The organism is Pseudomonas sp. RL_105y_Pfl2_101, from assembly GCF_963970585.1.
GTDB lineage: Bacteria > Pseudomonadota > Gammaproteobacteria > Pseudomonadales > Pseudomonadaceae > Aquipseudomonas.
Genome location: NZ_CAXAPG010000015.1, coordinates 1 through 57,671, shown reverse-complemented (window position 1 = coordinate 57,671; position 57,671 = coordinate 1). Strand labels below are relative to the sequence as shown.

Here is a 57,671-nt window from a genome sequence, read left to right as displayed (position 1 = left end):
GTTGCAGGCCGGGCAAGTCGTGCGGATTTTTACTGGCGCGCCGCTGCCACCGGGTGCCGACACGGTAGTGCCGCAGGAAAGCTGTCGCGTCGATGGCGAGCGGGTCTGGTTGCCGCCGGTCAACGGCGGTGACCATGTTCGCAAGGAAGGTGAGGAACTGCGTCGAGGAGACCGGCTGCTTGAAGCCGGCACGCGCTTGCGCGCCCAGGAGTTGGGTCTGCTCGCCGGTGCCGGCGTCGGCCAGGTGGACGTCTATCGCCCCTTACAAGTGGGCTTGCTCAGCAGCGGCGATGAGCTGCGCGAGCCGGGTGAGCCACTGGCGCCAGGACAGATCTACAACAGCAATCGCCATAGCCTCGCCGCACTGTTGCGCGGTTGGGGTGTCGAGGTGCATGACTTCGGGGTCATGCCCGACCAGCTATTGGCCAGTCGACAAGCGTTGCGCCTGGCCGCCGCCGAATGCGATGTGCTGATCACCTCGGGCGGTGTCTCGGTGGGTGAAGAAGACCATCTCAAGCAAGCCATCGAAGCCTTGGGCAGCATCGACCTCTGGCGCCTGGCCATCCAGCCGGGCAAGCCTCTGGCCTTTGGCGATGTGGAAGGCAAACCTTGGATCGGGCTGCCGGGCAATCCGTCGGCGGCGTTGATTACCGCGCTGATCGTCGTGCGGCCGTTCCTGTTTCGGGCCCAGGGCATGGGCGACGTGTTACCCGTGCCGTTGCAGGTGCCCGCCGGGTTCGACTGGCTCAAGCGCAACCGGCGCCGACAGTACCTGCGGGCCAGGTTGGTTCCGGATGCCAACGGCCACCTGTGCGTGGAACTGCACCCTCAGCAAAGTTCGGCGATGCTGACGGCCGCCTGCTGGGCCGATGGGCTGGCGGTGGTGGAGTGTGAGGCGCAACTGCACAAGCACGACAAGGTGCTGTATCTGCCATTCGCCGAACTGATGCATTGACGGCAATTGATTGCCGTCAAGGTCGCCGGCCGAGGGCTGGCTAGACTGGCGGCGCCTGAGTTTTCTCATGAGGATGCCCCATGCAACTGGTTTGCCCGGCAGGGAATCTGCCTGCCCTCAAAGCGGCGGTGCGCCAAGGCGCCGATGCCGTCTATGTCGGCTTTCGCGATGACACCAATGCCCGGCACTTCGCCGGGCTGAACATGGACGATAAGCAGTTCGACGCGGCTGTCGCACACATCCGCCAGCACCAACGCAAGCTGTACGTGGCGGTCAATACTTACCCGCAGCCCAAGGGCTGGGAGCGCTGGCAACGGGCCGTGGATCGCGCCGCCGATTTCGGCGTGGATGCCCTGATTGCCGCCGACCCTGGTGTGCTCAGCTACGCCAGCCAGCGCCATCCGAAGCTGGCGCTGCACCTGTCGGTACAAGGTTCGGCCACCCACGCCGCGGCCCTGGCGTTTTACGCCCAGCGTTATGACATCCGCCGCGCCGTGCTGCCACGGGTACTGTCCCTGGCCCAAGTGCGGCAGGTGGCGGCGGGCAGTCCGGTGCCGATCGAAGTCTTCGGTTTCGGCAGCCTGTGCATCATGGCTGAAGGCCGTTGCCACTTGTCTTCCTACATCACCGGCGAATCACCGAACCTGTGCGGCGTCTGCTCGCCCGCCAAGGCGGTGCGCTGGAGCGAGGATGCCCAAGGCCTCAGCGCACGCCTGAGCGAGGTGCTGATCGACCGCTATACCCCCGAAGAACCGGCCGGTTATCCGACCTTGTGCAAAGGCCGCTTCCTGGTCGGCGGCAAGCGCTTCCATGCGCTGGAAGAACCCACCAGCCTCGACACCCTCGACCTGCTGCCTGAGCTGGCGGCCATTGGCGTCGAAGCGGTGAAGATCGAAGGTCGTCAACGCAGCCCGGCCTACGTTGAGCAAGTGACCCGGGTCTGGCGCGCCGCACTGGATGCCCACCAGGTCGCGCCGCAACGGTTCCGGGTGCAGGAAGAATGGCGCCAGGCGCTGGCTGGCTTGTCCGAAGGCAGCCAGACCACCCTGGGTGCCTACCATCGATCATGGCAATGAGGGGAGGCCAGATGAAACTCAGCCTGGGACCGGTCCTGTTTTATTGGGACAAAGCGCAACTGGGGAATTTCTATGCCGAGATGTCGGCATTGCCGCTGGACGTGATTTACCTGGGGGAAACCGTGTGTTCGAAACGCCGGGCGTTCTCCCTGGATCAGTGGCTGGGGTTGGCGCGCGAGCTGCAAACGTGCAGCCAGGCACAGATTGTGTTGTCGAGCCTGACGCTGATCGAAGCGGCCTCGGAGCTGTCCTCGCTGCGACGCCTGTGTGACAACGGCCAGTTGTTGGTGGAAGCCAATGACATGGGCGCGGTGCAGTTCATGGCCGAACGCAAACTGCCTTTCGTCGGCGGCCCGGCGCTGAACTTGTACAACGGCCACGCCCTGGGGCAATTGCTCGACAGTGGCATGATCCGTTGGGTGCCGCCCGTGGAGTGCTCGGCGGCGCTGATCGGCGATGTGCTGGAGCAGGTGCGGGACATGGACCGCGAGGTGCCGGAGGTGGAGATCTTCGCCTACGGTCATCTGCCCTTGGCGTACTCGGCACGATGCTTTACCGCCCGAGCCGAAAACCGCCCCAAGGACGACTGTCAGTTCTGCTGCATCAACTACCCCGACGGCTTGGCGTTGAGCAGTCAAGAGGGCCAACAGTTGTTCACCCTCAACGGCATCCAGACGATGTCCGGTGAGGTGACCAACCTGCTGGCCGACTACAACGCGCTGGTGGCCTGTGGCGCTGATGTGCTGCGCCTGAGTCCGCGGGCCCAGGGCATGGCCGAGGTGGTCACGGCCTTCGACAAAGTGCGTCAGGGCGGGGCACCGCCGTTGTTCGTGGACGGTTGCAATGGCTACTGGCACGGCCATGCCGGCATGTTGAAGGTAGAGGAGGCGGGCCTGTGCTGAGTTCGAAGAAGTGGCTGCTCAAAGGTGCCGACCGCTTGCTGCCGCTGGTGGGCAAGGTGCCGTTTGTGGTGCAGCGCCTGGCGTTGCAGCAGGCGCTCAATCGCTGCCTGGCCGAGCCGCTGCGCGACGGCGGGTTCGAGGTGCTGCGTGGGCGCTGGTTGTGCCTGCGCGTGCCCGACCTGAAGTTGTGCTGGTACCTGACCTTGGCGCGGGACGGTTTGCGCATTGCCGAACGGGCCGAGGCCCAGGTCACCATCAGCGGCAACTGGCGCGAGTTTCTGTTGCTGGCCAGTCGGCAGGAAGACCCTGACACGCTGTTCTTCCGTCGCCGCTTGGTGATCGAGGGGGATACCGAGTTGGGGCTGGCGTTGAAGAATTTGATCGACAGTCTTGATCCGGACGTTCTGCCGCCTTGGCTTTGGCGCAACCTGGAGCGGGCGGGCAAGGGGTTGGCGGCGGGGTGAGAGGTTGAGTTGCTGTGATCGACGCAGATCCAGTGTATGGCTTGCCTGCGATATAGGTGGCCTCACAGCCGGCCTGGCTCCTGCGGATGTAACCCATCCATGTGGGAGCCGAGCTTGCTCGCGATGGCGGCCTGACAGCCGACCTGTCTCTTGCGGATGTATACAGATCTCCTGCGGAGCTGCGGCTTTGATCTTTTGATCTTGGTACGGCCAGGCACGTCAGTGCGCAAACGCTTTAGGGTATTTGTCCAGATAGGCATCATTGAGCTGCGTATCCTGGGAACGCATGAAAGATTTGAAGTCGGGTACCAGAAAAACCAGCAGAGACAACAGCAGCACCATGACGCCCAGCAGCGTGATTGTCAGTGCGACCCCCAGATAGGCGATCAGGGTGTTCATCGCGAAACTGCCCAAGGGGCTGGCCGCCGCAGACAGAAATGAAACCGTTGCAAAAATCCGGTTGCGATGGAGCTTTGGCGTTGCCAGCAACCTCACAGCGGAAGTGGGGATGTTAATCAACATCAGGCCGACGCCGCCGCAGAAAAAGGCCGCGGGCACGATGAACGACGATGAAACGGTCCCGACCACTACAAGGTTGCACCCCAGCAATGCGAAACCTGCGGACACACACATGTCACGGGGGACCCGGTCGGATAACCAGCCGATGATCTTGTAACTGCCCGCCAGAATGCCCAGTCCGAAGCACGAATCCAGAAGACCGATGTAAGTGACCGGGTATTGGATGACGTCCTTTACATACAATGGGATCAGGATGGTGAAGAACGGAAACAGGGCAAAGTTGATCAGCATTGCAATGATGGCCAGGTAAAATTCGACTTTCACTCCGTAAACTACTTTGAAGCCGGAATAGATCATGCTAAAGCCGCTGGCACCCGGGGCTTTTTCGCCTTGGTCAGTGGCGCCGATGGGGCTCGGGATGGTCGCGATCAACGCCCCGGCGATGAGAATTGCAAAAAAATCGGCGGCAAAGGCGAACGTGATACCGAATCCGTAAATCAACCCGCTGGCCAGTACCGGTCCCAGCAGAATGGAAAAGGACGACATCACGCTTTTGGTCCGAAAGGCCAGGGAGACTTTATCGTCGTCTGCAAACAAAGGAATGATCGAAGCCTGGAGAGGGTCGCGTACGCCGACGATCGCACTGCTGATCATCATCAGCGCGCCCACCGTCCAGGGGGTGAACGACCCCGTGGCGGACAGTACCACCATCAACAGCGCTGTCAGCAGGCTGATCCATGAGGCCAGCTTGATGATCAGGATTTTGTTGTACTTGTCCCCCAGCCATCCCAGCAGGGGTTTGGCTAACACCTCCGTCGCGATGGAACAGGCAATCATGTTGGCGAAATAGAGCGCAGAGCCTGTTTCCTGCAACGCCCACCAAGCCACCGCCAGTTGATTGCACCGCCCGCCCAAAACCATCAACAAAAAGCTGAATTGCACTTTCAGAAGACGCCGGTCGATGCCGGGAAAGCCCCACGTAATGCCTGAAAAATTTGCACTCATTGACGTACCTTTAATCCACCGGAATTCCAATACGGTCCAACCAAGTTGTGTCGGCCACTCGGGTAATCCCCAGGCGTGGGCTATATCGTTGACGATGATTTTTTGCAGGTGGTGGAGATCGCGCCAACTGAATATTACTTTCAAGATGTTGCGGCTTTACATCATCGCGAAGAGGTGGCGAGTTTTCTGAAATGTTAGTCGTGTTGGTTGTGGGAATGAGCTTGCTGATTCTTAGGAAAGGTATATTGCTGTCGTAGGACGGGTCTTGGAAATTTCTGTAAGTAATTTCTGTAAGCTTTAAGTTCTTGGCGCGTTATCTCAAGATTAGGTTTGCAGTATCAGTTGAGCTGATTTCAAAAAATTGAATCAGCAAGTGCGTTCTAACTGACATACGGCGGCTACAGGTTTTAGGACCGCTTCGCGGTCCAGCGGGAGCAAGCTCCCTCGCCACCGGTTTTGGTGTTCGACACTAGCACCTGTTCGCCTTCTCAAGCCGTCTCGGTGGCTTCGATCATCTGGCTTTCAATCAGCCGCTTGATCTCCTCAAACAACTCGTCACTCTGCTCCTCGGTGCAATCCTCGCCGTTGCGTTTGCGCAAACCGTGGTGGCTGAAGATCAGATGCACATCGGCGTGCAGGTCGTGCTGGTTCAGGCAGCTTTCGACGCATTGCAGCGGGCAGCCGTCCAGTGCCAGGATTCTCCGTCCCGAGCGTGCTTTATTGACCAGCGCAGCCACATGCCCGCCGACCCCGACGATGCAGGACATTTCGGCCAGGCCGCTGCGATCCAGGCGCAGGGCCAGGGTATTGGCCAACTGCGCGACATTCGAGCAACCGGAGCAGGAGTAGACCAAGGGAAGGCTTGAATCGGACATGAGGGTTCTCCACTGATGGACTCTGCCAGTGTGCGAGGCCGCCAGTAATACGCCTTGACCATGGTCAAATCCGGGACTGGCCCGGTTACTGTTGGTAACCAGCCAGTTCTTCTTCAGCCAGGATACGAATGTTGCGTCGCTCCATGGCAATCAACCCCCCATCAACCAACCGATGAAGAATCCGAGAAAACGTCTCCGGCTGAATCCCCAACTTGGAAGCCACCAGCCGCTTCGACACCTGCAACACCACCTGACCATCCCGCGGATCCCGCTCCTGCAGCAGGAAATTGATCACCCGCCGACTGGCACTGGCCAAGGTCAAGTTATCGATATCCTTGAGCCGCTGATGCAAATGAATACTCATGCTCGCCAGGATCGCCAGGCAGACCTTGGGCTGGTCCTCCAGGGCCTTGCGGTAATGTGTGCCCTCGATACTCACCAGCACGCTGTCCTTGATCGCCGACGCGCTGACCGGATAGCAGCGGGCCTGGCTGAACAGCAGGGCCTCGGCGAAGGTCTGGCCGGGCTGGATGATTTCCACCAGGTTCTCCTGGCCCTCACCGGTCACCCGGAACAGCTTGATCTGGCCACTGACCAGCAAGAAAAACCGCTTGGCCGGATCGCCCTGGTGCATGAGCGTGCTGTTGCATTCCAGGCGTTTGAGGACAGCCAGGCTGCAGACATCTTCAAAGACCCGCTCCGGCAGTTGGCTGAACAGGTGATGACGACGCAACAGTAAAACGATGGAAGGGTGGGTCAGCATGGCGTACCTCCGCGTGCCGTCATGGTAGAGCCCAAGGCGTCATCGGCCTATGCCTCGGCTGGCCTACCTCGGAAGAGGGATGGGCCTCTCGATCACGACACAAAACCTGTGGGGAACGAAATCCAGATCTGCTCCCACAGGGCGTGTGTTTTGCTGGGCTAACCCGCCCCGCGCAAATGTTCCATCGCCCACACGGCGGCTTCGACCCGTGAGCGCAAACCGAGTTTGTGCAGCAGGTTCTTCACATGCACCTTGACCGTGCCTTCGGTGATGCCCAGCTTGTGCCCGATGACCTTGTTGCTATAGCCACCGGCGATGGTCTTGAGGACCTGGCGTTCGCGCTCGGTCAGTTCCACATCGGCCTGGCGCGGTGGTGAGCGCAGGGCCTGGGCCATGACGCGGGTCAGGCCGGGGCTGATCACCAGGGCGCCGTTGAGGGCGTCGCGGATGTACTGGATCAGCAGCTCCGGCTCCATGTCCTTGAGCAGGTAACCGTTGGCGTCCAGGCGCAAGGCATCGCGGATGTCGTCCTCGGCATCGGACACGGTGAACAGCAGCACCTTGCCGGTGTAGTGCATGGCGCGCAGTCGGCGCAGGGTCTCGATGCCGTTCATCTGCGGCATGTTGTTGTCCAGCAGCACCAGGTCGGGCTTGAGCGGTTCGATCAGGGTCAGGGCTTCTTCGCCGTGGCTGGCTTCACCAACGATGTGCAAATCGTCTTCGAGCTCAAGCATCTGGCGGATGCCGCGACGCATCATCGGATGATCGTCGACCAGTAGCAGGGTGTGGCGCAGGGGCGCGTTCATGTTGCGAGGCCTTCGGTGTGTTGGCCCAGGAATTCCGGTTGGAAATGCACCTGGATGCGGGTGCCCTGGGGTGTTCGAGAGAGAATCTGCAGTTGGCCGCGCAGGCTGCGGGCCCGCTCGTTCATGATGTTCAAACCATGGTGTTCGCGCTGGTCCACCTCGCCGCTGAAGCCGCGGCCATCGTCTTCGATCGACAGCCGCACGGTTTCGCCTTCCTGGCGCAGTTCGAGCCAGGCGTTTTCGGCATGGGCATGGCGCAGGCAGTTGGACAGGGCCTCACGGGTGATCTGCAGGATGTGGATCTGCTCGCTGGCCGACAGCTCGAAGGCCAGGGTGTCGACGAACAGGTGCACCTGGAAATCCCCTCGGCTTGAGAACTCCTCGGCGGTGTCCTTGAGTTCCTCGACCAGGCCGTCGTCGTGGATCTGCAGGCGGAAGGTGGTCAGCAGTTCACGCAGTTGGCGATAAGCATTGTTCAGTCCCTCGCGCAGCTCGCCGGTCACCGTCTCCAGGGTCTGCACCGGTTCGCCCCGACGCATCAGGGTCTGCATGCGGCTGACTTGCAGTTTCATGTACGACAAGGCCTGGGCCAGGGAGTCGTGGAGCTCGCGGGCAATGATCGTGCGTTCCTCGAGCAGCAGCAGGCGATGGTCCTGTTCGCGCTGGCGCTTGAGGGACAGCGACGTGCCAATCAGGTGGGCCAGGGCCTGGATCAATGCGGTCTCCCAGGGCTGCGCCGCGTGGCCGTCGACAAAATGCGCCTTGAGCTCACCCAGTTCATTACCCTGGTTACTGATGCTAAAGGCTAGCGGGCGTGCAGCGTTGCGTTTATGGCAACTGGCGCAATCGCTGCTGGCGCACACCTGGCGACTGTCGGCGCCATGCAGCGCCAGCAGGTGCCTGGCCGGTGCCTGCAATTGCCCTTGCAGGCACAACGTCAGGCGCAGGCCCGGCAGGCGCTGTTGGAAGCGTCGGATCAATTCATCCAGCCCTTCGGCATTAGCCTGCCGCGTCGCCAGGCTGCGACTGCTCTGGTACAACAGCTCCAGGGCGGCGTTGGCCTGTTGCAGGTTCAGGGTCTTTTGCCGGACCTGGTTTTCCAGGGTGCGATGGGATTGCTCGATGGTCTCGGCCATGGTGTTGAAACTGGTCGCCAATTGGCCCAGCTCATCCTCGGACTGGTGATTGACCCGCACCTGGAACTCGCCACGGCGAAAGCGCTGGGTGGCGTCCACCAACTCCTGCAAGGGCGTGACCACGCCGTACTGCAATTCATACAGGCCGATCAGCAGGATGATCATGGTGCTGAACAGCGCCGCACCCTGGATGGCCTGCTGCCAGCCTTGCTTGTGTTCGCTCTGGCGTTGCAGCAGGGTGACGAACTGGTCCAGTTGATCGACGAACCCGTTGGCGCTGGCCTGGAAAAACGCCGAGTCACCACGCTCGATGGCCGGGCGCAAAGTCTGGTTCCAGCGTTGCACAAGGTCGCGATAGCTTTTGTGCAGGGAGGTTTCCGGCCCATCTTCCAGCACGGCGCGCAGGGCTGGGCTGTCGAGACGTTGTTGCAGGCTGGCGACGATCGCCGGGATGTCGTCGTTGGTCCCCGCCGAGAGTTTCCAGCTCAGGTGGTAGGTCTCCATGCGCACGGAGCCGGCGGTATTGATGGCGGCAGCGTCGCCTTGGCTGAACCAGGCGATCAACCCGGCACTCAAGGAGCTGGCCAGGGCCAGGATGGCAATCAGGATCACCGCCAGCCCGGCGCGAGCGGGCAGGGAACTGCGCAGCCAACGCATCATCGACGCGGGCCTGCGGGGCATAACTGTGAACCGAGCATAGGGGGGGCGCCCTGGACCTGGGGGTGTAGCAGCCAATCCTGGGCGCACTACCTCTAAAGAGTTGTCGGCCGCTCCATTTCCATAAAAGCTTCGGCAGACTTGTTCAAAGTATTGATAAACAAAGGGTTGTATCAATATCAGGACCTACCTCCTTGGAGGTAGGCGGGCCAAGCATAGGCCTGGACCGCCCCGGCGCACGTTGACCCAGGTCAAGTTTTCGCGGGGTTCGTATCACTAGGCTGCGCTCATCGAACTGACGGAGTGCATCGTGATGCGAGCGCAAGTGCAACAAGGGCTGGTACTAGGGATGAGTACCCTGGCCTTCACCGTGTGCTTCATGGTCTGGATGATGTTTGCTGTGCTGGGGGTTCCGATCAAGGAACTGCTGGCCCTCAATGAAACCCAGTTTGGCCTGCTGGCCGCTACGCCGGTATTGACCGGTTCGCTGGTGCGTCTACCCCTGGGGCTTTTGACCGACCGCTTTGGCGGGCGGATCGTGTTCTTCCTGCTGATGCTGTCCTGCGTATTGCCGCTGTACCTGATCACCCTCGCCACGGCCTTTTGGCAGTTCCTGGTGCTGGGCCTGTTCGTCGGCCTGGCTGGAGGCTCGTTCTCGGTGGGCATCGCCTACGTTGCCAAGTGGTTCGACAAACAGAACCAGGGTTTTGCCATGGGCGTGTTCGGCGCCGGCAATGCCGGTGCGGCGCTAACCAAGTTCCTCGCTCCGGCGCTGATCGCGTTCGGCAGCTGGCACCTGGTGCCGAAGGTGTTCAGCGCCATCCTGTTCATTACCGCACTGTTGTTCTGGTTTCTCACCACCGAGAAAAAGGAACACAGCGGCACGGGCGGTGCCACGTTGCGCGAGCAACTCAAAGCCCTGAAAGAGCCGGCCGTGTGGCGCTACTGCCAGTACTACTCGATCGTGTTCGGCGGCTATGTGGCCCTGGCGTTGTGGATGACCAAGTACTACGTGCAGGAATACGGCTTCAGCCTGCAAAGCGCGGCGCTGCTGGCGGCGTGTTTCTCCCTGCCCGGCGGCGTGCTGCGGGCCGTCGGTGGCTGGATGTCCGACCGCTGGGGCGCCCAGAGCGTGACCTGGTGGGTGTTGTGGGTGAGCTGGATCTGTCTGTTCCTGCTGTCCTATCCCCAGACTCAACTGCAAGTGCAGACCGTCAACGGCATCGTCGATTTCCATATTGGCCTCAGTCCCACTCTGTTCACCGTGCTGCTGTTCGTGATGGGCATCGCCTTCGCGTTCGGCAAGGCCTCGGTCTTCAAGTACATCGCCAACGACTACCCGAAAAATATGGGGGCGGTGTCCGGCATCGTCGGTCTGGCCGGGGGCCTGGGCGGGTTCGTGCTGCCGATTATGTTTGGTGCCCTGGTGGACCTCACCGGCGTGCGCTCGTCCTGCTTCATGTTGATGTACGGCGTGGTCTGGGTATCCCTGGCCTGGATGTACTTCAGCGAAATGCGCAAGCGCCCGCTGCTGGGTAAGCAGCCGCCGGCCACTCAATCCCCGTTTTCCAGCATTGCCCAAGGAGAAGAACATGTCCGTTCTGAAAACGCCTGAAAAGGGCCCGGTCATTCATGACTGGCGCCCGGAAGACCCCGCGTTCTGGGGCAAAAGTGGTAAACAGACTGCCCGGCGCAACCTGTGGATTTCGATTCCGGCACTGCTGTTGGCCTTTGCGGTATGGATGGTCTGGAGCACGGTAATCGTGCGCCTGAATGCCATCGGCTTCAGCTTTACCACTGACCAGCTGTTCTGGCTGGCGGCATTGCCGGGGCTGTCCGGCGCGACCTTGCGCATCTTCTACTCGTTCATGGTGCCGATCTTCGGCGGGCGTCGCTGGACCGCGCTGAGCACGGCGTCGTTGTTGATACCGGCTTTGTGGATGGGTTTCGCCGTGCAGGATTCGGCCACGCCCTACAGCGTGTTCGTGCTGATCGCATTGCTTTGCGGTTTTGGTGGCGGCAACTTCGCCTCGAGCATGTCCAACATCAGCTTCTTCTACCCTAAGTCCCAGCAGGGCACCGCCCTGGGCCTGAACGCCGGGCTGGGTAACCTGGGCGTGTCGGTGATGCAGTTCAGCGTGCCACTGGTGATCTCCTTCGGTGTGTTCGGCTTCATGGGCGGCCAACCGCAAGTCCTGGCCGACGGCAGCTCTTTGTGGTTGCAGAACGCCGGTTTCATCTGGGTGCCGTTCATTCTCGCCGTAACCCTGATTGCCTGGTTCGGCATGAACGACCTGTCCAGCGCCCGCGCTTCGTTCAGCGAACAGGCGGTGATCTTCAAGCGCAAGCACAACTGGCTGATGTGCTGGTTGTACCTGGCGACCTTCGGTTCGTTCATCGGTTTTTCCGCGGCTTTCCCGCTGCTGATCAAGACCTCCTTCCCTGAAGTCATCGCCCTGAAATTCGCCTTCCTCGGCCCATTGGTGGGCGCGCTGGTACGGCCACTGGGCGGCTGGCTGGCGGACAAGCTCGGCGGCGCAAAGGTCACCTTGTGGAACTTCGTGTTGATGATCGTGATGGTGTTCGGCGTCCTGCACTTTCTTCCGCAGAACGGCGAGGGCGGCAGCTTCTACGGCTTCCTGGGTATGTTCATGTTGCTGTTCATCACCACTGGCGTGGGCAACGGTTCGACCTTCCGCATGATCCCGGTGATCTTCCGCACCCTGCACGAGAAGGCCGCCCTGGGCAAAAAGCCTGAGCAGCGCGAGCAAGCGATCAAGAACGCCGGCAAGGAATCGGCCGCGGTGCTGGGTTTCAGCTCGGCCATGGGCGCCTTCGGAGCCTTCTTTATTCCCAAATCTTTCGGTACTTCGATGGCCCTGACCGGCGGCCCGGAGATGGCCTTCTACATGTTCGTCGGCTTCTACCTGAGCTGCATCGTGGTGACCTGGTGGTGGTACGCCCGCAAAGGCGCGGCGACACCCTGCTAAGACGAATTCAACTATTGCGTGGGCGGGGCGCAGACCCCGCGGAGCAAGCCTGAGAGGAACACACTGTGAGTCATTTATTGGATCAACTGCGGTTTTTCAACCGTAAGCAAGGCGAGTTTTCCGATGGTCACGGCGAGACCCGCAAGGAATCCCGGGATTGGGAGAACGTCTACCGCTCCCGCTGGCAGTACGACAAGATCGTGCGTTCCACCCATGGGGTGAACTGCACCGGTTCGTGCTCGTGGAAGATCTACGTCAAGAACGGCCTGATCACTTGGGAAACCCAGCAGACCGACTACCCGCGTACCCGTAACGACCTGCCCAACCACGAACCACGCGGCTGCCCTCGCGGCGCGAGCTACAGCTGGTACATCTACAGCGCCAACCGGCTCAAGTACCCGAAAATTCGCAAGCCATTGCTCAAACTGTGGCGCGAAGCCCGGCAGACCCTGGCGCCGGTGGAAGCCTGGGCCAGCATCGTCGAGGACAAGGCCAAGGCCGACTCCTATAAAAGCAAGCGCGGCATGGGTGGCTTCATCCGTTCCAACTGGGACGAAGTCAACGAGATCATCGCCGCGGCCAACGTCTATACCGTCAAGGAACATGGTCCGGACCGGGTAGTGGGCTTCTCGCCGATCCCGGCCATGTCGATGGTCAGCTATGCCGCCGGCTCGCGTTACCTGTCGCTGATCGGTGGCGTGTGCCTGAGCTTCTACGACTGGTATTGCGACTTGCCGCCAGCCTCGCCGATGGTGTGGGGCGAGCAGACCGACGTGCCGGAATCGGCCGACTGGTACAACTCCAACTACATCATTGCCTGGGGCTCCAACGTCCCGCAGACCCGTACCCCTGACGCCCACTTCTTCACCGAGGTGCGCTATAAGGGCACCAAGACCGTGGCGATCACCCCGGACTATTCGGAAGTCGCCAAGCTCACCGACCTGTGGCTCAACCCCAAACAGGGTACCGACGCCGCGCTGGCCCAGGCCTTTAACCATGTGATCTTCAAAGAATTTCACCTGGACAAGCCGAGCGCCTATTTCACCGAATACGCCAAGCGCTACACCGACCTGCCGGTGCTGGTGATGCTCAAGCCGATGCTCGGCGCGGCGCCGGGTGCGGGTTACCAGCCGGACCGTTTCCTGCGGGCCAGCGACCTGACCGACAACCTCGGCCAGGACAACAACCCGGAATGGAAAACCATCGCCCTGGATGCCGCCGGCGAACTGGTTTCGCCCCAAGGCTCCATCGGCTATCGCTGGGGTGAGAAGGGTAAGTGGAACATCCTGCCGCGTGAAGGCGGCGAGGGACGTGAGATCGACCTCAAGCTGAGCCTGATCGGCGGCGATGTCGCCGAGGTGGCGTTCCCGTACTTCGCCGGAGAAGCCCAGGAGTACTTCCAGCATGTGGCCGGTGACGCGGTGCAGTTCCGTCGGGTGCCGGTGCACAGCGTGGTGCTGGCCGATGGCAGCGTGGCGAAAGTCGCCACCGTATTCGACCTGTCGGCGGCCAACCTGGCGATCGACCGTGGCTTGGGCGGCGCCAACGTTGCCAAGGACTATAACGACGCTTCGGTGCCCGGCACCCCAGCCTGGCAGGAACAGATCACCGGTGTGAGCCGCGAGAAGGCGATCCAGATCGCCCGCGAGTTTGCCGACAACGCCGACAAGACCCGTGGACGCTCGATGATCATCGTCGGTGCGGCGATGAACCACTGGTACCACATGGACATGAACTACCGCGGGCTGATCAACATGCTCATGCTCTGCGGTTGCGTCGGCCAGACCGGCGGCGGCTGGGCCCACTATGTCGGCCAGGAAAAACTCCGTCCGCAATGCGGCTGGCTGCCGCTGGCCTTTGGCCTGGACTGGAACCGTCCGCCACGGCAGATGAACGGCACCAGCTTCTTCTACGGCCACAGTTCGCAATGGCGCCACGAGAAGATGAGCATGCACGATGTGCTCTCGCCCCTGGCCGACAAATCGCAGTTCCCCGAGCACGCGCTGGACTACAACATCCGCGCCGAACGGGCCGGCTGGTTGCCGAGCGCACCGCAGCTCAACACCAACCCGCTGCACATTTGCCGGGACGCCGCCGCTGCGGGCCTGGAACCCAAGGACTACGTGGTCAAGTCGCTGCAGGACGGTTCCCTGCGCTTTGCCTGCGAGCAGCCGGACAGCCCGGTGAACTTCCCGCGCAACATGTTCATCTGGCGTTCCAACTTGCTGGGCTCTTCGGGCAAGGGCCACGAGTACATGCTCAAGTACCTGCTGGGCACCAAGAACGGGGTGATGAACGAAGACATCGGCCATAGCACCGAGTGCAAGCCCACCGAAGCCGAATGGGTTGACGAGGGCGCCATTGGCAAGCTCGATCTGGTGACCACCCTGGACTTCCGTATGTCCTCCACCTGCGTGTATTCCGACATCGTCTTGCCGACCGCCACCTGGTACGAAAAAGACGACATGAACACCTCGGACATGCACCCGTTCATTCACCCACTGTCGGCCGCCATCGATCCGGCCTGGGAATCGCGTTCGGACTGGGAAATCTACAAGGGTATCGCCAAGGCATTTTCCGCCATGTCGGTCGGTCACCTGGGCGTGGAAAAAGACCTGGTCACCGTACCGCTGATGCACGACAGCGTCGGCGAACTGGCCCAGCCATTCGGCGGCACCGACTGGAAAAGCGCCGGCGTTGCACCGGTCCCGGGCAAGAACGCGCCGAACCTGCAAGTGGTGGAACGCGACTACCCGAACATCTACAAGCAGTTCACTTCCCTGGGCCCGATGCTGGAAAAACTCGGCAACGGCGGCAAGGGCATCAACTGGAACACCGATACTGAAGTTAAATTCCTCGGCGAACTGAACCACAAGGAAGTCGAGGCGGGCATCAGCCAAGGGCGGCCGAAGATCGACAGCGCCATCGACGCTGCCGAAGTGATCCTGTCCCTGGCGCCGGAAACCAACGGCCATGTCGCGTTGAAAGCCTGGGCAGCGCTGTCGGAATTCACCGGCATCGACCACAGCCATCTGGCGGTGTCCAAGGAGCACGAGGCGATTCGCTTCCGTGACATCCAGGCCCAGCCACGCAAGATCATTTCCAGCCCGACCTGGTCTGGCCTGGAAGACGATCACGTGAGCTATAACGCCGGCTACACCAATGTCCATGAGTCGATCCCATGGCGCACCATCACCGGCCGCCAACAGTTCTACCAGGATCACCCGTGGATGCAGGCGTTCGGCGAGCAGCTGATGAGCTATCGGCCACCGGTCAACACCCGCACCATCGCCGGCGTGAAGGGCAAGCGCAGCAATGGCGAGACCGAGATCGTCCTGAACTGGATCACCCCGCACCAGAAATGGGGGATCCACAGCACCTACAGCGACAACTTGCTGATGCTGACCTTGAGCCGTGGCGGACCGATTGTCTGGCTCTCGGAAATCGACGCCAAGCGCGCCGGTATCGAGGACAACGACTGGATCGAATGCTTCAACGTCAACGGCGCGCTGACCGCCCGCGCGGTGGTCAGTCAGCGGGTCAAGGAAGGCATGGTGATGATGTATCACGCCCAGGAACGGATCGTGAACGTGCCAGGTTCGGAAACCACCAAGACCCGTGGCGGCCACCACAACTCGGTGACCCGCGTGGTGCTCAAGCCCACCCACATGATTGGCGGCTACGCCCAACAGGCCTACGGCTTCAACTATTACGGCACGGTCGGTTGCAACCGCGACGAATTTGTCGTGGTGCGCAAGATGGTCAAGGTCGATTGGCTCGATGGTTCCAGTGGCGATGATTTGCCGCGTCCACTGCCGACTGATATCGAGGAGAACTGAGATGAAGATTCGCTCACAAATCGGCATGGTCCTGAACCTGGACAAATGCATCGGCTGCCACACTTGCTCGATTACCTGCAAGAACGTCTGGACCAGCCGTGAAGGCATGGAATACGCCTGGTTCAACAACGTCGAATCCAAGCCTGGCATCGGCTATCCCAAGGAGTGGGAAAACCAGGACAAGTGGAAGGGCGGCTGGATCCGCAACGCTGACGGTTCGATCAACCCGCGCATCGGTGGCAAGTTCCGTGTACTGGCGAACATCTTCGCCAACCCGGATCTGCCGAGCCTGGACGACTACTACGAGCCGTTCGACTTCGATTACCAGCACCTGCACACCGCACCCCTGGGCGAGCACCAGCCCACCGCGCGACCACGTTCGGTCGTGTCCGGCAAGCGCATGCAGAAAATCGAATGGGGTCCGAACTGGGAGGAAATCCTCGGCACTGAATTCGCCAAGCGGCGCAAGGATAAGAACTTCGACAAGATCCAGGCGGACATCTACGGCGAGTACGAAAACACGTTCATGATGTACCTGCCGCGCCTGTGCGAGCACTGCCTGAACCCGGCGTGCGCGGCGTCCTGCCCGAGCGGTGCGATCTACAAGCGCGAGGAGGACGGCATCGTCCTGATCGACCAGGAAAAATGCCGCGGCTGGCGCATGTGCATCAGCGGCTGCCCGTACAAGAAGATCTACTTCAACTGGAAGAGCGGCAAGTCGGAAAAATGCATCTTCTGCTACCCGCGCATCGAAGCCGGGATGCCGACTGTTTGCGCTGAAACCTGCGTTGGCCGCATCCGTTACCTCGGCGTGCTGCTGTATGACGCCGATCGGATCAGCGAAGTGGCAAGCACCGCCAATGAGCAGGACCTGTACGAGAAGCAACTGGAGATCTTCCTCGACCCGAACGACCCGGCGGTGATTCGCCAGGCCCTGGCCGATGGCGTGCCGCAGTCGGTGATCGATTCGGCGCAACGCTCGCCGGTCTACAAAATGGCCGTTGACTGGAAACTCGCACTGCCGCTGCACCCGGAATACCGCACCTTGCCAATGGTCTGGTACGTGCCGCCACTGTCGCCGATCCAGAATGCTGCCGCGGCTGGCACCGTAGGCATGAACGGGGTGATCCCGGACGTCGACAGCCTGCGCATCCCGCTGCGCTACCTGGCGAACATGCTCACTGCCGGTGATGAAAAACCGGTCAAGCGTGCCCTCAAGCGTCTGCTGGCGATGCGTGCCTACAAGCGTTCCGAACAGGTCGATGGCGTGCAGGATCTGCAAGTGCTGGCCGACGTCGACTTGAGCGTGAACCAGGTGGAAGAGATGTACCGCTACCTGGCCATCGCCAACTACGAGGACCGCTTCGTCGTGCCAAGCGCCCACCGCGAAGACGCCATGAGCGACGCGTTCGCCGAGCGTTCCGGTTGCGGTTTCAGCTTTGGCAGTGGTTGCAGTGGCAGCTCCGACACCAACATGTTCGGTGGCAAGAAGACCAACCGCCGCGACGTGATCAAAACCGTGCAGTTGTGGGAGGAATGAGCATGCGCATTCTCAAGGTGATTTCGTTGCTGCTCGACTACCCGACCGAGACCCTCGTGGCCGGTCGGGATGAGCTGGAACAAGCGATTCTTCAAGCGCGGGAAATCAGCCCCGACCAGCGCGCCGGGTTGTTCGAATTGCTCGAGGTGATTTGCGGCAAGGACCTGATGGACGGCCAGGAGCACTACGGTGCGCTGTTCGGTCGCGGCCGTTCGCTGTCGCTGCTGTTGTTTGAACATGTCCATGGCGAATCCCGCGACCGTGGCCAGGCCATGGTCGACATGATGGCCCAGTACGAAGAGGCCGGTTTCGCCATCGGCGTCAAGGAACTGCCTGACTACATCCCGCTGTACCTGGAGTTTCTTTCCACCCGCGAAGACATCGAGGCCCGCGAGGGCCTGGCCGATGTAGCGCATCTGCTGGCCTTGCTCGCCGCGCGTCTGGACGAGCGCGAAAGTGCCTACGCCAGTTGCTTCCGGGCTTTGCTGCAGATATCCGGCGCTGAACCGCAGGTGGCGGTGGCCGAGATGCTTGAGCAAGTAAAGGCCGAGCCACGGGATGACTCCCTCGAAGCCCTGGACAAGATCTGGGAAGAAGAGGCGGTGGATTTCATGAAGGCCGAGCAGCAAGACCGTTGCAGCTCGATGCCCAGCGCGCCGGGCAAGGCGCGGGACGAAAGTGCGGTGCCGCTGCACTGGGTGGATTTTCAGCATGAAGGGCTGGCCGCCGCGCCAGCCGGGGAGGTGGGCAATGTCTAAATGGGATCTGTTGTTGTTCGGGGTCTACCCCTATGTCGCCCTGGCGATTTGCCTGATCGGTAGCTGGGCGCGGTTCGACCTGTCCCAGTACACCTGGAAGGCCGGCTCCAGCCAGATGCTCAACAAGCGCGGCATGCGCGTGGCCAGCAACCTGTTTCATATCGGCGTGCTGTTCGTGCTGGCCGGGCACTTCGTCGGCCTGCTGACACCCTCGGCGATCTACCACCATGTGTTGAGCACCGAGAACAAGCAGTTGCTGGCGATGGTCTCCGGCGGTTTCTTCGGCGTGCTGGGCCTGATCGGCCTGGTGATGCTGCTCAACCGTCGCCTGACCGACCCACGGGTTCGCGCCACTTCCAGTACGTCGGACATCCTGGTGTTGGTGGTGTTGCTGGTGCAACTGGTGCTGGGGCTGATGACCATCGTGGCGTCCACCGCTCACATGGACGGTTCGGTGATGGTGATGCTGGCCGACTGGGCCCAGAACACCGTGCTGTTGCGTCCGGTTGAAGCCGCTACCGCGATAGCGCCGGTGGGCCTGGTCTACAAGCTCCACGTGGTGTTGGGCCTGACCCTGTTCGTGTTGTTCCCCTTCACTCGTCTGGTCCATATCGTCAGTGCGCCGGTGTGGTACCTGGGACGTCGTTATCAAATCGTTCGGCAGAAGTTCTGAGGAGAAGATCATGGCGAGTGGATGCGGATGTGGCGGTAGTGGTGGCGGCAGCGGTGGCTGCGGTTCTTCAGCAAAAGCGGCACCGGTGATGGCGCCGGTGGCCGATGCCGAACCGGTGGGGGCGGTGCAGTTCGAGCCGGCCCAGGCCGGGCCGGTGGCGGAAGATCAAGCGCCACAGTTGATTGCCAGCAGTGAGCAGGAGTGGCCGATCATCAGCGTCAACGGGGTGCCGGTCACCCCGCAGGCGATGGCCCTGGAGCTCCAGTATCACCCGGCTGACAGTCGTGAAGAGGCGGTTTACCAAGCGGCACGGGCCCTGGTGATCCGTGAATTGCTGCAACAACGTATCGCCGAACTGGGCCTGGCGTTGCAGGTCGGCGCCGGTGAAAACGAAGAGGAGGCGGCCACGCGGCTGCTGCTCGAACGTGAGGTGCAGGTGCCGCAGTGCGACGAGGCCACCTGCCTGCGTTATTACGAAAGCAACCGGGCGCGCTTTCACAGCGCGCCGTTGCTGGCGGTGCGGCACATCCTGCTCGAATGTGCGCCGGACGATGCCGAGGCGCGCAGCCTGGCCCATGTACAGGCCGAGCTGCTGCTGGAGCGGCTGGATCAGTTCCCGGGCAGTTTTGCCGAGTTGGCGCTGAAGCATTCGGCGTGTCCATCCAAGGCGCAGGGCGGCTCGCTGGGGCAGATCAGCAAGGGCCAGACGGTGCCTGAACTGGAGCGCCAGTTGTTCACCCTGCCGGCGGGCCTGGCCAGCAAACCGCTGGAAAGCCGCTATGGCTGGCACGTGATCAGCATCGACCAGCGAATCGATGGCCAACCATTGCCGTACGAGGCGGTGGCGACGGCGATTCGTACCCAGTTGCAGCAGGGCGTGTGGCAAAAAGCGCTGGTGCAGTACCTGCAAACCCTGATCGGTGCGGCGGACATTCGCGGCATTCACCTTCAGGGCGCCGACTCGCCGCTGGTGCAGTGAGCACGGGCTCAATCGGGAGATCTTCATGAACGCGGTGTTGCAGGACGGATTTGGGCGCCAGATCGATTATTTGCGGATGTCGGTGACCGATCGTTGTGATTTTCGTTGTGTGTACTGCATGGCGAAAAACATGACCTTCCTGCCGCGTCAGCAAGTGTTGACCTTGGAGGAGTTGCAGCGCATGGCGCGGCTGTTCGTCGGCCTGGGGGTGAAGAAAATCCGCCTGACCGGTGGCGAGCCGCTGATCCGTCCGGGCATCGTCGGGCTGTGTCGCGAGATCGCGGCATTGCCCGGCCTGCGCGAACTGGTGATGACCAGCAACGGCTCGCAGCTGGGGCGGCTGGCCCAGCCGCTGGTCGAGGCCGGGGTCAAGCGCATGAACATCAGCCTCGACAGCCTGCACGGCGAACGTTTTCGGGCGATCACTCGCAACGGCAACCTGGACCAGGTGCTGGCCGGCATCGAAGCGGCGAAGGTCGCCGGGTTCGAGCGGATCAAGCTCAACTGCGTGGTCATGAAGGGACGCAACTTCGATGAAGTCCCGGCGCTGGTGCAGTACGCCATCGACCAACGCATTGACATCAGCTTCATCGAGGAAATGCCGTTGGGGGAGGTCGGGCGTTCCCGGGGCGAGTCGTTCTGTTCCAGCGATGAGGTACGGGCCGAGATTGCCCGCCATCATCGCCTGCTCGACAGTGCCGAGAGCAGCGGCGGGCCGGCGCGCTATGTGCGCCTGGAGCGTCATCCGGATACCCGGATCGGTTTCATTTCGCCCAATACCCACAACTTCTGCGCCAGTTGCAACCGCGTGCGCATGACCGTCGAAGGGCGCTTGCTGTTGTGCCTGGGACAAGAGGACTCCCTCGACCTACGCGGTTTGCTGCGGCGTTATCCGCTGGATGACCAACCGGTGATCCAGGCGGTGCAGCAGGCACTGCGCGGCAAGCCACTGCGCCATGATTTCAACCCGGGTGGGGAAGTGCAGATTGTGCGGTTCATGAACATGAGTGGTGGTTAGGTAGAAAAGGTTTGTGTTGGATACAAATCTTACAGTCACCCCAAAACTCCTGTGGGAGCGATCCTGCTCGCGAAGGCGGTGGGTCAGCTTGCATTGATGTTGAATGTGCAGGCCTTTTCGCGAGCAAGCCCGCTCCCACAGGAGATCTGTGGGGAAGCCAAATCCAATGGTCAGCCGGAAACCAATGTGGGAGCGAGCCTGCTCGCGAAGGCGGTGGGTCAGCTTGCATTGATGTTGAATGTACTGGCCTCTTCGCGAGCAGGCTCGCTCCCACAGGGGATCTGTGGTGCTTGCAAAAATGACTTTTCGAGCCTGAATGTGGGTCGCTCCCGATTCTTGATGTCGATCAATTGCAACCCTGCTTTTTGTCCGTACCCTCCACTGCATATTGTGTTTAAAGATATCAAAAAGCCTATATGTAGTGTTTGGAGCCAAAATGCAGAGCACGTTGATCTCAGTAGGGTGTAACCGCTTGCACAAGCGCGATGGCAGTCTGGTCGCCTTTGATGCGGACAAAATCCGCCAGGCGCTGATCGCCGCTGGCAAGGCCACCGGCGAATACGCCGAAGCCGAAGCCGAGGCGTTGCTTGAGGCGGTGTTGGCGCGGTTGGAAGGGCAGACACGGTTGAACGTCGAGCAGATCCAGGACCGTGTCGAACGGGTGCTGATGGACGCCGGTTTCTTTCTCTCCATGCGTGCCTACATCGTGTATCGCGAGCAACACGGACGCCTGCGCCGGGATCGCCGCACGCTGGTGGAAGTCGCCACGTCGATGAACGAGTACCTGGATCGCGAGGACTGGCGCGTGCAGGCCAACGCCAACCAGGGGTATTCCCTCGGCGGGCTGATCCTCAACGTATCGGGCAAGGTCACCGCCAACTACTGGCTCGACGAGGTCTACAGCCAGGCCATAGGCGAGGCGCACCGCGAGGCCGACCTGCATATCCACGACCTGGACATGCTCGCCGGCTACTGTGCCGGCTGGTCCTTGCGCACCCTGTTGCACGAAGGCCTCAACGGCGTGCCGGGGCGGGTCGAGGCTGGGCCGCCCAGGCATCTGAGCAGCGCCCTGGGACAGATGGTGAATTTCCTCGGCACCCTGCAAAACGAATGGGCCGGCGCCCAGGCGTTCAGCTCGTTCGACACTTACCTGGCGCCTTATGTACGCAAGGACCAGCTCAGCTACGACGAGGTCCGCCAGTCGTTGCAGGAATTCATCTACAACCTCAACGTACCGTCGCGCTGGGGCACGCAAACGCCGTTCACCAACCTGACGTTCGACTGGGTCTGCCCACAGGATTTGCGTGAACAGATCCCGATCATTGGCGGCGAAGAGATGCCGTTCGCCTACGGTGACCTGCAAACGGAAATGGAGCTGATCAACCGCGCCTACATCGAGGTGATGCAAGCCGGCGATGCGAAAGGCCGGGTCTTCACCTTCCCGATCCCGACCTACAACATCACCCACGACTTCCCGTGGGACAGTGAGAACGCCGACCGGCTGTTCGAAATGACTGCCCGCTACGGCTTGCCGTATTTCCAGAACTTCCTCAATTCGGACATGCAACCCAATCAGGTGCGGTCGATGTGCTGCCGCTTGCAACTGGACGTGCGCGAGTTGCTCAAGCGCGGCGGCGGCTTGTTCGGCTCGGCGGAGCAGACCGGTTCCCTGGGCGTGGTGACGATCAACTGTGCCCGCCTGGGCTATCTGTACAAGGGCGACACCAGCGCGTTGCTGCAACGCATCGATACCCTGATGGAACTGGCGAAAGAGAGCCTGGAGGTCAAGCGCAAGGTCATCCAGCATCACATGGATGCCGGCTTGTACCCTTACACCAAGCGCTACCTGGGTACCTTGCGCAATCATTTCTCCACCATCGGCGTGAATGGCCTGCACGAAATGCTGCGCAATTTCACCGATGACCAGCAAGGCCTGCACACCGAGCAAGGCCGGGCGTTCGCCCTGAAACTGCTGGACCACGTGCGGGCTACGCTGCTGCGTTTTCAGGAAGAAACCGGCCACCTCTACAACCTCGAAGCCACGCCCGCCGAGGGCACTACGTACCGCTTCGCCAAGGAAGACCTCAAACGCTACCCGGACATCTTGCAGGCCGGCAGCCCGGTCGCGCCGTACTACACCAACTCATCGCAACTGCCGGTGGGCTTCACCGAAGACCCGTTCGAAGCCCTGGAGTTGCAAGACGAACTGCAATGCAAATACACCGGCGGCACCGTGTTGCACCTGTACATGGCCGAGCAGATTTCCTCCACGCAAGCCTGCAAGCAACTGGTGCGCAAGGCCCTGGGACGTTTCCGCCTGCCGTACCTGACCATCACGCCGACCTTTTCCATCTGCCCGGTGCACGGTTACCTGGCCGGCGAACACGAGTTTTGCCCCAAATGCGACGAGGCCTTGCTGCTGCAACAACAGCGCCAGGGCAGCGTTCACTGATCCGATCCATCGACCGCAAGGAGCTTCACCCATGAATGCATCGCAAAGCCTTTCACAAGCAGAGCGTCAACGTTGCGAAGTCTGGACCCGAGTGATGGGTTATCACCGTCCGGTAGCGGCTTTCAACCCGGGTAAACAGTCCGAGCACCGCGAGCGGGTGCACTTCACCGAACGCGCGGCCGGGCGTCCATGAGTCGAGTGCTACGGGTCGGGGGCATGGTGCCCCTGACCACCCTCGATTATCCGGGCCAACTGGCGTGCGTATTGTTTTGCCAGGGCTGTGCCTGGCGTTGTCGTTATTGCCATAACCCGCAACTGATCCCGCCGCGCGGCAGCGAGGAGGTGGATTGGTGCCGGGTATTGGCGTTCCTGCAACGCCGTCAGGATCTGCTCGACGCCGTGGTGTTCAGCGGCGGCGAGCCAACCTTGCAGGACGGCCTGGCGCCGGCCATGGAGGAAGTGCGGCAGCTGGGCTTTCGCATCGGCCTGCACAGCGCCGGCATCAAGCCGGCGGCCTTCGCCAAAGTGGTCGGGCTTGCCGACTGGGTGGGTTTCGACGTTAAGGCCTTGCCCGAAGATGCCCTCGACGTGACCCGGGTCGAAGGCAGCGGCGCCGCCAACTGGCGCAGCCTCGACCACCTGCTGGCCAGCGGCGTGGATTATGAATGTCGCACGACGGTGCACTGGCATCTGTTCGACCCCGAGCGATTGCTGACCCTGGCCCGACGCTTGAACGAGCGCGGCGTCACGCGTTTCGCCGTGCAACTGGTGCGCACTGCGCGGATGCTCGACCCTCATCTTTCCAACGTTTCGGCACAAGCCCTGCAGCCTGAACTGTGGGCCGCCATGCGCGAGTTGTTCCCCTCGTTCGTACTACGCAGTTGAGCGAGCGTAGGGATGAACGACCGACAGCGGCCCGGGATGACCGGGCCACACTTTTTTAAGGTTTTCAAATGCGCTGCCAACCGGCAGGTAGTTGAACAGGGAGCATTTGATATGACCAGACTCACCACCGCCCAACGCATCGTGATCGGCTTTGCCATCGCGCCACTGGCGTTGATCGCCTTGGCCCTGTACGCCTTGAGCGACCTGGCGATACTGCGCGACCAGGCCGAGCAGATCGTCAGGCAGGATTGGCCGAAGATCGATCCGATCATGGTGATCGCCACGGGTGTGCGCGATAACGCCAGGAACACCCGAGACTTGTTGATCGACAAAAACAATGCGCAAGTCCAGCTATCCATCGACGCTACCCGTCAGCGGATTACCCAGGCCTTCGCCACACTGGAACCGCTGTTCGATCAGCCTGAAGGCAAGACCGCATATGCCGAGTTGAAGAAACGTCGCAAGGCCTATGTGGCAGCCTTCGTTCAGGTGCAGGCGTTGATCCGCCGGGGCGCGACGGACGAGGCGATGACGCAGCTCAAGCAAGGCGTGATTCCGGCGGAGCTTGAGGTGTACGAAAGCCTCGAAGGGATGATGGTGATGCAGGGCAAGGTTTTTGTCGAACGTGAGCAGCTGGCCCAGGCGCGCTACAACGATGCGCGGCGCAATATGTTGGCGTTGGTGCTGGCTTGCCTGGCCCTGGTAACGACCGTGGCGATTCTGGTGACCCGCAGCGTGACCCGGCCCCTGGGCGGTGAACCCAATGACGCGGCGCGAGTGCTTAACCTGATCGCCCAGGGCGACCTGACGATCCGCGTGCCCGTGGGCGTCGGCGCCAATGACAGCGTGATGAGCAACATGCACGACATGCAGCAGAGCCTCAACAGCATGGTCCGGCACATTGCGGCTTCGGTGGATCGGGTGGCCAGTTCCTCCGAAGAACTGAGCGCGGTGAGCAGCCAGACCAGCAGTACCTTGCAGCTGCAAGGGCATGAAATCGAACAGGCGGCCGCAGCGGTGAACCAGATGACCGCTGCGGTGGATGAAGTGGCGCGCAATGCGGTGAGTACCAGCGAAGCCTCGCGAGTGTCCGAGCAAACGGCCCAGCGCGGGCGTGAACAGGTCCAGGAAACGGTGGCTTCCATTACCGCGCTGGCCGAAGGGGTGACGGACAGTTCCGGGAGAATCCAACAGTTGGCCGGGCGGGTGCAGGACATCAGCTCGGTGCTGGATGTAATCCGCAGCATTGCCGATCAGACCAATCTCCTGGCACTGAACGCCGCCATTGAAGCGGCCCGTGCCGGCGATGCCGGACGTGGCTTTGCGGTGGTCGCCGATGAAGTCCGGGCGCTGGCTCATCGAACCCAGGATTCGACTCGGGAAATCGAGGGCATGATCGGTAACATCCGCCTGGACAGCGGGCACGCGGTGAGCGCCATGCAAAACAACAGCGAACTGGTGCAGGCCACGCTGCAAGTGGCCCAGCGCTCCGGCGATGCCCTGGACGAAATCGCCCGCTCGATCTCGCAGATCAACGATCAGAACCTGATGATCGCCAGCGCCACCGAACAGCAAGCCCTGGTGGCGCGAGAGGTGGATCGTAACCTGGTGGGCATTCGCAACCTGTCCGAACAGGTCATGCTGGGCGCCCGGCATACCGACACGGCGGGTCAGGACCTGGCGCAGATGGCCGGGTCACTGCATGAGACGGTGGCGCGGTTCAAGGTGTAGGCGGGGCAATGTCAGAGCCTAAGCTCCCACAGGGTTTTGTGTCGAATCCGAATGTTGTGGGCAACATAAATCCAATGTGGGAGCGAGCCTGCTCGCGATAGCGGTGGGGCAGCTTGTGGTGATGTTGGTTGTGCCGACGTCTTCGCGAGCAGGCTCGCTCCCACAGGATTTTGTGTTGTGTTCGGGGGCTATCACCATCCCCAGAATTGCAACCACCAGCCATAACCCACCAGGCCGCTGGCCAAGACCAGGCATGCCATGGCTGGCAATCGCTGGATCGGTGATACCTCTGTTTGCTGCAGGCGTTTCCAGCCCAGCCATAAACTCCAGGCTATCGCCGCTAGCAGCAGCCCGGCCCGAGCCGGTTGTACCCATTCCAGCAGTAGTCCTTCATAGCGCAGCAGTTTGACCGTGGTGGCCGACAAGCCGAGGAACAACCCTGCGCCACCAAGGGGTGTCAGGGTGATGGTCAAGGGCCGATATTCTGCGCTATCCCCCGAGAGGCGTGCTGCCAGGCGCATCAGCAGCATCAGCCAAGTGCCTATCAACAGCGCACTCAGACCCAGGTACGCAACGATGCAAAACCCATCGAGCCAACTGAAACTGTCATTGAGTTGCGGATAGTGCGTCAACAGCCACCAGGGCGCGTTGTCCTGGAGTGCCCAGAGCCAATCATGACTGACCAGCCATTGCGCCAGGCTTTGCTTGAGGGCAATGAACCAGGGGCTGACAGTCCACTGGAAGGCGCCCATGGCCAGGCCGATGACACCGAACAACAGTAAGCGAACATCCCAGGACGAGAGGGTGTCAGCCGTTGAGTGAAGGATTTCCTCGCTGCTGGAGCGGGCAATCAGGCGCACCGCATCGCGCTGGCCGCTGCAGCGACCACAAGCGTGGCAATCGGCGGCGCCGCGCATACGGCGGATGTCCAGCAAGGGCGCGCAGTTGGGAGGAGGGCGACGTGGTGCGGGGTTTTCCAGCCAGCGTTGTTCGTCCACCTGAAAGTGCACCGGCGCCAAGCGGGCGAGCAGGGAAAAGACGCCGCTGACCGGGCACAGGTAACGGCACCACACCCGCTTGCCGCGGGCGAACAACAGGCCGACGATCACCGCGGCGACGGTCGAGCCTCCCAGGATCAGTAACGCCGCCTGGGCATAGTCGTAGACGCTGATCAGTTGACCGTAGAGAGTGGTCAGGCAGAACGCCAAGGTGGGCCAGCCAGCCCAGCGCAACCCGCGTGGCATTCCCAGGCCCTTGCCGTACTGGCTGGCCCATTCACTCAGGGCGCCTTCCGGGCACAGCACGCCACACCAGAGCCGCCCGAACAACACGATCGACAGCAACACGAACGGCCACCACAGGCCCCAGAACAGAAATTGCGCCAACAGCGTGAGATTGTCGAACAAGCGTGCCTGGCTGCTGGGCAATGGCAGCAGGGCCGGTACCACCAGCAGCACCGCATAGAACAGCACCACCGCCCATTGCACGGCACGAATGGTTGCACCGTGGCGCCGCATGCCGTCGCCCACGCGTTGGAGCCAGGGGGTCAGGTCGGGCATGGCAGGTTTTGCGTCTTGCGCGGCCGCATCCAGCCGGCGACGACGCCCCAATAGCTCAGCCACACCAGTACTGTCATCGCACTCGGGCTGGCCCGATAGCCGGTGAAATCCGCCAGGAACCCGCCGAAACCATGGCCGTCGTCGAGTATCGCGCTGCTGTCCCACAGCGCGTCGCCAATGCCGCGATACACCGCCTCAGACCAATCCATCGCGAGCAATTGCCCGCCGACCCGCTCGATACCGCTGACCAGCAACGCCGCCCCCAACAGCAGCAGGATCGCTTCGCTGATGGCAAAGAAGCGCGGCCATGAGATGAACCGGCGACTGCTGTGCAGCAAGGAGACGGTCAGCAGTGACAGCACCAGCCCGGCCAGTGCACCGACGGCGAACAAGCCCAGTTGCGGCCCTTGCAGACGCGCGCCGGCACCATACAGGAACACCACGGTTTCACTGCCTTCGCGGCTGACCGCCAGCAGCGCCAGCAGCAACAGCCCCAGACCACCCTGGCGGCTCAGGCGCTGGTCGGCGTGGCGTGTCAGGTCATGCTTGAGCGTCCTCGCGTTTCGGTGCATCCAGGCGACCATCTGCACGATCAGCAGGCTGGCGACCAGTGCCAGCGACGCCTGGAACCATTCATTGGCCGTCCCGCTCATGGCCTCGCCGGCCAGCAGGATCAGGCCGGCCAGCACGCCCGAAAGCAACAGACCCAGCGCGGCGCCGGCCCATACGTAGCGCAACAGCTGGCTGGCCTGGTGCTGCCGGCTGACCCAGGCCTGAAGAATTCCGATCACCAACAGCGCCTCGACGCTTTCGCGCCAGACAATAAACATCGATTGAGTCATGCAAACGCCTCCTGCCGGCCGATTACTGGGCGAGAATTCCGCCCTCGGGCAGTTGTGGATTGAATTCGTCGAAAAACGGATAGTGCCCGGGGCGCAGCGGGTGGATGACCACGAAGGTCGTGACGCCGGGCGAGAGCACTTTCTCGACGCGCAGAGGCGTGCTTTCGAACTCCGCCGGGCCCTGGCCGATGTTTTTCAGCACGATCTTGAACCGTTGCCCGGCCGGCACTTGCAGTTGCAACGGCGTGAAATGCCCATCGCGCATGCTCAGCTCGTAGGTCGGCAGTTCGGCTTGGGCGATCGAGGGCAGCAGCAAACCGGCCAGCGTCAACCAGGCCAGGCGTCGATGCGTCGCGACGTGCCATGGGCAGGATGAGCGGCGCATGCTCAGTACCCGCCTTTTTTACCGATCCCGGCGTAGACGAATTCGTAATGCAGTTCGCAGCGTTCGAACCATGGCGCCACGCCGGTTTCCTTGTCGGTATGACGACCGAGGGAGCCATGACCGCCGGGTGGCAGGATGGTGAACGTCAGTTGATATTTGCCTGGGCCAAGCAGCTTGACGTTGTCGCCATAGTGCGGCCCGTCGTTGGCGACCATGGCGTGGAAGTCACCCTTGAGCTCGGTGTCGTTGCCTTGTTTCTTCAGTTGGAACGACACATTGAGGTAGGGCACGAAACTGCCTTCCTGGAAGCCTTGCTGGTTGTCTGCCATGGCGCGGATGTCGGCTTCCAGGTGCACGTCGGAATCGGCCGTGGCTCGCATCATTCCGGCCGGGGCCATTTCAATCGGCTGTAAATACACCGCACCGACCTCCAGCCCCGGGCACAGTTGCGGTTCGCCGATGGGGTATTCCTTGGCCTGGGCCAGTGGCGCGAGAAACAGCAGGGCGAGAGACAGCGGAGCAAGGGTACGCATGATGACTTCCTGGTTGGCTAAAGGATGGCGCCGAGTCTAGGAAGCTTTGCTGAGAATAATAATGATTCTTGTCAATTTTTAGCGTGAATTTTCGAACGCCGAATGCCGGCTCATTTGCGCACGGTTGTTCTTGATCGGGATCAAGGGGCTCGGCGCCCTGACGCGGTAGGGTACGCGCACACCCATCGGCTATACGGGGTCGTCATGGCAAAGCCCTTTCCCATCAATCCCAAACACCCAGAGCGCATTTGCTGGGGGTGTGATCGTTACTGTCCGACCAGTGCGCTGGCCTGCGGCAACGGCGCCGATCGCACGATGCACCCGGCCGAGATGATCGGGGAGGATTGGTATCTGCATGGGGATTGGGGGCTGGAGCTGGTCGACATTACGGCTAAGGTCATCGATCCAAGCGCCACTCACGTGAAGGAATAAGGTGAGGGAATAGGGGTAAACCTGTGGCCAGAGATTGCTCCCGCTGGACTCTGTAGGAGCTGGCGAAGCCTGCGATCTTTTGATCTTTTGATCTTTCGCTTGAGATTCAAGTGTATTGGGAAAGATCGCAGCCTCGTTGCACTCGACAGCTCCTACACAGCTCCTACACAGCTCCTACTCTGCTGCTACGCTCCAGCGGGAGCAATCTCTGGGCACGGTGTTTTACAACTTTGGCAACTGCCCGATCCGGCCCATCATCTCGGTCACGATCTGCAAGTCCAGCAGGAACTGCTCCACTGTCTTGAACTCGTTGTCGTTGTGGCCGGTGTACTTGACGTCGGGCATGGCCAGGCCGAACTGCACGCCATTGGGCAAGTCATGAACCGAAGTGGCGCCGGCGGAGGTGCCGTACTTGTGTTCCATGCCCAGGCTTTCACTTGCCACGGCCAACAGTGCCTTGACCCATTCACCTTCAGGGTTGCGGTACATCGGCTCATCAATGGAATAGTCGAAAGCTACCGCGACGTGGGAGTTCTTGCTCCAGGCAGCCAGTTTGTCGGCGATTTCAGTCTTGAGGGCTTCTGTGCTCTTGCCCACCGGCACCCGCAAGTTGACCGCCAACTTGAAGGTCTTCTCATCCAGGGCGACGTAGGTCAGGGACGCGGTCAGCGGGCCCATGAAGGCATCGGAAAAACCAATTCCCAGTTTGCTGCCCAAATAGTCCAGCCCCCAGTTGTCGGCGGCGTAGCGGGCGGCGTCGGTAACGTGGTTGCGTTTGAGCGCGACCTTGCCATCGAGGCTATTGATGAAGTCCAGCATTCTTGCCACGGGGTTGACGCCTGACTCGGGCTCGGAGGAGTGGGCGGAAACGCCGGTGAAAGTCAGATTGACGTCCTTGCCGACGACCTGGGTGCTCGCTTCGAAGTTGCCACCGTTGCGCTTGGCATAGTCGGTAGCGGCCTTGAGCAGGCTGGCGGCCAGTTCGGCGGGCTTGTCGCTGGCGAAGGTGGCAACGGACGTCGACGGAATCTGATTGGTCGCCAGGCCGCCCGTCAGCGCGGTAATTTCTGCCCCCTTGCCCTGGGCGGTGCGCCGGGTGAAGTTCGCCATGATGGTGCCGTAGCCTTTCTCGGCAATCACCACGGGGTAGCCGCCATCCAGTGCCAGGTTGTATTTGGGCGTCGGGTTGCGTTCGAAATAATAGGGAATGGCGTCGCCGGTGGTTTCCTCGGTGGTGTCGATCAGCAGCTTGAAGTTGCGCGCCAGTGGCAGCTTCTCTTCCTTGATGATTTTCATGGCATAGAGCGCGACCACGATACCGTTCTTGTCGTCCTCGGTACCGCGGCCATACAGGCGGTCGCCCACCAGGGTGACCTTGAACGGGTCGAGACGGGTGCCATCTTTCAACACCCAGTTTTCCGGCGTTACCGGCACCACGTCGGCATGGGCGTGAATGCCCACGACTTCGTCGCCGCTGCCCTCAAGGGAAATCTCATAGACGCGGTTGTCGACATTGCGGAAGTTGAGGTTGAACGCCTCGGCCAGGCTTTTGATCTTGTCGGCGATCTTGAGGAATTCCGGGTTCTCGTGCTGGGCAACACCGTCCTTGCGAAAGGTCGGGATGGCGACCAGTTCCTTCAGCGTCTCGGTGGCTGCTTGGCCATATTTCACGCGGGCATAGAGGCCCAGCAGGCGATGGATTTCATTCTGCTGTTCAGCCGAAAGGGTTTTGTTGCCCTGGAACGCGCTGATAGCCGGGCCGAGGTTGGCAGTTTTGCCCAGGTCGCTCTTGGCCACATCGACCAGGAATTGTCTGAAATCGGTGACTGAGGTGCCGGAGAAGGTTTTGACGATGGCTGCGCCCTGTTGGGCGCTGATGTTGGCGAAGGCTGGTGTGGTGATCGAAGCGAGGCTGGACAATAGCAGGGTGGTCACGGCCAGGTGTTTGAGCGAGAAGTCCATTGCTGGGCATTCCTTTGCAGACGGTAGGGGGGACGTGTCTGATTTGATGACACAAACCGTTGCAACCTAACACCGCGAGGAAGTGGTGGGGGAGTCCTGCAGGGGAATCTGTCGCACCGCGAAGCAAAAACGGCGCAGAAATGAAAAATGGCGCAGGGCCATCAAACACCCGAGAACCTACTGTGGGAGCGAGCCTGCTCGCGATGAAGGCGGCACATTCAACATCAATGCAAACTGATCCACCGCTTTCGCGAGCAGGCTCGCTCCCACAAGGGATCTGCAGAGGACATAAATGTTATGAGCACCTGCAGCCTAATGTGGGAGCAAGTTTGCTCCCACAGGGGCAGGGCTGAGTATTGGTTTAATGCGGTGCGCGCGGAATTGTCTTGAGCAGGTCTTCAGGGCTGATATGGCCGACCACCGGTTGCGCGGTGCTGCCGGGCAATGGCAGGTCGAGGATGTGCCCCTTGATCTTGCCGACCACATGCATCTCGCAGGGCTTGCAGTCGAACTTCAGGGTCAGCACTTCATCGCCGTGTATCAGCTGCATCGGCGCGACCTTGGTGCGTACGCCGGTGACGCCCTTGGCCTGCTTGGGGCAGAGGTTGAACGAGAAGCGCAGGCAGTGCTTGGTGATCATCACCGGCACTTCACCGGTTTCCTCGTGGGCCTCGAACGCCGCGTCGATCAGCTTGACGCCGTGACGATGATAGAAGTCCCGGGCCTTCTGGTTGTAGACGTTGGCCAGGAACGACAGGTGCGACTCCGGGTACACCGGCGGTGGGTTGGTCTCGGCCTTGCGGCCACCGCGTGGGTGGGCGTTGATGCGGGCGGCGGTCAGGGCCTCGATGGCTTCGCGGCGCAAGGCCTTGAGCTGCGAGTTGGGGACGAAGAACGCCTGGGGCGCATCCAGCTCGATCGCGGTCGCGTGGTATTCGGTGGTGCCCAGTTGGCCGAGCAGGTCGTGCAATTGCTCCAGGGCCTGTTCTGGCTTGTTGGCTTGGCCGAACGGTCCGTCCAGGGCGACGCTGGCACTGATGCTTTCTTCGCTGGTGGCGGTCAGTTCCAGGCGCGCTTCATGCAGGCGTGCAACCCAGGCCAGGCCGACACGGCGTTCGGAGGAGGTCTTGAGCAATGCCTGCTGCCAGTTGTGATCCAGGTTGCGGCTCAACGGGTGGTTGGGGCGCAACTGGTACATGCCGGCCGGCATCTCGTTGGGTTCGACGCGGTAGCGGTAACGCTTCTGGCCGTCCTCTTCGAATTCACCCTTGGGCTCGGCGATGTTGGCGCGGAAACCGACGACTTCGCGCTTGACCAGCACATTGAGGCCGTCGCCGTTGGACAGCGGATCGAAGGTCACCACTTGCAGATCGCGTTTGCCGACTTTTTCCACCACGCCCACCGGCACGCCGGTAAAGGTCGGCGAATCGAAGGCACCGATGTCGATCTTGCGCTCGCTGACGAAATAGTCGGTGCTGCCACGGTGGAAGGTCTTGTCCGGGTCGGGGACGAAGAAGTGCGCGGTACGGCCGCTGGACGCGCGGGCCAGGTCCGGACGGTCTTCGAGGACATCGTCCAGCCGTTGGCGGTAATAGGCGGTGATGTTCTTCACATAGCCCATGTCCTTGTAGCGCCCTTCGATCTTGAATGAGCGCACGCCGGCTTCGACCAGGGCGCGGATGTTGGCGCTCTGGTTGTTGTCTTTCATCGACAGCAGGTGTTTTTCGTAGGCGACCACCCGGCCTTGGTCGTCCTTGAGGGTGTAGGGCAGGCGACAGGCCTGGGAGCAGTCACCACGGTTGGCGCTGCGGCCGTTCTGGGCGTGGGAGATGTTGCACTGGCCGGAAAACGCCACGCACAGCGCGCCGTGGATGAAGAACTCGATGGCCGCGTCGGTCTCGTCGGCGATGGCGCGGATTTCCTGCAGGTTCAGCTCACGGGCCAATACCAATTGCGAGAAACCGGCCTGGTCGAGGAACTTTGCCCGGGCCAGGGTGCGGATGTCGGTCTGGGTGCTGGCGTGCAACTCGATGGGCGGGATATCCAGCTCCATCACCCCCAGGTCCTGGACGATCAACGCATCGACGCCGGCATCGTATAACTGGTGGATCAGTTGGCGGGCCGGCTCCAGCTCGTTGTCATGCAAAATGGTGTTGATGGTCGTGAACACACGGGCGTGGTAGCGCTGGGCGAACTCCACCAGCCGGGCAATATCGCCCACTTCGTTGCAAGCGTTGTGACGCGCGCCGAAACTCGGGCCACCGATGTACACGGCGTCGGCGCCATGCAGGATAGCCTCACGGGCGATGGTCACGTCGCGGGCGGGGCTGAGCAATTCCAGATGATGTTTGGGCAAGGACATTTGTTTTTAGTCAGGCTGGTCACGGTCGAAGCGAGCATTGTAGCCGCCAGGCGCCTTGCAGGCACCTGTGGACTTGGGTTTGCACGAGCCTGACCGATGCGCGGCGGTCCCGCGGGGTTCACCCACGTGTCGCGTCGGCGCTGCACCAGCGGTTTCGCCCGGTGTTCTTGGCCAGGTACAGGAAAGCGTCGGCGGCCTTGATCAGCATGGCCGGGGTGACGTCCTCGCCGCTCGGCTGGCAGGTGGTAATACCGGCGCTGATGGTCACGATTCCCAAGGGATGATCGCCATGTTCAATGTTCAAGGCCCTGACGGCTTCGAGGATTTGCTGCGCGACCTTGGCGGCCCCCGTGCTGTCGGTGTTGGGCAGCAACACGGTGAACTCTTCACCGCCATACCGGACCGCCAGGTCACCCGGCCTTTTGATGGTCTGCCTGAGCGCAGTGGCAATCGCGCGCAGACAATCGTCGCCAGCAGCGTGACCGTATCTGTCGTTGAAACGCTTGAAGTAATCAACGTCGAGCATGATCAACGCCAGGGAAGAACCCCGGCGCTTGGCCAGGCGAATCTCGTCGGCCAACGCGATGTCCAGCCGCCTGCGGTTGCCCAGTCCGGTCAGGCTGTCGGTCAGCGCCATGTCGCGCATGGCCTGGTGGGCGCCGCGGATCTGCTTTTCCATGATCATCCGGTAGCGCAACTGGTTCAGCACGATGAGCCCGAAGCCGACGAGGATCACGATCAGGAAAATCAGCACCAGGCTGGTCTTGAACAGATCGCGCCGCCACGGGGCGATGATGGACTCGCGCGACAACCCGGCTTCCACCACCAACGGGTAAGTGGTCAGGGCCCGATAGCCATACAGCCGCTCGGTGTCGTCGATCACGGCCCTGGCCTGCGCTACGCCCTGGTTCGAGGTAGGCAGGTAGTTCCTGAAGATCACGCTGTTGACCAGGCTCTTGCCGATCACTGATTCGACGAAGGGGCGCCGTACCAGGATGCTCCCGCTGCGTGTGGCCAGGACCAGCGCCCCCTTGTCGTCGATCTTGAAGTCGCCGTAGTAGTCGACGAAATAACTGACTTTTACCGTTCCGAGCAACACACCAGCGAACGAGCCGTCGGGATTGTTCAAGCGACGGGACACAGGGATGATCAGTTCGTTGGTGGATCGGCTCTTGATCACTGCGCCAATGCGCACGCCTCGGTCCTCGTGGGTACGGTGATATTGGAAGTAGTCGCGGTCGGCGTTGTTCGCCGATTCCGGAATGACTTCCTTGTCCGTTACCAGCCACTGGCCGTCCGGGCCATAGATAAACAACCCGTGCAGTTGCGGCATGATGGCGGCTTGTTGCACCAATAGCTTATGGATACGCGGGATGTCCATGTTCTGCAGGCCATCACCTTCCACCCGTTCACTGAGGATGGCGGTGACCACATCCACTTGTCGAATGGTGTCTTCGGCGTGCTGGGCCGTCGCCCGTGCCAGGTTCGTCACCGAGTCCTGGGCGGACGAAAAGGCCGCGCGATAATCTCGCCAGGTGCGCCAGCCTTCGACGGCCAGAAACGCGATGATGACCACCAGCATGAAACTCACGGTCAGTCGCAATGCCGCTCCAGCCCGTGCGCTCTGGGGGGGAAAGGCCTCATCAGTGTTTTCAATCTGCGATCTTTCCACTGCTCATTGAGTCGAAAGCTCAAGATCAAAAGATCGCAGGCTTCGCCAGCTCCTACAGAGGCGGGCGACAGTAAGCGCCATTGCCACAAAATCGCTTCACACCGCGCTGCGTTCACGCAACTCCTGCAACCGATCAGCCCCGCCTTCGGCCACACGATTCTCGAGCAAGCGATCGGAGCCACCTTCGGCCACCCGATTTTCCAGCAAACGATCAGACCCGCCTTCAGCCAGCTGTTGCGCCTGGTTGTGAGTCGATGCACTGGCTGCGGTAGCCGAGGCGACATTGGCCAGGCCGACACCGCCAACCAGTGTCAGGGCGATAGCCAGGGACGATACTTTCGAGAGATTGAACATGGTGACTCTCCTTGCGCTTGATTGAGTGGGCCCGTGGCAGCGAATGTGTTGCTGTCCGGTGATCACAGTTAAACGCGCGGATGTATCGACGATGTGTGCCAGGAGAGGGCGAAATCCATTGTTTCGTATCAGTCCGCATTTCAGATACAGACCGATACAAACTCAGTAAGCGAGGGCAAACGAATGGCTTAAAGGCTTGATCAAGGCTGGGCCAGGGCTTGTTTCAACTGGTCCACCAACGTTGGCGTCATGTAGTGCGGGCCGTCGAACAGGTAGAGCGGATAGCCTGCATAGGCCGCCAGTTGTGGCTTGAGTTCGTCGACCGTGGCGGAGCGGAAGCCACCGCCGTATTGGGGGCGGAAGGCTTCGACGATGATTCGCACGCGATCCTGGCCAAGCCGATCGCGCAGGGCATCGGCGTAGGTCCGGGCAACCGGGGCGGTGCGGGCATAAACGCCGACGCCGTCCTGGAAAAACACGCCGATGTCGTTCGGCAACCATTGCTTGAGCCAGTCTGCGGTAGCGGCGGGGCCGATGTTGGCGCCGTCGTAGACACTGATCCACAGCGGCCGCGGCAGCTTGGCCAGCAAGGCCGGCAGCTCTGTAGCGCCCGACCAGCTGGGGTCGACCTCAGCCGGAAAGTACCAACCGGTGACATGCAATGGCGTCGGTAACCCGGCGATGCGCTCCGAGAGCGACGCCAGTTGCTCGACATTTTCTCGTGAGCGGTTCTCACTGAAATAGCCGGCCAGGCCGAGGATGACATCCTGGGCCCAAGGCGTTCTGGCAATGCGCGCCCAGTCCGGCAGTACCGGTACGCTAGGAAGGCCCGTTCCAGACACGAAGGCCTGGTCGTCCACCACCGTCCATTGCACCAGTAGCTCGTGCACTCCCAGTTCTTCCCAATTGCCGCTGATGCCGACGGTCTGGTTATCCGGCTGCCAGACGATGCCGACGATGTTCGGTGTCGTGGTGGTCATTATGTAGTACGTCCCTGTACCTGCGCTGAGGAACGCGGCCAGTAACAGCGCCGCGACGGTCTTGCGATTGATGAACTTTGCCAAGCTATTCAAACAAGTCCCTTCTGGATGCAGTGTAGTCGCGGCTCGGCGAGGCGAGCCGCTTTTCGTACTGACGAACCGCATATCCCACCAACGTCCTCAGTAGGAGTAGGTCAGGCGCGCGAACACGCCTTTGGCGCGGTCCTCGCCAAACACCCTGGCCCGGTATTGCAGGGACAGGTCCACATAGGAACGTGGTGCGTTGTAGGCGTCTTCCCGGAACCAGTAACGTACGTTGTTTCCTATCCCGATCCCCCCGGCGTCGCCGGAAGAAAAGCCGCCGCCGGCTTTGCTCTTCATCTTGGAATCGTAGTCGATCGCCGCGACGACATGAGGGAAGCTCACCCAGCGCGAGCCGGTTCCACCGATGGCGTAGCTGCGACCCACTTGCCATTCGCTGTTGAAGTAGTCGCGCGAGTCGTTGATGTAGTGGCCGACCTCGGCGTAAAGCTGCGAAGTCCACCAGCTCGGCACATCGACCCGCAGATCGGTGCCGATGCTCGAACCGTAGCCCAGCCGCACCAGCCAGTCGCCGTCGACATTGGAAGATCCAAGCGGGAAGGTCCGTTCAAGGGCGGCCATGATGTTGACCGAACTGAAGGGCTTGACCCGCACGCCGAGAGCGCCTTGCAAAGCATCCGCACCGGTGTCCGAATCGCTGTTCCTGCTCCACAGGGTGTCGGTGATGCGTCCGTAGAGTTCGACGAAGCGGCCATTGCGGTAGCCCAACGGACGCCACGACAGTTCGGTGCTGTTTTGCAGCAGGTCATTGCTTTCGCTGCCGCTGCCACTGGTGCCCGGGGCGGCGCTCAGACCACTGGAACTGTTGCCGCGATAGCTGGTGGTGCTGGTCAGGCCGAGTCTGCGCGATACATCGCCGACGGTGCGACGGGTATCGAACAACTGTTGTGCGGACAGCGGCGTCTCAGCGGTTTCTTGCCCATCGATGACGCGCTCGAAGTACGCCACGGCTTCGTCGTCTTCATGCAGGTGCATCGCGTTGTAGGCGGCGTCTTGGGCCGCCGCCGTGGTCAATGGCGTACTGGCGTCGGCCTTGCGGAACGCATCGTGAGCCGCCTCATCGTCTCCGGCCTGCATCGAGAGGTAGGCGACCTGCAGATCGCTCACCGACGCCAGTTCGCCCGTAGCCCGCGCCTCTTGCAGGCGTTCGCGGGCGGTGCGGCGCTGACCGATGGCGGCATACAAACCGGCTTCTTCGTAGGCCGGCAGGCTGCCTAGCGCCAGGGCGCGGGTAAAGTCATCCCGGGCGCCAACATCGTCCCCGGATTGCTGGCGCAGGCGTCCACGCATGACCAATAGCCGGGCGTCGTCGCTATGGATTTGCAGGCCTTCGCCGGCGGCGGTGATGGCTTGGGGCAGGCGTTTCTGATCCGTCAGGGCGCTGACCAGCAGGTGCCGATACGCCGGGTTCTGCGGGGCGCGTGCGACGGCCTGGTTCGCCAGGGCGACTGCGGTCGTCGGGTCTTTGCGGGCGAGGGCGGTATAGGCCTGGGACGCCAGCGCAGTACCGGCATCATGGGAACTGCCCGGCCAGATCGCACAGGTCAGGCCGAAGGTGCTTTCCTGGCACTCCAGGGGCGGTGGTGGAAATTGGGCCAGGGTGTCCAGGCCTTTGTTTTTCTGGCGCAGCGCTGCACGGGCCGCACCGCTGCGACGGGTCACTTCATCGCTGTCGTCGTTGCCCAACGACTGCAACTGCTGCAGCGCGTACTGAGGCTCACCGCGCGCCAGGGCAGCGTCGACGGCAAAGAGACGGATGTCCCGGCGCTCGTTTGTCGACAAGCCAGGCAGGGACAGGGCGCGGTTCAGATCGGCCTGGGCTGGCTGCAACTTACCCTGACGATCCCGGGCGTAGCTGCGCAGGATCCATGGCGCGGCTTGGCGATCGTCCAGTTTCAGCGAGCCAGAGGCAGCCTGTTCGGCCGCGGGGTAATCCTTCGCCGCCAGCAGCGCACTGATGAGCAACTGCTGGTTGGCGGTGATTTCCGGGGCCCAGGTCACCGCCTTGCGCGCCTGGTCCACGGCCAGGGCTGTGTTGCCTTGCTCCAGGGCGCGATAGCCCTGGGTCGCCAGCGGTACGGCGAGTTGACGGCGAATGGCTTTGCGACGCATCAACAACGTGTTGTCGTTGGCAAAGACGCCAAGGGCAGCGGCGGTGGCCCGGTCGGCTTCTTCCAAGTGTTGCTGGCGCTGCAAGGAGTCGATCAGCAACAGTCGATATTCACGGCGACGAGGTGCTTGAGCGATGGCCTTGCGGGCCGATTGTGTGGCGAGGCCGAATTGTTCGCGGTCATAGGCCTTGAACCCCTGGGACGCGGCGATAAAACCCGGTGCTGTGGTAGCGGGGCGCGACGCTGTCCGGGACAGGGGGTGGTCGCGCAGTTTCTTGTCTCGTTCGGCCAACTCAATCAGGGTGTTCAGGCGCGTCACGTCGGCCCGCTGGCGCAGGGCTTCGCGTGCCTTGGCGATGGCCAGGTCGTAGTCCTTGCGTTCGTAGGCGCTGTAGGCTTCGTTGGCGGCGGTATAGGCCGGACCGGACAATGGCAGCGGCAACGTTTCGGCAAGCGCAAACGCTGGTATCAGGCTCAGCCCCGTGGCCAAAAGGGTCAGGTAGGGGCGGTTCATGCCGGGAGCTCCGTTGGGTAGAGATTGTGCTGACGGGCCACGGCCTGTTCGATCGTCGAACGTGGCAGCACACCGCTGTCGACCAGGTAATCACCGATGCGGCCGTGGTGTTGCGGCCGGTACTGGAGCATGACGCGACTGAACTCGTCGCGATCGAGCAGGCCCATTTCGATCAGCAGGTCGCCCAACAGCGGTGCCCGGGCATTTGGCACGGTGTGGCCGTTGCGTGCAGGCAACTTGCGCAACAGCGCGAGAATTTCGCTTTCCCGGGCGATCAATTGCACCGGCTCGCTGCCCAGTTCGGCGCTGACCTGTTGCAGGCCTTCGTCAGACAAGGGGTTAGCGACGGCGATCTGTTCGCAGCCTTCGCTATTGCGTCCCAGGGGCACGACCCGCCAGCGCAAGGCAAACTCGGGGCTTAACGAGGATGTCGAGGCCGCGGCTTTCTCGGCGACATCAAAGACCCGGGGCAGGTCATTCTGGAACGCGATGGCTTCGGCCAGGGTTTCATCGTCCAGCCAGCCGTTGTTGAGCAGAATTCTCCCCAAAGGCACGTTGCGCGTTTGTTGTTCGTCGAGGGCGCTTTGCAGGGCCGTGTCGGTGATGGCTTGCCAGGACAGCAACACGCTGCCCAGGCGGCGTGGCGCGATGGCGACCAGGTCGGTGGAAGGGAAATCGTGCATGGTCTTGTCCCAGACCAGCTTGCGATTCATCACCTTGCCCACCAGGAACATGCGCCAGGCCCGGGAAGCGGCCATGAAGTTGACGAAATTGCCCACCAGCATGCGGGGCATGGACAGCAAGCCATGCTGCCAGCCGTACAGCACGGCGGTGAAGTAATAGCGGTGCAGGATGCGCCAGACCAAGGCGACGCCATTGGCCAACAGCAGGTATTTGACCGGGCCAATGCTTTCGAACGGCGTTGGGAAGGTGGCATCCCACAAGCCGCTGTGGCGCAGAATGATCAAGCCCAGCAGTTGCACCAGAATGACGTAGGCGACGATGCTCACGAACGCCGTCACCACCCCCTTGCGATCACGAAACAGCAGGTATCGGTTGGCCAGCGAACCGTGCCAACCCATCTGCTCCCAGCCTTGCAAGCCGATGCCCAGGGTCCAGCGGGCCTTTTGCCGGAAGGCCGTGCGGAACGTGTCCGGGAAAAACTCGCGCACGCACAGTGGCATCGTCAGAGTCGATTCGTAAGGTTTGCGGAACCAGGATTTGCGCAGCACCCGGAACTGCACCGGGAAACGAACGAAAATCGCGTTCATGCCAACCTTGGCCAAGCGCGCGCCAACGTCGTAGTCCTCGGTGAGGCTGTCGGTGTTGAACGGCTGGTTTTCGGTTTCACCGGCCAGCACCCGCAGGGCGCGATGGGAAAAGCAAGTGCCAACGCCGGCCGAGGGCACGGTGTCGGTCATGCTTTCACGCACCACCAGGTCCTTGCCGTGCCATTCGGCGAACTCGTCCATGTAGACACCCGCCACCCATTCGTACCAGTTGCGCTCCAGCGACACCACGGGCAACTGGATCATGTCCTTGCGCGGCAACAGGTAGTTGAACAGGCGCAGTTCCAGCGGATGCAGCACGTCCTCGCTGTCGTGCAGGACGACGCCGGCGAAGGTCATACCATGGGTTTTCTCATGCAGGAAAATCGCCTGGATCACCCAGTTCAAGCAGTCGGCCTTGCAGGTCGGCCCGGCATGGGGCACTTCGACACGGTGCAGTTGTTTGTAGCGCCTGCGCATCCGTTCGACTTCGTCGATGGTGCGCTGGTCGTTGATGTACGTACCGACGAAGACCACGTAGTTCTGATAGTCGAGGGTCGACACCATGTTCTCGATCATCGGTGCGATGACGTCGTATTCCAACCAGGCCGGCACCATGATCGCCAGGGGCTGTTCGTCCCGGGCCAACAATTGCTCGACGGTCAGCGGCCGGTAGCGGCGGTCCACGGTGAGCTTTCGGTACAGGCGACGAGACCAGTACCACACGTCAACGATCAGATCATCCAGGCTGGAGATCAGGATCAGCACCGCGACGATAATGGTCGCGATCTCCAGGTAGTTGTAGTAATGGGCCAGCCAATAGGGCCAATAAAGCGACGTCATCGAAGGGTACCGTTACTGGCGATTGCGACGGGCGCTACGGCCTGCCAGCAACAAGAGGAGGAACAGGATAATGGCGCCCGGGATCAGCCAAAGCAGCGAAGGTTTTCGCCAGGCGTCCAGACCTTTGGGTTCTTCGCGGTCGATCAGCAGGCTACCGCTTGGGTCTTGGGTATCGAAGATCGCCACGGCCCCGTTGTTGCCCAGAATCGCCACGTCGCCACGGGTCAGCACAATCGGCTTGGCCAGGCTTGGCGGCTGGTTGCCCAGGGCCCGGTAGACCAGGCCGTACTGGCCTGCGGTCTGCACCACTTGCAGCGAGGCCAATTGGTTGAGGGGTTGTATGTCCAGCAACACCTGGTCCTTGTGGTTGATGCGCAGGCGACCTTGCTCATCGACCTGGACCGATTCCTGGCTGTCCTTGAGCGGCAACTCGAAGGCCAGGAAGGCTTTGTCCGGGCTGACGACGGCGTTCGCATCAGCGCTGACCTTGAGCTGCGCGCGCAGCGGCGAAACACCGCTGGCATCGGCCACCGAAATGACCCGCGCCAGACTGCTGGCCGGTTGGTCGAGGTAGGCCCGGGGAACCAAAATCTGGGTGTCCACGGCGAAGCGTGCGGCCATGCCTGAGAAATCGTCGTCCAGCGCCGCTTTTTCCAGGACGATGTGGCTGGTCGGCAGGACCGATACGGGGAAGGCTTGCGGCGTTTCCAGGCAGCGGTCACTGACCGGCTGGCGCTGGAACGATACGCGCAAGGTGTTTTTCGAGCCCAGGGCGTAGCGCGGGATGTGGGCCTGGATGCGCTGCGGCTCACCGTTGGCGGTCAGTTGCTGCGCGCCGATCAGGAAATCATTGAAAAACAGCGAGGCCACCGGTGCTGTAGGGGAAGCACCCGGGGCGGCGGAGACGTCGACCACGGCCGTGACGGGCACGCGACCGTCGTAAGCCACGCTGCCCAGGGGGAACGAAGTGCTCCAGTCGAATCGCGAGGCCACGTCGAAGTTGCCAGGGGCGCCGCCCAGTCGCGACAGGGCAACACGGCCATCGTCGCTCAACGGTGTTTGCGCTTCGCTCACGGTCAATTGGCGACTTGTCGCCAGTTTGCTCCAGGTCGAACCGAGCAGCGACAAGGCTTTGCCGGTGGATTGTGGGGCGATCATCAGGACCGGGCGAGTGCCCAGCAGCGCCAGGCGTACGCTGTCGGTGTCGGCGCTCGCCAGTGCGGCGTTGATGTGCTGTTTGCGCCATAGGCTCAGCGCGCTGGCTGCCGTTGTGTCGAGGCCCTGGACCTGGCTTTGCAAGGCGTCCAGAGACTGGTTGATGGCCTTGAGCAGCTCCGGGTCGTTGATCGCCAGGTCAGCCTGTACGTTCGGGGTCTGGCCCAACACCAGCAGTGCGCCGATCTCGGCCGGGTTGGCCAAGCTGTGCGGGCCTTTGCCGTTGAGGCTGGCGAAGGCAGGAATGCTCAATAGCTCGGCAGGGATGCGCAGGCCGCTCAAGTCCACGCTGTCCTGCACGACAGGGAAGGGCAGGATGCGGCTGTGTTTGCCGATGCGCTCCAGTGCGACACCCAGGCGCCAGGCCGAATCGTAGCTGGCGGCGGACAACGCGCCAGGGGCGACGAGAATGCCGGGCTCGCCGGGCAGGGCCGCCCAGGCCGCACCGACGTCGCGCAACTGGCTGGCGTCGTAGCTGTAGCTCAGGCGCGTCTCGGGTTGGATGCGCAGCACATTGCCGATGACCCGATCATCTTCGCACAACGGCCGAGGCACCACCGAGGACCAGGCAATGCCCAGGCGCACCAGGCCGTTGTCACGTGCGGCCTTGTGGACGCCGAGTGTGGCGCTGGCATCGCCTTGTGCCTCGCTGAGCCCTTCGGCGCGCACTGGGTAGCCATCGAGGGACAGTAGCAGGGTGTTGCGACCGCCTTCACCATTGAGGTAGTTGGCATCCAGTTGCAAGGTGGCGTCATCGAGCGCAACGCCGGCGGGCACCGGCAGGTAGAGCTCGCGGCGGGCGTCGCTGGCGCTCAAGAGGATCGGCGCGGTGATGCCCAGGTCGCTCAAGCGCACTTCACGTGTCTGGCGGGTATCGGCGTTGAGTCGATGAATAGCCTGGGTCAGCGGGCTATCCGCAGCCAGGGCAAAGGTCGGCATGAGCGCGAGCAGGCTCAGGCCACAGGCAAGGGCGCTGAGCGCGCCCGTAGGGTTGGCAACGGAAGGCTTCATTCAGGCAAATCTCGATCTGATAAGGGTGGATAGCAGTTATGAGGTGAAATCGACGAGCAACTCCCGTGGCGCGGACGTTGGCGCATATGCCAGTTCCTGGGACGAATGCGCCTGGCCCACGACAAAGTCGCTGACCGGGCGCCCCATCAGGGTATCGACGATGCGTTGGCTGGCCTTGCCATCGCCATAGGGGTTGGCGGCCTGTGACGCTCGGCGCCACAAGGCCTCGTCGTCGAACAGCGCGTCCACACCGGCGACGATCGAGGCGGGGGAAGTGCCCACCAGGCGCACAGTGCCGGCGGCCACGGCTTCGGGGCGTTCGGTGACGTCGCGCATCACCAGCACGGGCTTGCCCAGGGACGGCGCTTCTTCTTGCACGCCGCCAGAGTCGGTGAGGATGACGTGGGCGTGTTGCATCAGGCGCACAAAGGCCAGGTAATCCAGCGGTTTGATCAAATGCACATTGAGCAGATCGCCCAGTTGTTCGGTAACCGGCCCCAGTACGTTCGGGTTGAGGTGCACCGGGTAGACGATCTGGATATCCGGGCGCTGGGCCAGTTGGCGCAGGGCCTTGCAGATGTCCAGGAAGCCTTCGCCGAAGTTCTCCCGGCGGTGACCGGTCACCAGCAGCAGCTTGCTTCCGGTTTGCAGGAACGGGAACTGTTGGTCCAGTTCGTCACGCAGCCGGGCATCATCATTGATGCGTCGGGCCGTCAGTTGCAGCGCGTCGATCACGGTGTTGCCGGTCACCAGGCAACGACCTTGCAGGCGTTCGCCCAGCAGGTTGTCGCGTGACTGTCCGGTGGGAGCAAACAGCAGGTCGGCGCTGAGGTCGATGCACCGGCGGTTCATTTCTTCCGGCCAGGGGCTGTAGATGTCGCCAGTACGCAGGCCGGCTTCCACATGGCCGACGGGGATGCGTCGATGGAAGGCGGCCATCGACGCGACCATGGCCGAAGTGGTGTCGCCATGGACCAGCACCCGATCCGGCCGGGTTTGTTCCAGCACCGGGTCGATGGCTGCGTACAACGCGCCAGTCAGGGAGTTGAGTGTCTGGTGCGGTGTCATCACGTCAAGGGTGAAGTCGGCCTTGAGATCGAATAGGTCCAGTACCTGCTTGAGCATGCTCTGATGCTGGCCGGTGACGCAGATCAGTGACTCAATGCCCGGTTCGGTGGCGAGAGCCTTGACCAGGGGCGCCATCTTGATGGCTTCCGGACGGGTACCGAAGATCGAGAGGATCCTGATTCGTGGATGATTAGTTGCCATGATGCCCTTCCTTGTGCAGTTTGCTGCGCCGCACAACAGCCCAGCCGGACGCGATGAGGCGTTCGAGTAAATAAGCGATTTAAGTTTTAAGAGGTAGCCCGTTGTCAGACAGCGGTTTGACGTACACAGGAAGTGACGCGCTAGCATCTTGAAAATCGGGGCGGAAGATTAATAGCATTAAATATCATAAGTGCAAAGGTTTAATGTGAGGGGTTCTATCAATATTTTTTTAGAGGGGTATTTTGAAGTTGGGGTTTAGCGTTTTGTTATTGCTGCTGTAAAGAGTATTACCCATTGATTTTAAAGGATTTATTGTTCTGTTAGATGGCGGGCATATGCGCGCTAAGTGTTCAGGCAAACGGCGCTGTGGTTTTTTTGGCGCCGAATAGTTGCTTGTTGAACAGGCGATGCGTCATCGAAATGGCGCCTGTAAATCGTCGGGAGGCTGCTCGCTTAGAGGGTGGTTAGTTATGCGTGAAGTTTGTGTTTTGGCGAAAGTTCAATTTAATTCGAGTTTTTATATTAATAAGTCGGAAAGATGTTTCTGTCGCCAGGGCCCACTCGGCAGAGTCGTTACTTATGAATAAGACAGGTTGCCTGGAATCGCCCCATTCGAATCCAAATGGCAGCAACTCGTTCGCCCGGTCCGACCGATAACCGCACGCTTTGTGTTGCACACCTGCCTGGCTTATTGACCAAACTAACCGGGTGGTACATTTTATCGGCAATCAGTCTTGTCCAACGTGACCAAGACCATAATAAAAATAGAGGAATACTCATGCCTTTCCGTTTGCGAGCACCCCATTTCCCCTTGATTCGTTGTTCCAGTCCTGGAGCATCTTCCAGCCTCTCAGGTTCGATCCGATAGCGGCTACGCTGTTTGCGGTCTTATCGCGCCAGCGGGATGTCGGCGCTCGACAAGCCTCGGAGTTCTTCAAAATGACAAAAATCGTCGATCTGTATTTCAAGCTGCTGAAGCTGCTGATTGTCTTGTGCATGGTCGCGATGATCGTGCTGGTGTTCGGCAATGTGGTGCTGCGTTATGCCTTCAACTCTGGCATCAGTGTGTCGGAGGAGTTGTCGCGCTGGTTCTTCGTCTGGATGATTTTTCTCGGTGCCCTGGTGGCGCTCAAGGACCGTGCTCACCTGGGCATGGACAGCCTGGTCAAGCGCTTGCCGCCGGCCGGCAAGCGTATCTGCCTGGTCATCAGCCATCTGCTGATGCTGTACATCTGCTGGCTGATCTTCAGTGGCAGTTGGCAACAGGCCGCGATCAACCTGAATGTCGTTGCCCCGGCGTCAGGTTTGTCCATGGCACTGTTTTACGGTGCTGGCCTGGTGTTTGGCGCCAGTGCCGCAGCGATCCTGTTCTACGAGCTCTACCTGGCGCTGTTTGGCAAGCTCGGGGATAACGAGCTGGTGATGGTCAAGGCCAACGATGCCGAGGAAATCACCCATAACCCCGTCACCGCTGACCCCATCAAGAGTACCCGCCCATGACACTGGTTATTTTCCTCGGGTCCTTGATTGGCAGCATGGCACTGGGCATGCCCATTGCGTTTGCCTTGCTGGTGGTCAGCGTGGCGTTGATGTTCTACCTGGATCTGTTTGACGCGCAAATCATTGCCCAGAACCTGCTCAACGGGGCGGACAGTTTCCCGCTAATGGCTGTGCCGTTCTTCATGCTGGCCGGCGAAACCATGAACGTCGGTGGCCTGTCCAAACGCATCGTCAACATCGCCATGGCGCTGGTGGGGCACAAGCGTGGTGGCCTCGGTTATGTGGCGATCATCGCGTCCTGCCTGCTGGCGTCGCTCTCCGGTTCGGCCGTGGCCGATGCGGCGGCACTGGCGGCGTTGCTGGTGCCGATGATGGTGCTGGCCGGGCACAATCGGGCGCGCTCGGCGGGTTTGATTGCTGCCGGTGGCATTATCGCGCCGGTCATTCCCCCGAGCATTGGCTTTATTGTCTTTGGCGTGGCCTCCGGCGTGTCGATCTCCAAGTTGTTCCTGGCCGGCATCGTGCCAGGGATCATGCTCGCAATGGCGCTGGCCATTGCCTGGTGGTTCGTCTCCCGCAGCGAGAATGTCGAGACGCCACCCAAGCAATCCCGTGCCCAGGTCTTGCGGGCATTGGTTCAGGGCAGCTGGGCCATGGGCTTGCCGATCATCATTATTTTTGGCCTCAAGTTCGGCATTTTTACCCCGACGGAAGCGGCAGTGGTGGCGGCGGTCTATTCGCTATTCGTCTCTCTGGTGATCTACCGGGAAATGAAAGTCAGCCAGTTGTACGAGGTGATCCTGTCCTCGGCCAAGACCACTTCGGTGGTGATGCTGCTGGTCGCCGCCGCCATGGTTTCTTCCTGGCTGGTGACTATTGCCGATCTGCCGAGCCAACTGGCGGCGGTGCTCGAGCCGTTTATGGACAGCCCGACCCTGCTGTTGGTAGTCATCATGCTGATGATCATCCTGGTCGCTACGGTCATGGACATGACGCCAAGCATCCTCATCCTTACACCGGTGCTGATGCCGGCGGTTACCCAGGCGGGCATCGACCCGGTTTACTTTGGCGTGTTGTTTCTGATCAACACCGCCATCGGCCTGATTACCCCGCCCGTAGGCACAGTGCTCAATGTGGTGAGTGGGGTTTGCAAGCTCAATATCGAAGAGATCGTTCGTGGCGTGTGGCCGTTCCTGCTGGCGCAACTGGTGGTGCTGTTCCTGCTGGTCGTGTTCCCACAACTGGTCTTGGGCCCGCTGAAATTCTTCACCGGTTGAGGCCGGTGCAAGCCGTAGTAGCTCAACTTAAAAACAATAACGATCGGAGAGTGACATGGGACAACTGATGAAAACCCTGTTGGCCGGGGCGTGCGCAACGGGACTGCTGCTGGGTAGCGTGGTCAGCCACGCAGATGAAATCCGCGAACGCACCCTGCGATTCGCGTTCCAGAACGTCAAGGAGCATCCGCAAGGGCAGGGCGCGCAGAAGTTTGCCGATCTGCTCAGCGAAAAGAGCGGTGGCAAGATCAAGGTCCGCCTGTTCCCCGGCGGTACGCTGGGCGGCGACGTGCAAACGGTGTCGGCGTTGCAGGGCGGCACATTGGACATCACGGTGCTCAACTCCGGGATCCTGGCCGCCCAGGCACCGGATTATGCCATGCTCGACTTCCCGTTCCTGTTCAACAACGTCGAGGAAGCCCATGCGGTCATCGATGGGCCGGTCGGGCAGAAACTGGCGGCGCAACTGGACAGCAAAGGGCTCGTCGGGCTGGGTTATTGGGACCTGGGCTTCCGTAACCTGACCAACAGCAAGCACCCGGTGACCAAGCTTGAAGACATGCAGGGCTTGAAGATTCGCGTCATCCAGTCACCGATCTACCTGGAGACTTTCTCCGCCCTGGGCGCCAACCCGGTGCCGATGGCGTTCCCCGAGGTCTACACGGGCCTTGAACAGCACACCATCGACGGTCAGGAAAACCCTTTCACGGTGATTGAGGGCAACAAGTTCTACGAGGTGCAGAAGTATCTTTCCGTCACGGGCCACATCTTCAACCCGCAGTCGCTGATCATCAGCCAGAAAACCTGGAACCGCCTCAACGATGATGAAAAAGCGCTGATCCGCTCGGCCGTGGCCGAGGCGCAAACATTCCAGCGTGACGTCACGGCCGCGAGCATGGACAAGGCCAAGGTCACGTTGGCCGCTGCAATGACCGTCAATGAGATCAGCCCGGCCGAGAAGGACCGCTTGCGTGAGCGGGTGAAGCCGGTGGTCGACAAGTTCGCCAAATCCCTGGATGGCGAGCTGGTCAAGATGATGTATGACGAAATTGCCAAGGTGCGTGCCGCGCAGTGAGTTGAAGCCAGCCCCCGAGTGACGGGGCTATGAAGGGTGTCGGTGGCTGTCTCGGCACCCTTCGTTGCGTCTGGGATAAAGGCCAGCGCTGCGCCTCACTCGGCTCAGGTTGCCGTTAGTAGAACAGTCATGGCCGGTCTCAATGTTCCAACCATTGCTCTAAACTTGTTAGGCTATGGCACACATATCTCGTTTTCATTTTGGACCAGCGGGACTCATCAGACCACAGGCGCGCATGCGCGTGCTGTATATCAAAGGAGATTCACGTGGGTAAAAATCCTGTCGACGATCTATCAGGAAGACCTCAGACGCCCGGCACGGAGGGAATACCAGCCCCCAGCGGCGAGGCAAATCTCATTGAAACAGACTATGTCATAGGACAGGACAATATCAGCGGTGAGTTTTCGTTCTCTCTGGATATCCATGGCAAAGTCTTCCTCATCTCCGCCGCCACCATTTTGTTGTTCGTCGTCGTAACATTAGCCCTGCAAAACGAAGTCGAACCGCTCTTCAGCGCAATGCGCAGTTGGTTGACCCGACACTTGGCCTGGTTCTTCCTGAGCGCAGGCAATATCTTCGTATTACTGTGCCTGGCGTTGATAGTTTCGCCATTGGGCAAGGTCCGATTGGGCGGTCGCGACGCCACGCCGGATCATACGTATCTGGGCTGGTTCTCCATGTTGTTCGCCGCCGGGATGGGCATCGGGTTGATGTTCTATGGTGTTGCCGAGCCGATGTCGCATTACGCTTCCGCGATGGGCGGAGTCACGGTCGATGCCAGTGGCGTGCGTACGGATTGGGCACCCCTTGATGGTGCAAAGGGGGACATGAAAGGTTCTGCGGAGCTGGCGATGGCTGCGACTATCTTTCACTGGGGGCTACATCCTTGGGCAATCTACGCCATCGTTGCGTTGTCCCTGGCGCTGTTTTCCTTCAACAAAGGCTTGCCGCTGTCGATACGCTCGATTTTTTACCCGCTGCTGGGTGAGCGTGTCTGGGGATGGCCCGGGCACATCATCGACATCCTGGCGGTCTTTGCCACGCTGTTTGGGCTGGCGACCTCGCTGGGTATCGGTGCCGAGCAGGCCTCTGCGGGGATTGAGCACTTGTTTGGTATCCCGTCCACCAATGTCAGCAAGGTGGTGCTCATCATCGGCATCACTCTGATTGCGCTGTGTTCGGTACTCGCCGGGCTGGAGAAGGGCGTCAAGCTGCTGTCCGAAATCAACATGGGCCTGGCGCTCCTGTTGCTGCTATTCATCATTGTCGTCGGGCCAACCGTGGCCATCCTCACCGGGTTTTTCAAGAACGTGGTGACCTATGCGCAATACCTGCCGGCATTGTCCAACCCTTTCGGGCGAGCGGACACTGAGTTCACCCAGGGGTGGACGGCGTTCTACTGGGCCTGGTGGATCAGTTGGTCCCCATTCGTCGGTATGTTCATCGCCAGGGTCAGTCGTGGCCGTACCGTTCGTGAGTTTCTGATTTCGGTATTGCTGGTGCCTTCGCTGGTGTCGGTGCTGTGGATGACGACCTTTGGCGGGACGGCCATTGATCAGGCCACCCTGCAAGGCCTCAGCGGCGTGAAGGACGCTGTCCTGGAACTCAAGCTGTTCGCAATGTTTGAAGCGCTTCCCCTCAAGGAAATCTCGTCTCTGCTGGGCATTGTGTTGGTGATCGTGTTCTTCATCACCTCCTCGGACTCCGGCTCGCTGGTGATCGATACGATCACCGCGGGCGGAAAGGTTGACGCACCCGTTCCGCAGCGGGTCTTCTGGGCTGTCATTGAAGGGGTGATCGCCATCGCACTGTTGCTGGGAGGGGGGCTGGTGGCCTTGCAGGCCATGGCGGTGTCCACCGGATTACCCTTCGCCATTGTCCTGCTGGTAGGCTGCGTTTCGCTGGTCAAGGGATTGCTGTCCGAACCGCGATCCTGATGGTCAACGAGTGCCGATGATGGAACGGGTCATGTTCCATCGTCGGCCTCAGTCCCAAAGTTCTCCAATCGCAACGTCAGGGCTGTAGTCAGTGGCTATTTGCGCTTGCAGCAGCTCGGCCGTGGCCAAGGCATCGGTCAAGGCCTGATGGGCATGGTAGGGCGGCAGGTGATAGCGCGTCCGACTGTCCGCCAGTCGGACGGAGGAGGGAGGGCGTTGCAACAGTCGGTCTAGCCAGCTGCGATGGCCCCGGACTTGCCGCGCTTCGAGTTGCATGGTGTCAATGACTGGAAATTGCAGGCCTTCTCCCCAGTGGTGACGAAACGCCTGGTCCAGGAAGTCACGTTCGATGGTCCGGTAGTGCACGACCATGATTTTTCCCGTCATTGCTTCCAGCAGGTGTTCCATGATGTCCGGCAACCGGGGGGCATGGCGAATATCGGCGTGGGTGATGCGATGGAAAGTTACCGATTCGTGGGTTAGTTGCGCGGGTTTGATGATCCAGTACAGCGCTTCGCCGCAGCGTATCCGCTTGAGCGTCAACGGTATCAAGCCAATGCTGACGATGCTGTCGCTACAGGCATTCAAACCGGTGGTTTCCAGGTCCAACGCCAGCAGGTCCACCTGCTCCAACGGCGTCTGTCCGTTGGCAACGCCGGCTTGGTAGAAGCGCTGCAAGAGAGGGTGTCTGGCTTGCTGTGCCAGCTGTTCAAAGCGTGCCGGCCAGTCCAGTGTTGTCTGCCTCTGCGCGTTCCGTGAATCGCTCATCGTGTTGGCCGTGCGTGGCCGGGATAGCGGAAGCGCAAGAATTTTTGCGCATTGCTCAACACCTGGAACGCTTCCTTGAGGTTGTGGCGCTCAATGGTGGAAAAACGCTCGGGCACGATGTAGTTGTCTGGTGTCCGACCTTGTTCGATGGCATGGGCCTGGTGCCGTATTCGCACCATCGATAGGAACTCCAATGCGTAGCGTAGATGATCAATGGCTTGCGGTTGCAGCCATTTCGTCGTGCTGATGGCGTCGAGTCGGTCAAAGGAGTTTTGTGCGGTACTCCCGCACGCCAGCGCATGAATTCGGATCAGGTCGGTAAGGGGCGCCGTGCCACGTCCCTTCAGGTTGATGATCTGCTTTTGCTCCCCGTCGGTTTCCATGACAAACGTGCGGAAGAAACCCAGGGGCGGCGTCCTATTCAGTGCGTTACGGGCCATTGCTGTCAGGAAGGCGGGCGTGGCCCTTGATTTTTCAGCGCAAAGCGCTTTGAGCCCGTTGACCATTTCCAGCCGACCATAGACCCCGTCCAGGTCAAAGAAAATACACGCGTTAAGCAGGGTGGCAGCGTTCGGCTTTTCAATCCACTGGGTGAAATAGTCGCGCCAGACTCGCAACGGCTGACGCCACTGGGCGTTGGTCGCCATGATCCCGCCCTTGCAGTAGCTAAAGCCGCACGCGGCGAGTCCGTCACTGACGAATGTGGCCAGTTTCCTGAAGTACTCATCGTGCAGGATCGGGTCGAAACGATCATCCAGCACCAGGGCGTTGTCCTGATCGGTAACCAGCAACTGTTCGTCCCGGGCCATCGAGCCCAGCACCATGAAGCAGTAAGGCACCGGCGGCGGTCCCAACTCCCTTTCTGCCAGCTCGAACAGACGTTGGGTGAAGGCGCGGCCAATGCCTGAAATGGCGCTGCCGATCATGTGGGCGGTGGCACCGTCGCGCACCATGCGAATGTAGGTACCGCGTAGATCCCGTAGCAATGATCGCAGACCTTCGACGCTGGTCTGGTTGGAGATGCTGTTGACGAGGTACAAGCTGCTCTGGGACTCGTGCCGGATAATGTCCGACAGATTGATCAGGCCCAGAGCGCGCCCTTTATGCATCACCGGAAGGTGGTGAATATTGCTGCGAAGCATGCACAGCATGGCCTCGAACAGTGAGTCGTCGGCCTGGATGGCCACCGGATCGTTCGACATTACTTCGCCGATGGTGGTGCTGCCGCTACGGTTGGCGGCCACCACGCGAGTGCGCAGGTCCCGATCGGTCACGATGCCGAGCATTTTCCCGGGGTTATTCCCGGCCCGCTCCAGGACGACGACACAGGAAACGCTCTGTTCGGTCATCAGCTGTGCGGCTTCCTGGACGCTGGTGAGTGGTGTGACCCAGACCAGCTTCCGGGAAATCAATGCACGGGATTTAAGTTGGATCAAATCGCTCGCGCGCCCTTGGGCTTCAACGGCCGATTTGAGCCTGGAATGACCTTCGGCTTCGACAAAATCGGCGAAGCTGTCATGTCGTTTGCACAATTGGGCGATGACTTCCGCCGGGATGAAATAGATCAGGCTATCTTCCAGGGCCTTGGCCGGAAAACGCACCTTATTGCTGCGTAGCAGGCCGGCCTGACCGAAGATATCGCCTTCCACCAGGCGGTCGTACAACTCGCCGCTGCGCCGATAGATCTCGACTGCGCCGCTGCGTACGTAGTGGAGGTCATTGATGATGGCGCCCCCTTCGAGGATAACGCTACCGGCCTTGAAATAGGCGATCTCGACACGCCGGGCTATGTCTTCCAACGTTGCCTGGGGCAGGGCATCAAATGGGGGAAATCGATGCAGGTGCTCGCTGATTTCCAATAACTCGATTTGCATAGAGCCTCGTGGCTGTTCGCTTTAGAGAACCAACATGCCAGACCATGGCGTCGCGCACAAACCCGATACAGGCGAGCGTGCGCGAGCACCGGTTACTCACTGGCCTTCAGGCACCGCCAACCAGTTCCCAATGACCTTCTGATAGCTGCCGTTGGCCTTGCTCAGGTGCAGCCACTGATCGACGTACATCTTCCAGGTGGTGTCATCCCGAGGCAGCAGGTAGGCCTTCTCGCCATATTGCAGGTAGCGGGTCGGGTTGACCGCGCACAGGCCAGGCTTGAGTTTTTGCTGGTAGAGCGCTTCTGACGCGTCGGTAATCATCACGTCGGCTTTCTTGTCCAGCAGTTGCTGGAAGATGGTCACGTTGTCGTGGAAACTGAGCTGGCCGTTAGGCAGGAACGCCCGGACGAAGGCTTCGTTGGTGCCACCGGCCGGCTCGACAAGACGCACCGAAGGCTGGTTCATCTGTTCGAGGGTCTGGTACCGCGCCTGGTCTTCGCAACGCACCAGCGGGATCTTGCCATCCACGTCCAGAGAGTGACTGAAATAGGCTTTCTTCTGGCGCTCCAGCGTCACCGAAATCCCACCCATGCCGATGTCGCATTGACCGGCAACCATATCCGGCATCAGGGTTTTCCAGGTGGTCTGCACCCATTGCACCTTGACGCCCAGGCTGGCGGCCAGCGCGCGCGCCATGTCGATGTCAATGCCTTCGTATTCGCCGGTTGCGGTTTTAAAGGTATAGGGCTTGTAGTCGCCGGTGGTGCACACCTTCAGTTCGCCGCGCTGCAGGACCTGGTCCAGCAGCGAAGGGGCCGGCTCGGCCAGGGCACCGCCGGAGAGCGCCAACAGGCCACAGAGCGTCATCAAGCTTGTTATGTTTTTCATAGTGATTGGACGTCTCGCAACGCAAGGGAATGAGACCGGGGAGTGTAGTAAAAGCGCCGGCTCGCTGTCACTGCGGTGTTGATCGTGAGCCATCAACTGAGCGTCGTCGCGAGAGGCCGTCGTTGCAGGCTTTCCAGGTAGGCGCAGAACATGTCGGCCATGGCGTCGCCATAGACGGCAACTTCCACGGGACGGCTGGCAGTTACCCCCGCGCCTTGTTGGGCTGGACACCAAGTGACCCGAGTCTGTTGGCCGATCTTCAGCAGCCAGGCTATTGCACCGGATGCCCCCGTAGGGCGCAGGAGCTGTGTAGGAGCGCAGAAGCGTAGGAGCGTAGGAGCTGTCGAGTGCAACGAGGCTGCGATCTTGTTCCAGACAATTGAGTCGGAAGTGAAAGATCAAGATCAAGATCAAGATCAAAAGATCGCAGCCCTCGGCAGCTCCTACATTTCCGCCTAGCGCGAAATAATCCCGTGGTCGATCGCGTATTTCACCAGGGCCGCGGGCTTGTCGATGTTCAGCTTGCGGCGAATGCTCAGGCGATGGGTCTCGACGGTGCGAACGCTGATGTCCAGTTCACGGGCCATTTCCTTGTTGTTCAGGCCCTGGACCATTTTGGACAACACTTGGCTCTCGCGTGGCGTCAGCTCGTTATCGGTGTGCGGGTCGGTGGCAAGCCGCTGGGCGATCTCTGCACTGTAGAACGTGCCGCCGCTGATGATGGCTTCGATGGCTGCGATGATTTCCCGCGACGGCGCGTTCTTGAGTACGTAGCCGCTGGCGCCGGAACGCACGGATTCGCTCACGTACTCGTAATTGTCGTACATGCTGAGGATGAGGATTTTGAGGCTGGGGTATTGCTTGCCCAGCAACCGGGTCAACTCGAGCCCGTTCATGTCCTTGAGGCTGATGTCCATCAGCAGCAGGTCGGGTTGGCTGCGACCGACCATTTCAATCGCTTGCGCACCGTTCTCAGCTTCGCCCACCACGTCCAGTCGGGGCATTACGGACAACAGGGCCTTGATGCCGTCGCGAACCAGGGAGTGATCATCGACCAGCGCGACGCGAATCACGGGAGGCAGGTTCATCGGCAGGTGCTCTTGTTGGAAGGGAGGCGCATCAGTTTTCCGTTACCGACAGGTTCATGGGCAGCAGGATGTCCAGTTCGCTTCGTCCCGGTGCCGAGGTCACTTCCAGGCGTCCGCCGAAATGCTCGACCCGTTCGCGGATATTGCGCAGGCCGATGCCGGCGTGGCCGCGCTCTACTTGCGGGACGTTGAAGCCCATCCCGTCATCGACCACCGTCAGGCGCAAGGACTGGCTGGAGCCGAACAGGGTGATACCGACACTTTTCGCCCCGGCATGGCGCTCGATATTGGTCAAGGCTTCCTGGGCAATACGGAATAGCGAGACAGGGGCGCCATTTTCCAAGCGGCAATCGAATTCGTTGCTTCGGTAGGACACTTCAAGCCCGCTGCGCTGTTGGAACTCGGTCGCGAGCTGGCCGATGGCGGCGGGCAGGCCCAAGGTGTCGAGCAGGGACGAGCGCAAGTCATGGGAGATGCTGCGGATTTCGCCGATGGCTTCGCCGAGCCGATCGGTTGCGCCCTTCAGGATGCCCAGGCCGTTTTCCTGGCCGTTTTCCAACACGTGGCTGGCCAGTTCGAACTGGAATTTTATCGACACCAGCAACTGGCTTATGCCGTCGTGCAGCTCGCGAGACACTCGCGAGCGTTCTTCTTCCTGCAAGCTGACGATGCGCTGGTTCAGCCGCTGCAGCTTTTTGTCGGCCAGGCGATGTTCGCTGACATTGAGGGTCATGCCGCCAGCGAACACCAGCAGGACCGCCACCAAGGCGATAGCGGCGATGGCTTGCATGGTGGTGTGGATGCCACGGGCGACCTCGTCGCGGGCTTGCTGGGTGGCGCGCTCGACGTCCTCCAGGTAGATCCCGGTGCCGAGCATCCAGCCCCATTGATCGAGCATCACGACATAGGCCAGCTTGTCGGTTACCTGGCCGGAGGAGGGCTTGTTCCAGGCATAGCGCTGGAACCCTTCGCCCGACTCGGCACTTTTGAGCAATGCCTGGATGACCGGCAGGCCGTAGGGGTCCTTCATGTCCCAGAGATCTTGCCCCACCAGTTCCGACTGACGGGCGTGCATGAGGCTGCGACCCTGGCGGTCGTACACGAAAAAGTAACCGTTGATGCCGAAGCTGAGCTTGCGCAATTCCTCCAGGACCTGCTGTTGCGCGCGCTCGTCGCCCTGGCCGTCGTTATAGAGCGGGGCGATCAGGCTCTGCGCCATCTCGACATAGTTCTTCAGCTCGGCACGCTTGCTCGCCAGGATGCTGTCTTCGATCAGTTGCGCCTGTTGGTCGCCCAACTGGCGATTGAGCGAGATCACCAGGGCGCAGATGACCGCGATGGCCAGGACCAGCGGCAAAATCCCGAGGGCGACGATTTTGTGTTTGAGCAGCATCTGTACTCCTGTCCGGACTCGGCGGGGAGGCGAATGGCGGCATCATATGCCAAACCCATGGATGAGGCATAAAACCTGTGGGCGTTGGTGTCTACGTAGAACTACGTAGGTAGCCCGTACGTAGTACTGCGGATTTATTTATTGACGACTTGCAGGGATATTGGGCCGGCTCCGAATAGCCGGGGCACACTATAAAAACAATCGCCGCAATCCACTGGATATCGGCAGGAGACACGCAATGACAACCCGTCTGGTTAAACACCTCGCCTGGTTTGCCGTGGCTGTTCTGGGAGCCTGTGCGTTGAGTGTCGTGGCCTTGCGCCGCGGCGAACCCATCAACGCCCTCTGGATCGTCGTCGCGGCCGTGGCCATCTACCTGGTCGCCTACCGCTACTACAGCCTCTTCATCGCCAATAACGTGATGCAACTCGATG

Annotated in this window: 45 protein-coding genes (1 of these 45 running past the window's edge); 22 read left to right on the top strand and 23 right to left on the bottom strand. The window is 61.0% G+C overall.

Annotated elements, in window-relative coordinates; all coding sequences use genetic code 11:
- The 4 genes from AACY31_RS17140 to ubiT form a co-directional block, all read left to right on the top strand.
- Window positions 1–955 carry the 3' portion of a molybdopterin molybdotransferase MoeA gene (locus AACY31_RS17140; protein ID WP_339480989.1) on the top strand. 281 nt of this gene lie to the left of the window's left edge, so the window shows 955 of its 1,236 coding nt (coding positions 282–1,236); its start codon lies beyond the left edge, outside the window; the stop codon is at window positions 953–955.
- A gap of 80 nt (window positions 956–1,035) precedes the next feature.
- The gene (ubiU, locus tag AACY31_RS17135) at window positions 1,036–2,031 is read left to right on the top strand and encodes a ubiquinone anaerobic biosynthesis protein UbiU (protein WP_339480835.1); all 996 of its coding nucleotides are present in this window, start codon (window positions 1,036–1,038) and stop codon (window positions 2,029–2,031) included.
- 11 nt (window positions 2,032–2,042) lie between these two features.
- Window positions 2,043–2,933 carry a U32 family peptidase gene (locus AACY31_RS17130; protein WP_339480834.1) on the top strand — a complete coding sequence of 297 codons (891 nt, stop codon included), beginning with the start codon at window positions 2,043–2,045 and terminating at the stop codon, window positions 2,931–2,933.
- Window positions 2,927–3,397 (top strand): ubiquinone anaerobic biosynthesis accessory factor UbiT, encoded by a 471-nt coding sequence (gene ubiT, locus AACY31_RS17125; RefSeq protein ID WP_339504854.1) that lies wholly within the window; start codon window positions 2,927–2,929, stop codon window positions 3,395–3,397. The genes AACY31_RS17130 and ubiT overlap by 7 nt, the downstream gene beginning before the upstream one ends.
- A gap of 219 nt (window positions 3,398–3,616) precedes the next feature.
- Here ubiT and AACY31_RS17120 read toward each other — a convergent pair whose 3' ends face one another.
- The 5 genes from AACY31_RS17120 to AACY31_RS17100 form a co-directional block, all read right to left on the bottom strand.
- Complete coding sequence (locus tag AACY31_RS17120; protein ID WP_339504851.1) at window positions 3,617–5,065, bottom strand: MFS transporter; 1,449 nt, start codon at window positions 5,063–5,065, stop codon at window positions 3,617–3,619.
- A 344-nt stretch (window positions 5,066–5,409) separates the two neighbouring features.
- Window positions 5,410–5,796 (bottom strand): putative zinc-binding protein, encoded by a 387-nt coding sequence (locus tag AACY31_RS17115; protein WP_339504849.1) that lies wholly within the window; start codon window positions 5,794–5,796, stop codon window positions 5,410–5,412.
- Between the two features lie 85 nt (window positions 5,797–5,881).
- Window positions 5,882–6,559: a Crp/Fnr family transcriptional regulator gene (locus AACY31_RS17110; protein ID WP_024616162.1), complete on the bottom strand. Its 678-nt coding sequence runs from the start codon at window positions 6,557–6,559 to the stop codon at window positions 5,882–5,884.
- 158 nt (window positions 6,560–6,717) lie between these two features.
- On the bottom strand, window positions 6,718–7,365 hold the full coding sequence (narL, locus tag AACY31_RS17105) for a two-component system response regulator NarL (RefSeq protein WP_339491931.1): 648 nt from the start codon (window positions 7,363–7,365) through the stop codon (window positions 6,718–6,720).
- Entirely contained in the window at window positions 7,362–9,161 is a 1,800-nt protein-coding gene (locus AACY31_RS17100) for a HAMP domain-containing protein (protein ID WP_339480820.1), read from the bottom strand. The genes narL and AACY31_RS17100 overlap by 4 nt, the downstream gene beginning before the upstream one ends.
- A 310-nt stretch (window positions 9,162–9,471) precedes the next feature.
- Between AACY31_RS17100 and AACY31_RS17095 the strand changes: the two genes are divergently transcribed.
- The 12 genes from AACY31_RS17095 to AACY31_RS17040 all read left to right on the top strand — a co-directional run bounded on the left by AACY31_RS17095 (window position 9,472) and on the right by AACY31_RS17040 (window position 26,023).
- Window positions 9,472–10,773 (top strand): MFS transporter, encoded by a 1,302-nt coding sequence (locus AACY31_RS17095; RefSeq protein WP_445261557.1) that lies wholly within the window; start codon window positions 9,472–9,474, stop codon window positions 10,771–10,773.
- The gene (locus AACY31_RS17090) at window positions 10,751–12,148 is read left to right on the top strand and encodes a NarK family nitrate/nitrite MFS transporter (protein ID WP_339480816.1); all 1,398 of its coding nucleotides are present in this window, start codon (window positions 10,751–10,753) and stop codon (window positions 12,146–12,148) included. Before AACY31_RS17095 ends, AACY31_RS17090 begins: the two co-directional genes overlap by 23 nt.
- Before the next feature lie 65 nt (window positions 12,149–12,213).
- A complete protein-coding gene (locus tag AACY31_RS17085) occupies window positions 12,214–15,987 on the top strand; it encodes a nitrate reductase subunit alpha (protein WP_339480814.1) in 3,774 nt (1,257 codons plus the stop codon).
- Window position 15,988: 1 nt separating this feature from the next.
- Window positions 15,989–17,527: a nitrate reductase subunit beta gene (gene narH / locus AACY31_RS17080; RefSeq protein WP_339504847.1), complete on the top strand. Its 1,539-nt coding sequence runs from the start codon at window positions 15,989–15,991 to the stop codon at window positions 17,525–17,527.
- Between the two features lie 2 nt (window positions 17,528–17,529).
- Window positions 17,530–18,285, top strand: a complete 756-nt coding sequence (gene narJ / locus AACY31_RS17075; protein WP_339480810.1) for a nitrate reductase molybdenum cofactor assembly chaperone — start codon at window positions 17,530–17,532, stop codon at window positions 18,283–18,285.
- On the top strand, window positions 18,278–18,958 hold the full coding sequence (gene narI / locus AACY31_RS17070) for a respiratory nitrate reductase subunit gamma (protein ID WP_339480808.1): 681 nt from the start codon (window positions 18,278–18,280) through the stop codon (window positions 18,956–18,958). The genes narJ and narI overlap by 8 nt, the downstream gene beginning before the upstream one ends.
- Before the next feature lie 10 nt (window positions 18,959–18,968).
- Complete coding sequence (locus AACY31_RS17065; RefSeq protein ID WP_339491927.1) at window positions 18,969–19,937, top strand: peptidylprolyl isomerase; 969 nt, start codon at window positions 18,969–18,971, stop codon at window positions 19,935–19,937.
- A gap of 25 nt (window positions 19,938–19,962) precedes the next feature.
- Window positions 19,963–20,955: a GTP 3',8-cyclase MoaA gene (gene moaA, locus AACY31_RS17060; RefSeq protein WP_339480803.1), complete on the top strand. Its 993-nt coding sequence runs from the start codon at window positions 19,963–19,965 to the stop codon at window positions 20,953–20,955.
- A gap of 436 nt (window positions 20,956–21,391) precedes the next feature.
- The gene (locus AACY31_RS17055; protein ID WP_339480801.1) at window positions 21,392–23,407 is read left to right on the top strand and encodes a ribonucleoside triphosphate reductase; all 2,016 of its coding nucleotides are present in this window, start codon (window positions 21,392–21,394) and stop codon (window positions 23,405–23,407) included.
- 31 nt (window positions 23,408–23,438) lie between these two features.
- Complete coding sequence (gene nrdD / locus AACY31_RS17050) at window positions 23,439–23,600, top strand: anaerobic ribonucleoside-triphosphate reductase (RefSeq protein WP_339504844.1); 162 nt, start codon at window positions 23,439–23,441, stop codon at window positions 23,598–23,600.
- On the top strand, window positions 23,597–24,292 hold the full coding sequence (locus tag AACY31_RS17045; RefSeq protein ID WP_339480800.1) for an anaerobic ribonucleoside-triphosphate reductase activating protein: 696 nt from the start codon (window positions 23,597–23,599) through the stop codon (window positions 24,290–24,292). The genes nrdD and AACY31_RS17045 overlap by 4 nt, the downstream gene beginning before the upstream one ends.
- A gap of 111 nt (window positions 24,293–24,403) precedes the next feature.
- Entirely contained in the window at window positions 24,404–26,023 is a 1,620-nt protein-coding gene (locus AACY31_RS17040; RefSeq protein ID WP_339504842.1) for a methyl-accepting chemotaxis protein, read from the top strand.
- A gap of 191 nt (window positions 26,024–26,214) precedes the next feature.
- On the opposite strand, the gene AACY31_RS17035 is transcribed toward AACY31_RS17040, so the two are convergent.
- Genes AACY31_RS17035 through AACY31_RS17020 form a run of 4 tightly spaced genes read right to left on the bottom strand, consistent with a single transcriptional unit; the run spans window position 26,215 to window position 29,342 of the window.
- Window positions 26,215–27,582, bottom strand: a complete 1,368-nt coding sequence (locus AACY31_RS17035; RefSeq protein ID WP_339491922.1) for a 4Fe-4S binding protein — start codon at window positions 27,580–27,582, stop codon at window positions 26,215–26,217.
- On the bottom strand, window positions 27,570–28,424 hold the full coding sequence (locus tag AACY31_RS17030) for an FTR1 family iron permease (RefSeq protein ID WP_339504840.1): 855 nt from the start codon (window positions 28,422–28,424) through the stop codon (window positions 27,570–27,572). Before AACY31_RS17030 ends, AACY31_RS17035 begins: the two co-directional genes overlap by 13 nt.
- Window positions 28,425–28,446: 22 nt before the next feature.
- Window positions 28,447–28,809 (bottom strand): cupredoxin domain-containing protein, encoded by a 363-nt coding sequence (locus tag AACY31_RS17025; RefSeq protein ID WP_339491918.1) that lies wholly within the window; start codon window positions 28,807–28,809, stop codon window positions 28,447–28,449.
- A gap of 2 nt (window positions 28,810–28,811) precedes the next feature.
- Complete coding sequence (locus AACY31_RS17020; protein ID WP_339480794.1) at window positions 28,812–29,342, bottom strand: iron transporter; 531 nt, start codon at window positions 29,340–29,342, stop codon at window positions 28,812–28,814.
- A gap of 204 nt (window positions 29,343–29,546) precedes the next feature.
- On the opposite strand from AACY31_RS17020, the gene AACY31_RS17015 reads away from it, so the two are divergent.
- Window positions 29,547–29,774, top strand: a complete 228-nt coding sequence (locus tag AACY31_RS17015; RefSeq protein WP_339480793.1) for a DUF3079 domain-containing protein — start codon at window positions 29,547–29,549, stop codon at window positions 29,772–29,774.
- A gap of 222 nt (window positions 29,775–29,996) precedes the next feature.
- Here the strand turns inward: AACY31_RS17015 and AACY31_RS17010 are convergent, their stop codons facing one another.
- The 9 genes from AACY31_RS17010 to wecB all read right to left on the bottom strand — a co-directional run bounded on the left by AACY31_RS17010 (window position 29,997) and on the right by wecB (window position 45,437).
- A complete protein-coding gene (locus tag AACY31_RS17010; RefSeq protein ID WP_339504838.1) occupies window positions 29,997–31,736 on the bottom strand; it encodes a dipeptidase in 1,740 nt (579 codons plus the stop codon).
- Window positions 31,737–32,097: 361 nt separating this feature from the next.
- Window positions 32,098–34,098: a peptidase U32 family protein gene (locus tag AACY31_RS17005; protein WP_339504835.1), complete on the bottom strand. Its 2,001-nt coding sequence runs from the start codon at window positions 34,096–34,098 to the stop codon at window positions 32,098–32,100.
- Window positions 34,099–34,216: 118 nt separating this feature from the next.
- Complete coding sequence (locus AACY31_RS17000; protein ID WP_339504833.1) at window positions 34,217–35,770, bottom strand: sensor domain-containing diguanylate cyclase; 1,554 nt, start codon at window positions 35,768–35,770, stop codon at window positions 34,217–34,219.
- 96 nt (window positions 35,771–35,866) lie between these two features.
- Window positions 35,867–36,124 carry a phage infection protein gene (locus AACY31_RS16995; protein WP_339480789.1) on the bottom strand — a complete coding sequence of 86 codons (258 nt, stop codon included), beginning with the start codon at window positions 36,122–36,124 and terminating at the stop codon, window positions 35,867–35,869.
- A gap of 200 nt (window positions 36,125–36,324) precedes the next feature.
- Window positions 36,325–37,197: a hypothetical protein gene (locus tag AACY31_RS16990; protein WP_445261556.1), complete on the bottom strand. Its 873-nt coding sequence runs from the start codon at window positions 37,195–37,197 to the stop codon at window positions 36,325–36,327.
- A gap of 87 nt (window positions 37,198–37,284) precedes the next feature.
- Complete coding sequence (locus tag AACY31_RS16985) at window positions 37,285–39,831, bottom strand: NfrA family protein (protein WP_339504831.1); 2,547 nt, start codon at window positions 39,829–39,831, stop codon at window positions 37,285–37,287.
- The gene (locus AACY31_RS16980) at window positions 39,828–41,942 is read right to left on the bottom strand and encodes a glycosyl transferase family protein (RefSeq protein WP_339504829.1); all 2,115 of its coding nucleotides are present in this window, start codon (window positions 41,940–41,942) and stop codon (window positions 39,828–39,830) included. The genes AACY31_RS16985 and AACY31_RS16980 overlap by 4 nt, the downstream gene beginning before the upstream one ends.
- A gap of 12 nt (window positions 41,943–41,954) precedes the next feature.
- Entirely contained in the window at window positions 41,955–44,168 is a 2,214-nt protein-coding gene (locus AACY31_RS16975; protein WP_339480783.1) for a hypothetical protein, read from the bottom strand.
- 36 nt (window positions 44,169–44,204) lie between these two features.
- Window positions 44,205–45,437, bottom strand: coding sequence for a non-hydrolyzing UDP-N-acetylglucosamine 2-epimerase (gene wecB / locus AACY31_RS16970; RefSeq protein WP_339504827.1), 1,233 nt, complete (start codon window positions 45,435–45,437; stop codon window positions 44,205–44,207).
- Between the two features lie 939 nt (window positions 45,438–46,376).
- Between wecB and AACY31_RS16965 the strand changes: the two genes are divergently transcribed.
- From AACY31_RS16965 to AACY31_RS16950, 4 genes are all read left to right on the top strand, one after another.
- On the top strand, window positions 46,377–46,937 hold the full coding sequence (locus tag AACY31_RS16965; protein ID WP_339491907.1) for a TRAP transporter small permease: 561 nt from the start codon (window positions 46,377–46,379) through the stop codon (window positions 46,935–46,937).
- Window positions 46,934–48,214 (top strand): TRAP transporter large permease subunit, encoded by a 1,281-nt coding sequence (locus tag AACY31_RS16960; RefSeq protein ID WP_339491905.1) that lies wholly within the window; start codon window positions 46,934–46,936, stop codon window positions 48,212–48,214. The genes AACY31_RS16965 and AACY31_RS16960 overlap by 4 nt, the downstream gene beginning before the upstream one ends.
- Before the next feature lie 55 nt (window positions 48,215–48,269).
- The gene (locus tag AACY31_RS16955; RefSeq protein ID WP_339480779.1) at window positions 48,270–49,289 is read left to right on the top strand and encodes a TRAP transporter substrate-binding protein; all 1,020 of its coding nucleotides are present in this window, start codon (window positions 48,270–48,272) and stop codon (window positions 49,287–49,289) included.
- 266 nt (window positions 49,290–49,555) lie between these two features.
- The gene (locus AACY31_RS16950) at window positions 49,556–51,226 is read left to right on the top strand and encodes a BCCT family transporter (RefSeq protein WP_339480778.1); all 1,671 of its coding nucleotides are present in this window, start codon (window positions 49,556–49,558) and stop codon (window positions 51,224–51,226) included.
- Between the two features lie 48 nt (window positions 51,227–51,274).
- Here AACY31_RS16950 and AACY31_RS16945 read toward each other — a convergent pair whose 3' ends face one another.
- The 5 genes from AACY31_RS16945 to AACY31_RS16925 all read right to left on the bottom strand — a co-directional run bounded on the left by AACY31_RS16945 (window position 51,275) and on the right by AACY31_RS16925 (window position 57,237).
- Complete coding sequence (locus tag AACY31_RS16945; protein ID WP_339504825.1) at window positions 51,275–51,994, bottom strand: 3'-5' exonuclease; 720 nt, start codon at window positions 51,992–51,994, stop codon at window positions 51,275–51,277.
- Entirely contained in the window at window positions 51,991–53,868 is a 1,878-nt protein-coding gene (locus tag AACY31_RS16940; protein WP_339480773.1) for a DUF294 nucleotidyltransferase-like domain-containing protein, read from the bottom strand. The genes AACY31_RS16945 and AACY31_RS16940 overlap by 4 nt, the downstream gene beginning before the upstream one ends.
- Before the next feature lie 96 nt (window positions 53,869–53,964).
- On the bottom strand, window positions 53,965–54,756 hold the full coding sequence (locus AACY31_RS16935; RefSeq protein WP_339480770.1) for a transporter substrate-binding domain-containing protein: 792 nt from the start codon (window positions 54,754–54,756) through the stop codon (window positions 53,965–53,967).
- Window positions 54,757–55,211: 455 nt separating this feature from the next.
- Complete coding sequence (locus tag AACY31_RS16930) at window positions 55,212–55,844, bottom strand: response regulator (protein WP_214512347.1); 633 nt, start codon at window positions 55,842–55,844, stop codon at window positions 55,212–55,214.
- Window positions 55,845–55,875: 31 nt separating this feature from the next.
- Window positions 55,876–57,237: a cache domain-containing protein gene (locus tag AACY31_RS16925; RefSeq protein ID WP_339480763.1), complete on the bottom strand. Its 1,362-nt coding sequence runs from the start codon at window positions 57,235–57,237 to the stop codon at window positions 55,876–55,878.
- Window positions 57,238–57,475: 238 nt separating this feature from the next.
- Between AACY31_RS16925 and AACY31_RS16920 the strand changes: the two genes are divergently transcribed.
- The coding region (locus AACY31_RS16920; RefSeq protein ID WP_335945250.1) for a carbon starvation CstA family protein at window positions 57,476–57,671 on the top strand (196 nt) is incomplete at its 3' end.

Bases quoted from the DNA above. Each gene is read 5' to 3' on its own strand.
- ubiU (WP_339480835.1), top strand. From the start codon at position 1,036: ATGCAACTGGTTTGCCCGGCAGGGAATCTGCCTGCCCTCAAAGCGGCG.
- AACY31_RS17130 (WP_339480834.1), top strand. From the start codon at position 2,043: ATGAAACTCAGCCTGGGACCGGTCCTGTTTTATTGGGACAAAGCGCAA.
- AACY31_RS17115 (WP_339504849.1), bottom strand. From the start codon at position 5,796: ATGTCCGATTCAAGCCTTCCCTTGGTCTACTCCTGCTCCGGTTGCTCG.
- AACY31_RS17110 (WP_024616162.1), bottom strand. From the start codon at position 6,559: ATGCTGACCCACCCTTCCATCGTTTTACTGTTGCGTCGTCATCACCTG.
- narL (WP_339491931.1), bottom strand. From the start codon at position 7,365: ATGAACGCGCCCCTGCGCCACACCCTGCTACTGGTCGACGATCATCCG.
- AACY31_RS17100 (WP_339480820.1), bottom strand. From the start codon at position 9,161: ATGATGCGTTGGCTGCGCAGTTCCCTGCCCGCTCGCGCCGGGCTGGCG.
- AACY31_RS17095 (WP_445261557.1), top strand. From the start codon at position 9,472: ATGCGAGCGCAAGTGCAACAAGGGCTGGTACTAGGGATGAGTACCCTG.
- AACY31_RS17090 (WP_339480816.1), top strand. From the start codon at position 10,751: ATGTCCGTTCTGAAAACGCCTGAAAAGGGCCCGGTCATTCATGACTGG.
- narH (WP_339504847.1), top strand. From the start codon at position 15,989: ATGAAGATTCGCTCACAAATCGGCATGGTCCTGAACCTGGACAAATGC.
- narJ (WP_339480810.1), top strand. From the start codon at position 17,530: ATGCGCATTCTCAAGGTGATTTCGTTGCTGCTCGACTACCCGACCGAG.
- narI (WP_339480808.1), top strand. From the start codon at position 18,278: ATGTCTAAATGGGATCTGTTGTTGTTCGGGGTCTACCCCTATGTCGCC.
- AACY31_RS17065 (WP_339491927.1), top strand. From the start codon at position 18,969: ATGGCGAGTGGATGCGGATGTGGCGGTAGTGGTGGCGGCAGCGGTGGC.
- moaA (WP_339480803.1), top strand. From the start codon at position 19,963: ATGAACGCGGTGTTGCAGGACGGATTTGGGCGCCAGATCGATTATTTG.
- AACY31_RS17055 (WP_339480801.1), top strand. From the start codon at position 21,392: ATGCAGAGCACGTTGATCTCAGTAGGGTGTAACCGCTTGCACAAGCGC.
- nrdD (WP_339504844.1), top strand. From the start codon at position 23,439: ATGAATGCATCGCAAAGCCTTTCACAAGCAGAGCGTCAACGTTGCGAA.
- AACY31_RS17045 (WP_339480800.1), top strand. From the start codon at position 23,597: ATGAGTCGAGTGCTACGGGTCGGGGGCATGGTGCCCCTGACCACCCTC.
- AACY31_RS17040 (WP_339504842.1), top strand. From the start codon at position 24,404: ATGACCAGACTCACCACCGCCCAACGCATCGTGATCGGCTTTGCCATC.
- AACY31_RS17035 (WP_339491922.1), bottom strand. From the start codon at position 27,582: ATGCCCGACCTGACCCCCTGGCTCCAACGCGTGGGCGACGGCATGCGG.
- AACY31_RS17030 (WP_339504840.1), bottom strand. From the start codon at position 28,424: ATGACTCAATCGATGTTTATTGTCTGGCGCGAAAGCGTCGAGGCGCTG.
- AACY31_RS17025 (WP_339491918.1), bottom strand. From the start codon at position 28,809: ATGCGCCGCTCATCCTGCCCATGGCACGTCGCGACGCATCGACGCCTG.
- AACY31_RS17020 (WP_339480794.1), bottom strand. From the start codon at position 29,342: ATGCGTACCCTTGCTCCGCTGTCTCTCGCCCTGCTGTTTCTCGCGCCA.
- AACY31_RS17015 (WP_339480793.1), top strand. From the start codon at position 29,547: ATGGCAAAGCCCTTTCCCATCAATCCCAAACACCCAGAGCGCATTTGC.
- AACY31_RS17010 (WP_339504838.1), bottom strand. From the start codon at position 31,736: ATGGACTTCTCGCTCAAACACCTGGCCGTGACCACCCTGCTATTGTCC.
- AACY31_RS17005 (WP_339504835.1), bottom strand. From the start codon at position 34,098: ATGTCCTTGCCCAAACATCATCTGGAATTGCTCAGCCCCGCCCGCGAC.
- AACY31_RS16995 (WP_339480789.1), bottom strand. From the start codon at position 36,124: ATGTTCAATCTCTCGAAAGTATCGTCCCTGGCTATCGCCCTGACACTG.
- AACY31_RS16985 (WP_339504831.1), bottom strand. From the start codon at position 39,831: ATGAACCGCCCCTACCTGACCCTTTTGGCCACGGGGCTGAGCCTGATA.
- AACY31_RS16980 (WP_339504829.1), bottom strand. From the start codon at position 41,942: ATGACGTCGCTTTATTGGCCCTATTGGCTGGCCCATTACTACAACTAC.
- AACY31_RS16975 (WP_339480783.1), bottom strand. From the start codon at position 44,168: ATGAAGCCTTCCGTTGCCAACCCTACGGGCGCGCTCAGCGCCCTTGCC.
- wecB (WP_339504827.1), bottom strand. From the start codon at position 45,437: ATGGCAACTAATCATCCACGAATCAGGATCCTCTCGATCTTCGGTACC.
- AACY31_RS16965 (WP_339491907.1), top strand. From the start codon at position 46,377: ATGACAAAAATCGTCGATCTGTATTTCAAGCTGCTGAAGCTGCTGATT.
- AACY31_RS16960 (WP_339491905.1), top strand. From the start codon at position 46,934: ATGACACTGGTTATTTTCCTCGGGTCCTTGATTGGCAGCATGGCACTG.
- AACY31_RS16955 (WP_339480779.1), top strand. From the start codon at position 48,270: ATGGGACAACTGATGAAAACCCTGTTGGCCGGGGCGTGCGCAACGGGA.
- AACY31_RS16945 (WP_339504825.1), bottom strand. From the start codon at position 51,994: ATGAGCGATTCACGGAACGCGCAGAGGCAGACAACACTGGACTGGCCG.
- AACY31_RS16940 (WP_339480773.1), bottom strand. From the start codon at position 53,868: ATGCAAATCGAGTTATTGGAAATCAGCGAGCACCTGCATCGATTTCCC.
- AACY31_RS16935 (WP_339480770.1), bottom strand. From the start codon at position 54,756: ATGAAAAACATAACAAGCTTGATGACGCTCTGTGGCCTGTTGGCGCTC.
- AACY31_RS16930 (WP_214512347.1), bottom strand. From the start codon at position 55,844: ATGAACCTGCCTCCCGTGATTCGCGTCGCGCTGGTCGATGATCACTCC.
- AACY31_RS16925 (WP_339480763.1), bottom strand. From the start codon at position 57,237: ATGCTGCTCAAACACAAAATCGTCGCCCTCGGGATTTTGCCGCTGGTC.